Below are 57,124 nucleotides of genomic sequence, written 5' to 3'. Positions count from 1 at the left end.
CGGCTGTCCGGCCCGCCGTTGAAATTGTTCGACCGCACCGACGACGCACGGGGCCAGACCTTTGGCCACGCGATCATCGGCGGCGCGCGTGCTGCGTTCTATCTGCGTGATCTGTCGGTGACCACGCGCTCGGTCGGCGCGCAGCTGCAGCCGGGAGCCGCCCGCGCCCTCCTCGGTGCACCCGAAGACGCGCTGGCCGGGCAGCACACCCCGCTCGAAGCGGTGTGGGGCGAACGGCAGGCGGCAGACGCGCTCGAAAGGCTCCACGAAGCCGACGAGCCGGCGCTCCAGTTGCAGGTGTTCGAGGCACTGCTGACGCAACGCATCGCCACCTCGTTGCGCGCCGGCCTGCATGGCCTGCATCCGGCCGTGGCAGCAACGCTGGGCCCGCTGACCTCCTCGAACCCATCGATTGCGGCCTTGGTGGCGGACAGCGGCTACAGCCACCGCCGCTTCATTGCGCTCTTTCGCGGCACCATCGGCCTCGGCCCCAAGGAATACGCGCGCGTGATGCGCTTCGACCGCGCGCTCGCGCTGGCGGCCGATCCCGCACGGAACTGGATCGACATCGCGCTCGACGCAGGCTACGCCGACCAGGCCCATCTGAGCCGCGAGTTCTCCGCCCTCGCGGGCATGTCGCCACAGGCCTGGAGGCTGGCTGGTGCAGCATCGCCAAGACATGTGCCGGCCGCAGGTCAAATTCGTTCAAGACGCTAGCGGCACGGCGCGCCAGAATCAGCGCCACGACCTGCATCCCCTCCCCGAAAGGCAACCATCATGGCAATCCACGAGCTGTTTCCGTACCTGTGCGTGCACGACGCCGGCGCGGCCATCGACTTCTACTGCGAGGTGTTCGAGGTGAAGGAAATCTTTCGCCTCACCGAACCCAGCGGCCGCATCGGCCACGCAGAGTTGGACTTCCATAACGGCGCGATCCTGATGATTTCAGACGAATTCGCCGAGTGCAACATCTTCAGCGCCAAAACGCTTGGCGGCAGCGCTGTCACGCTGCATCTGCATGTCGACAACGCCGATGCGGTCGTGGCCCGTGCGGTCGCGGCCGGCGCGACGCTCGACATGGCGCCGCAGGACCAGTTCTACGGCGAGCGCTCGGGCGTTTTCCGCGACCCCTTCGGTCATCGCTGGAACGTGGGGCACAGCATCGAGAAGATGACGCCGGAAGAGATGCAGCGGCGCTACACGGCGATGTTCGATTCCGCGGGCTGACTCGCCCCCCGAACGTCAGCAGGCCTTGCTTTTTGATTTCGGCACGTTGTGCGTGACGCGCTGCGGCTGTTCAGGACGTCGCTCACGCCGACACGGTGCTCTTTTTCGCGAATGTCCCCCGCTTCGCTCCTCCTTTATTTCGCGAAAAAGAGCCCCGTATCGACGTGAGCGTTATGCAAAGCGGTCGTTGATCGGCGATGCACCAGCAGCGTGTCCATGTGCGAATGACACCGGGTGCTCCCCGCAGCGAAATAAAGGAGGAGCGAAGCGGGGGACATTCGCGGAGGGGAGCTCCCGGTGTCATTCGCACGCACCCCGAACAACGGCGCCTCGAACGCGCCTGCGGCGCAACGAGGCGAACGCTTTTCTACGCCAAGCCTGCCCTTTTTCGAAGCGATGCTGCCGCAGCAACGTTATCTGGTCGCGCGGCGGCCCGTTGCGGGCACCGCGATGGAAGCGACCGAAGTGCTGCGGCGCACCTGAGCCCGCAGGCTCAGGGGTTGTTGGTCAGACCGACCACTTCTCGAGCAGCTTCGCAGCGCCGAGCGAGTCGTAGCCCTCGAAGGGCTGATGGATCCAGGGGTTCGTTGCCAGGTACTCGACCGAGTAGTCGGGCGTGAAGGTCGACAGCGCCTTGGTCCAGATCACCGCGCTGCGCAGCTCGGTGATTGGCTTGTAGTTGTTGCGCAGCATGTCCATCACCGCGTGCAGCGTGTGGCCCGAGTCGGCCAGGTCGTCCACCAGCAGTACCTTGCCGGCGATCTCGCCCTTAGGCGTGGTGATGAAGCGGGCGATGTCGAGGTGGCCCTGCACCGTGCCTGCATCGGCGCGGTACGAGCTGGTCGACATGATCGCCAACGGCTTGTCGAAGATGCGCGAGAGCACATCGCCGGGACGCATGCCACCGCGCGCCAGGCACAGGATGGTGTCGAACTCCCAGTTCGACTGGTGCACCTTGATCGCGAGCTTCTCGATCAGGTTGTTGTACTCGTCGTAGCTGACGTAGAGATGTTTGCCGTCTTCGGTCAACATGGTCTGGTTCGTTCCTGTTCAGTCGGCGAGATAAGGGTGGCGCATCATGATCGTGTGATCGCGGTCGGGGCTCGTGGAAACCATGTGGATCGGCACGCCCGTGATCTGCTCGATGCGCTGCAGGTACAGCCGCGCATTGATCGGCAGCTTGTCGTACTGCGTGACACCCACGGTGCTTTCGCTCCAGCCTTCGAGGGTCTCGTAGATCGGCGTGCACCGCTCGATTTCGTCGGCGCCCATCGGCAGGATGTCGGTGATTTCGCCATCGAGTTCGTAGCCGGTGCACAGCTCGAGCTTTTCGAGGCCGTCCAGCACGTCGAGCTTGGTGATGCACAGACCCGACAGGCCGTTGACCTGCGCCGAGCGCTTGAGCAGCGCGGCATCGAACCAGCCGCAACGGCGGCTGCGGCCGGTGGTCACGCCCTTCTCAGCGCCCACGGTACTCATGTGATAGCCCGGGGTGCCCGGCGTGGCCCAATCAAGTTCGGTCGGGAACGGACCGCCACCGACGCGCGTGCAGTACGCCTTGGTGATGCCCAGGATGTAGTGCAGCATGCCAGGGCCCACGCCCGAACCGGCGGCGGCATTGCCGGCCACGCAGTTGCTGGAGGTGACGTACGGATAGGTGCCGTGGTCGACGTCGAGCAGCGTGCCCTGTGCGCCTTCGAACAGCAGGTTGGCGCCGTTGCGATGCGCGTCGTTCAGCTCGCGCGAGACGTCGGCCATCATGGGCTTGAGCAGCTCGGCGTGCCTCATGGCCTCGTCGAAGACTTCGTCGAAGTCGATGGCCGGGGCGCTCAGCACCTGCGTCAGCACGTGGTTGTGCAGCTCGAGCAGCACGCGCAGCTTGGTCGCAAAGCGCTCCGGGTGCTTCAGGTCCTGCACGCGCAGCGCGCGGCGGGCAATCTTGTCTTCGTAGGCCGGGCCGATGCCGCGGCCGGTGGTGCCGATCTTCTCGATGCCACCCTTTTCGCGATAGGCCTCGCGCGCGATGTCCAATGCGGCGTGGAACGGCAGGATCAGCGGGCAGGCCTCGCTGATGCGCAGGCGCGAGCGCACTTCGACGCCGGCCTTCTCCAGCCCTTCGATTTCCTCGAACAGCTTGGCAGCAGACAGCACCACGCCGTTGCCGATGTAGCACTTGACGCCGGGCCGCATGATGCCGCTCGGGATCAGGTGCAACGCGGTCTTCACGCCGTTGATGACCAACGTGTGGCCCGCGTTGTGGCCGCCCTGGAAGCGGACCACGCCCTGGGCGCTTTCCGTCAGCCAGTCGACCAGCTTGCCTTTGCCTTCGTCGCCCCACTGGGTACCAACGACGACCACGTTTCTTCCGGTGGTTACGCTCATGCTCGTTCCATTACTTCAAAAATTCAGATCGCTCGGACATTCCACTGGCCCGCTTGCTCGACGAGCTCGCGGTCGCAGTGGAATTCATCGATTTCGCTGCCGTGTCCCGGCAGCACGCAGACAACCGTTTCACCGGCCTTGCGCAATTTGGCAATCGCCTCGTGCAACCCGGCCGCGTCGCTCCAGGGCGCACGGATGGCGGCGCGCAGCGGGCGGGCCGGCAGCACGCCGACCAGCTCGCGCACGTCAAGGCTGAAGCCGACGGCGGGACGGTTGCGGCCGAACACAGCGCCGACCTCGTCATAACGGCCGCCGCGCACCAGCGAATCGGCCGCGCCCGGCACGTAGATGCCGAAGCGCATGCCGCTGTAGTAGGCGTAGCCGCGCAGGTCGGCCAGGTCGAAGCTGATCTGGCGACCCGCCACACCGTTCAGGCCGGCTGCCAGTTGCTTCAGGTCGGCCAACGCAACACCCACCTCGGGCGTGCCCTGCAGGGCCTTCGCGGCCTCGTCGAGCACCGACGCGTCGCCATAAAGCTGGACGAGCGCACGCAGGCCGTCGCGCGAGGCAGCGGGGAAATCCTTGGTGAGCGACTGCAGCTCGCTCGCATCCTTGGCGGCCAGCGCCGCATGCACGCGAGCCAGCGCCGCAGCATCGACCGGCACGCCGGCGAACAGCGCACGCACGATGCGGGCATCGGCCAGATCGACGATCACACCGTCGCGCAAGCCGGCGGCATCCAGGCAGTCGAGCGCCAGCAGCAGGGTTTCGGTGTCGGCTTCGAGGCCGGCATGGCCGTAGATCTCGGCACCGAACTGCAGCGGCTCACGGGTGGCGTGCGGCCGGTCGGGCCGGGTGTGGAGCACCGGACCGCAGTAGCACAGGCGGGTCACGCCATCGCGGTTCAGCAGGTGGGCATCGATGCGCGCCACCTGGGGGGTGGTGTCGGCACGAAGGCCCATGCTGCGGCCGGAAAGCTGGTCGACAAGCTTGAAGGTTTGGAGGTCGAGCGCCTCGCCGGTGCCGGACAGCAACGACTCAAGATGCTCGAGCAGTGGCGGCATTACCAGCTCGTAGCCATAGCCACGGGCGGTATCGAGCAACTGGCGTCGAAGTTCTTCGATGTGGCGCGCCTCGGAAGGCAGCACATCGGCAATGTGATCCGGGAGGACCCAGGCGGACATGGGAATCGGGGGCGTGGTTAAACCGGGATTCTACCGGGACCGCGCTACCCCAAGACCCAAAGGAGTGCCAAACCCAGCAGGATGCTGCAAAGTCCAAAGAAACGAAGCTGGCCGTCGCGCAGCTGCATGAGCTGCCCGAAGCCGCGCCGCCACCCTCCCGGCGACAAGAAAGGCAGGATGCCTTCGATCACCAGGACGAGCGCCAGCGCGCTCCAGAATGTGTCGGCGCTCACAGCTCCGAACGAATCAACGACGAGGCGCGTTGGTGGTCGATCCCGAGCCTTGCATGGCACGGAAGAAGTCAGACGACGGGTCGAGCACCAACACGTCGCTCTTCTTGTTGAAGCTCTGCTTGTAGGCCTCGAGGCTGCGATAGAACTGGGCAAACTGCGGATCGCGGCCGAAAGCCTCGCTGTAGGCCGAAGCGGCCTGGGCATCGCCCTCGCCCTTGATCTTCTGCGCATCGCGGTAGGCGTTCGCCACGATCACTTCGCGCTGTCGGTCGGCGTCGGCGCGAATCTTTTCGCCTTCGGCCGTACCGGTGGAGCGCAGTTCGTTGGCGACGCGCTTGCGCTCGGCCTCCATGCGGCGATAGACCGATTCCGTAATGGCTTCCACGTAGTCGACACGCGTGATGCGCACGTCGACGACGTCCACGCCCCAGGGCTTGGCGCCCTTCACGACCGACAGCACTTCGCGCTGCACGTCGGCCATCAGGGCCTCACGGCGCACCGAGATCAGGTCGCGCACGGTGCGCTTGTTGATGTTTTCCTGGAACGCATTGCGCACCACGCGGTTCAGTTGCATGGCACCCGCGTTTTCGTCGAGGCCGACGTTGCGGATGTAGGCCTGCGGGTCGGAGATGCGCCAGCGCACGTACCAGTCGATCACCACGCGCTGCTTTTCAGCGGTGAGCATGGGCTCGGTGTCCAGGCTCGACAGCGTCAGCAGGCGCTTGTCGATGTACGACACGTTCTGGAACGGCGGCGGCAGCTTGAAGTTGAGGCCGGGCTCGGTAATGACCTGCTTGATCTGGCCGAGGGCATAGACCACGCCGAACTGGCGCTGGTCGACCACGAAGAGGGTCGAGCTCAGCAGCACGAGCAAGACAAGGATCGACGAGGCGATGAATCCGATTCTGTTCATGTTCTTCTAGGCCTTTTTCAACGCACGTCGCGGTCACGCGAGCGGCCGTCGCGGGCGCGCACGTCGCTTGTCACGGGCGCCACCGGGATCACCGACGACTGGCTCGGCGCGGTGCCGGCAACACTGGGGCTGGCCGCATCGACAGGCGTTGCCGCCGCGCTGTTGCCGCTCATCTGCATCAGCTTGTCGAGCGGCAGATACAGCAGGTTGGAGCCCTGCTTGCTGTCGACCAGCACCTTCGTGGTGCTGGCATAGATCTGCTGCATGGCGTCCGTGTACATGCGGTCGCGAGTGACCTGCGGTGCCTTCTGGTACTCGGCCAGCACGGCACTGAAGCGGCCGGCGTCACCTTGTGCCTGTGCCACGATCCGCGCCTTGTAGGCCTCGGACTCTTCCTTGAGGCGCGAAGAGGTACCAGTGGCGAGCGGCACGACGTTGTTGGCATAAGCCTGTGCGTCGTTCTTGGCGCGCTCGCGTTCCTGGCCGGCCTTGAGCACATCGTCGAACGCAGCCTGAACCTGCTCGGGCGGACGCACGCCACCCTGCTGCAGGTTGATGCCGACGACTTCGACGCCGACCTTGTAGCGATCGAGGATGGTCTGCATCAGCGCGCGCACGCGTGGCGAGATCTGGTCGCGCTCTTCAGCAAGCGCCGCATCCATCTTCATCTTGCCGACCACTTCGCGCACCGAGCTTTCAGCCACCTGCACGATGGTTTCGGCGGGTGACTTGCTCTCGTAGAGCCAGGCGCGCGCATCGCTCAGGCGGTACTGCACTGCGAACTTGATTTCGACGATGTTCTCGTCTTCGGTCAGCATGGCCGATTCACGCAAGCCCGTGGAGCGGACGATCGCGTCACGACCCACGTCGGTGGAGCGGATCTGCGTGGTCACGACCACTTCGTGGCGCTGGATCGGGTATGGCAAGCGCCAGTTGAAACCGGCGCCCACGGTGGTCTTGTAGCGACCGAACTGGGTGACGACGGCCTGCTGGCCTTCGTTCACGATGAAGAAACCGGTGCCGAGCCAGATCAGGACGGCCACGGCCAACACGAGACCCAGGCCGAATCCTGCGTTTTTCATGTCTGGCTTGAAACCGTTGCCGCCACCGTTGCTGTTGCCGCCGCTGGGACGATTGCCACCGCCCTTGCCGCCGCCGAAGAAGCCGCCGAGCTTGCGATTGAGGTCGCGCCAGAGTTCGTCGAGGTCAGGCGGGCCCTGGTTGGGGCCTTGACCACGGGGGCGGTCACCGTTGTTGTTGCCCGAAGGCGGGGGCGGCGTCGGTGCGCCCGGGGGATTGGCATCAGGGGGGCGGTTGCCGGCCGGACGGTCGCCGTTGGAGGACGGCTCGTCGCCGCGACCCCACCGGCCATCGTTCAGATTGAACATGCCTAAAAACCCTCTCCGCGCTGGCTTTGAATTCATTCGCTTTGTTCTCTTGTCAGTGGCGGGATTGTGCCCAATCAATTGCCGGCATCGTGCAATTCAGCGTCTGCCCCAGGGGTCATCGTATCGACTACGGAGCCCGACCGCCGGGCAAGCTCGGCGCGCAGCAATGGCACGCCCTCGCCGCTCTTGGCACTGAGGAAGATGCGGGAGACCTGCACGCCGTCGATTTCCATCTCGTCCTGCAGATGCAGCGGATGCTGCGCGCTTTCAAGAGCATCGAGCTTGTTGAATACCAACAGTTGCGGAACGTCCTCGGCGCCAATGTCGCGCAAGACCGACTGAACCTCGCCCATCTGCTCGGGGTAGTGCGGGTTGGAGGCGTCGACTACATGCAGCAGCAGGTCGGCGTCGACCGCTTCCTGCAGCGTGGCCTTGAACGCGTCGACCAGACCGTGCGGCAGGTCGCGGATGAAGCCCACGGTGTCGGAGATCGACACCTGGCGCCGCGCATCGCCCAGGTAGAGGTTGCGCGTGGTGGTGTCGAGCGTGGCGAAGAGCTGGTCGGCCGCATAGGCGCGAGCCTTGACGAGCGCATTGAACAACGACGACTTGCCCGCGTTGGTATAGCCCACGAGCGAGATGTTGAAGGTCTCGCGACGCTCGCGTTGACGGCGTTGCGTGCCGCGCTGCTTTTGCACCTTGGCCAGGCGCTCGCGTGTGCGCTTGATCGACTCGTTGATCATCCGGCGATCAAGTTCGATCTGCTTTTCGCCGGGGCCGCCGCGCACACCCGCACCACCGGTTTGGCGCTCCAGGTGGGACCAGCGACGAACCAGCCGCGTGCTGAGGTACTGCAGGCGAGCAAGCTCCACCTGCAGCTTGCCTTCGTGCGAACGGGCGCGCTGGGCGAAGATTTCGAGAATGAGGAAGGTGCGGTCGTACACCGCGACATCGAGCTGGCGCTCGAGATTGCGCTGCTGCGCAGGACTCAAGGACTGGTCGAAGATGACTTCGCTCGCCCTGTGCAGGGCGGCCAGTTCCTTGATTTCCTCGGCCTTGCCACTGCCGACAAACAATGCGGCATCGGGCGCCTTGCGTTTGCACGCGAGACGGGCGACAGGCGTCAGGCCCGCGGTCTGCGCAAGCAGGCCGAGTTCCTCGAGTTCGCTGTCGAAATGGGGCAGACCGAAGTCAACGCCGACGAGAACGGCGGCGCCTTCCTGGCGTGGGATCAGTTCAGACAAGCGGAATCAGAAATAGGGAAAAAGCGCGGCGGCAAGCCGCCGCGCTCCGCGCGATCAGGCAGTGGCGTCGTCGTTCTCGGCAGCCGAGAAGTTGACGGCACGACCCGGCACGATGGTGGAAATGGCGTGCTTGTAGACCATTTGCGTCACTGTATTGCGAAGCAACACGACGTATTGGTCAAAAGACTCGATCTGGCCCTGCAGCTTGATACCGTTCACCAAATAAATGGAAACCGGCACATGCTCACGACGCAAGGTGTTCAGAAACGGGTCTTGCAGAAGTTGCCCTTTATTGCTCACGATATTCTCCGTGTTCAAGAGTAGTTGTTGGAGAGATGACCTTAACACAGGGTTTCTGCGCTGCAGCAATCGGGGTCAAAAGCCTTGAGAAAATAACGGTTCTCAAAAGACGGAACTTCCGATCCTGCTGCAACTCATCAGACGCCATCGGCGGCCAAGCCCGCTCAGTCGTCCTTGTCGGCAAACGGGTTTGCAGAGCTTTTGAACTGGATCCGCAAAGGAGTGCCGACAAGGTCGAACTCCTTGCGAAAGCGCCCTTCGAGAAAGCGCTTGTACGCCTCGGTCACATGCTCCAGCGAATTGCCGTGAATGATGATCACGGGCGGATTCATGCCACCCTGATGCGCATAACGCAGCTTGGGGCGGAACATCCCACCGCGCTTGGGCGCCTGGAACTGCACCGCTTCCAGCAACAGCCGAGTCAGCACCGGAGTAGACATCTTGCGCGTCGCCGACTTGTGGGCCTGCGCAATTGCCTGCCACACCGGACCCAGGCCCTGGCGCTTGATGGCCGAAATGAAATGCAGCGCCGCAAACTTCAGAAACGGCAACCGGGTTTCGATCTGCCGCTGGATCTGCTCGCGCTGGTAGCTGTCGACCGCATCCCACTTGTTGATGGCAATCACCACCGCGCGGCCGCTTTCGAGGATGTAGCCGGCAATGTGCGCGTCTTGATCGGTCACGCCCTGCGTGGCATCGAGCAGCAGCAGCACGACGTTGGCCGATTCGATGGCCTGCAGCGTCTTGACCACCGAGAACTTCTCGATCGCCTCGAATACCTTGCCCTTGCGACGCAGACCCGCCGTGTCGATCAGCTCGAAGTGCTGGCCATTGCGCTCGAACGGCACCGAGATGGCATCGCGCGTGGTGCCCGGCATGTCGAATGCCACCAGGCGCTCTTCGCCGAGCCAGGTATTGATCAGCGTGGATTTGCCCACGTTGGGCCGTCCCGCCACCGCCAGCTTGATCGGCTTGTTGGCGTCGTCTTCGTCCGTCTCGTCGTCGGGATCGGGGAGGTTCAGCGGCTCCAGGGCCAGCTCGACCAGGTCACGCATGCCCTGCCCGTGCGCAGCGGACACGCCGTGCACATCGCCGAAACCGAGTTCGTAGAAATCCACGAGCTTGGTGCCGTCGTGCATGCCCTCGGCTTTGTTGGCCGCCAGCACACAGGGCTTGCCGAGCCTGCGCAGTTCGTTGGCAATGTCGTGGTCTTGCGCTGAAAGACCCTCGCGGGCATCGACCACGAAGATCACCACATCGGCTTCAGCCACGGCCTGCCGCGTCTGCTTGGCCATTTCCTTGTAGATGCCGCTGCCCGCGTCGGGCTCGAAGCCGCCGGTGTCGATCACGATGAACTCGTGCTTGCCCAGGCGGCCATTGCCGTAATGGCGGTCGCGCGTGAGTCCGGCAAAGTCAGCGACGATGGCGTCGCGCGTCTGGGTCAGGCGATTGAACAGCGTCGACTTGCCGACGTTGGGACGCCCGACCAGGGCCACGACCGGCTTCATGGCCGGCCTTTCGATGGCGCGGTTTTCATGGTCGGGCCTTGCGAGTGAGAAAAGAAGAAATTATTCAGGGCGATAGCCAAACACGCCACCCTTGGCAGTCACGACCACAACCGTATTGCCGGCCATGACCGGCGCGACGGTGATGGCGGAGCCATCGGGCGTGACGCGATTGAGCAGTGCGCCGTCTTCGCGCGAAACGAAATGCAGGGAGCCGGTGTTCTCGCCAATGACGAGCGAACGGCCCACGGCCAGCGGCGATGTCAGGTCACGGTTCTTGAAGCGGGTCGATGCCCAGGCGCGCTCGCCATCGGCACGGCGCCAAGCCACGACGCTGCCGTCGGTCTCGGTGCCGTAGACGAAGCCTTGGTCGCCGCTGACGCCATCCGCGCCCAAAGCCGGCTTGCTCCAAACCAGCGTACCGCGCTGGGTTTCGACACAACCGACGCTGGCGTAGTACGCACGTGCGCAAACCGAATCGCCGACGCGGCTCACGCTGCCGGTCAGGTCGACCAGGCGTTCCACGTCGTTGGTGCCGCGCGGCGCAGCGATGGGAGATTCCCAGCGCGAGGTGCCGTTGGCGGGGTTGATACCCACCAGCCGGCCGCCGATGCCGGCCACCAGCGTGTCGCCCACGGCGATCAGCACGCCCGACTTGCGCAGTACGAGATTTTCACCAGCGCGCTGCTGGATCCATAGGCGACGACCGCTCTGGCCGTCCCAGGCGCTGATGCTGCGATCGGCGGTCTGCACGAACACGCGACGGCCAGCGACCAGCGGTGCGGTGAAGGCCTGGGCCGACAGCTTCTGCTTCCACAGGACCTTGCCGTTTTGAATGGCGACCAGTTCGTTGCCGGTAGTGACCACCGCGGCCATCGAGCCGTCGCTGCCGACACCTGCCGCCAGCGGGGCACCGGCGTTGGCGCGCCAGGTCTCGCGACCGGCACGGGCGTCGATGGCAACCACGGTGCCGTCGCTGCCTGCCACGGTCACCGTGTCGCCGCTGACATCGGTAGTGAGCGGAAAGCCGACTTCAGAAATCTTCACCGACCAGGCTTGGCGCACGCCGATCAGGGAGGGGTTGGCAGGAAGCTCGGCCGGCTTCGGTTTGCTGGTGCCAGAACAGGCGGCCAAGAGTGCTACCAAAACAATAGCTGATCCCGCACGCAAGGCGGTCGATTCAGGCATGAAACGCTTGAAATTCATGATGCGGTCAGGGAGTTTTGGGGGCTGCGGGAGTGACGGTAACGACCGGGGCCAGGCTCTTCGGGTCGACACCGACCGCGTTGAGCTTGATCTCGATCAGGCGGCGATAGTCGGAGGCAACGCCAAGGCCAGTCCAGGCCTTGCGGTACTCGAGCTGGGCTTCGTCGCGCTTGCCTTGGGCCAGGTAGATGTCGCCCTTGCGATCAGCCACCAGCGGCTCGAATTCTGTGGGCACCTTGCCGTCGAGTTGCTTGAGGGCTTCGTCGTACGACTTGCTGTCGAGCAATTCGGCCGCGAGCCTCAACTTGGCAATGGCCTGATAGCCCGGGTCGATGGCGCTCTGCGCCACCCAGCCCAGCGCAGCGCGCGATTCTTCGACCTTGCCCTTTTCGTACAGCGTCTTGGCGACCAGCAGGCCGGCCTGTTGTGCATAAGTGGTGCCGGCAAAGCGCGCCTTCATGTCACCCAGTACACGCTGGATGCGCTCGACGTCGCCGGACTGCGTACTGCGCTCGACCTCGTCGTAGAGCGCTGCGGCCTGTGCAGCCTTGTTGCGCTGGAAGTACTGCCAACCGTTCCAGGCCACGAAGGCACCGGCGACGAGCAGCACGACCCAGGTGATCAGGGTGCCGTAGGTATTCCAGAAATGCTTGAGCTGGTCGAGCTGTTCCTGTTCTTCGAGATCGAGATGGGTTGCCATGCGCAGTCAGATGTTGGGAGCCGGCGATTGTAGGGTGGCGGCCCAGGTGGCCACTTCAGCAAGCGTTCGGGAAGTTTGCGCACCGCTTCCGTCGCGCAGCGCCTTGAGAGTCACTTCGCCGCGTGCAAGTTCATCGGCGCCGAAGATCAGGGCGTAGGTGGCACCGCTGTTGTCGGCCCGCTTGAACTGCGATTTGAAGCTGCCGAGGCCATCGACCGTGGCCGCATGCATCTGCACACGGACACCGGCGTCGCGCAGTTGCTGCAGCGTGCCCAGCACCACGGGCATGGCTGCCGCATCGGGCACGACGGCATAGACGTCAGGCACGGGCATGGGAATGTCGGTGCCCTGCTCCTTCATCAGGTCGAGCACGCGCTCCACGCCCATCGCCCAGCCCACGGCGGGCGCCGGCTTGCCGCCGATCTGCGCGATCAGGTCGTCGTAGCGGCCGCCCGCGCACACGGTGCCTTGCGAGCCGAGGCGGTCGGTCACGAACTCGAACACGCTGAGGTTGTAGTAGTCGAGCCCACGCACCAGACGCGGATTGATGGTGTAGGTCACGCCATTCGCATCGAGGATGGCCTTCAGGCCATCAAAGTGCGCGAGCGACTCGGCACCGAGAAAGTCGATCAGCTTCGGCGCCGATTCGACGACTTCCTTCATCGCCGGATTCTTGGTGTCAAGGATGCGCAGCGGATTGCTGTGCAGGCGGCGCTTGCCGTCTTCATCGAGCTTGTCGACATGCTTCTCGAAGTGGGCAACGAGCTGGGCGCGATGCAGCGCGCGCTCGGCCGGTTGGCCCAGGCTGTTGAGTTCGAGGCGAACGTCGGTCAGCCCGATCCGCTTCCAGAGCGCATTCGCGAGCAGGATCAGTTCAGCATCGACATCGGGGCCGGCGAAGCCGAGTGCCTCGGCGCCGATCTGGTGGAACTGGCGAAAGCGCCCTCGCTGCGGTTTTTCGCGACGGAACATCGGGCCGATGTACCAGAGGCGCTTGCCGCCGTCGTACAGCATGTTGTGCTCGATCACCGCGCGCACCAGACCAGCGGTGTTCTCGGGCCGCAGCGTCAGATGGTCGTTGTCGCCGTACTTGTCCGAGCGGTCGTGGAAGGAGTACATCTCCTTCTCGACGATGTCCGTCACCTCGCCGATGCCGCGCACGAACAGCGCCGTGTGCTCCAGGATCGGTGTACGGACGTTGCGGTACGCATAGCGCCCCATCAGGTCGCGCACGGTGGCTTCAAGCCACTCCCAGCGCGCCGATTCGGGCGGCAATATGTCGTTCATGCCTTTGACGGCATTCAATTTATCAGCCATGGATCTGCGGAGGTGTCAGGCAGCGACGGCGTGTTCGCCGCCGAAGCGCTTTTCGATGTAGGTTTCTACGAGTTGATGGAACTCGTTGGCGATATTGTCGCCGCGCAGCGTGAGGGCCTTTTCGCCGTCGATGAAGACCGGCGCGGCGGGCGCCTCGCCGGTGCCGGGAAGGCTGATGCCGATGTCGGCGTGCTTGCTCTCGCCGGGGCCGTTGACGATGCAGCCCATGACGGCCACCTTCATCGTCTCGACGCCCGGATACTTCTTGCGCCAGACCGGCATCTGCATGCGCAAGTAGTCGTCGATCTGCTTGGCCAGCTCCTGAAAGGTGGTGCTCGTGGTGCGGCCACAGCCCGGACAGGCGGTGACGCTCGGCACGAAGATGCGCAGGCCCAGGGCCTGGAGAATCTCGGAAGCAATCACCACTTCTTGCGTGCGCGACTCACCCGGCTGCGGCGTGAGCGACACGCGGATCGTGTCGCCAATGCCCTCTTGCAGCAGGATCGACAGCGCCGTGGCCGAGGCCACCGTGCCCTTGGTGCCCATGCCCGCCTCAGTCAGCCCCAGGTGCAGCGGATAGTCGCAGCGCTTGGCAAGCTCGCGGTAGACCGATATCAGGTCTTGCACGCCACTCACCTTGCACGACAGGATGACTTGATTGCCGCTCATGCCCATCGATTCGGCCAGCTTGGCGGACTCGATGGCCGAGGTGATCAGCGCTTCGTACATCACCTGCTTGGCATCCCAGGGCTCGGCGCGCTGGCTGTTGATGTCCATCAGGCTGGCAAGCAGCTCCTGGTCGAGGCTGCCCCAGTTCACGCCGATGCGCACCGGCTTGTTCCAGCGCATGGCGGCATCGATCATCTGGCCGAACTGGCGATCATGCTTGTCGCCCTTGCCGACGTTGCCGGGGTTGATGCGGTACTTGCTCAACGCTTCTGCACAGGCCGGATAGTCGGTCAGCAGGCGGTGGCCGTTGTAGTGGAAGTCGCCGATCAGCGGCACGTCGATGCCCATGCGATCGAGCTGCTCGCGGATGTAGGGCACCTGCGCTGCTGCTTCAGGCGTATTGACGGTGATGCGCACCATCTCCGAACCGGCGATGGCCAGTTCCTTGATCTGGATGGCCGTGCCGATGGCGTCGACCGTGTCCGTGTTCGTCATGGACTGCACGCGCACAGGCGCATCGCCACCGACCGTGACGACACGCGGGCCCCAGACCACGCTGGCCTGGCGCGAACGGCGCGCCTTGGGCGCCGCCGATTCGATGGGTTGGGGAGTGCAGTCGGTCACGATGTCACCTCGAAACGCGCCACGCCGCCACCGCGGGTGACAGGCTTCAGATCGTAGGCTTTTCCGCGCACCTGCACATCGACGGCCGAAGCGCGGCCGATCACGACGGACAAAGGCAGCGTGCCCGACAGCCCGACCGTTTCGCCGGCCTTCAGGCTGCGGCGCAGCAACTGCTTGCCGCCGGCTTCGGTCACGGTGATCCAGCACTCTTCGCGTGCGACGAAAACGAGCTGCTGGCTGCTGCTCTCGACAGGGGCCGCGGACGCAGCCACGGCGGGCGCCGGTGTCGTCGCAGCATTGGCGCTGGCTGCAGCAGGGGCATCGCCTGCGGGCCCGTTCGGTGCCACGGCCTGCGCGGGAACGGTCTCAGCAACCACGCCCGAAGCACCTGAAGATTGTCCGTTTGCGGAAGGCTCGGTCGTCGAACCCGCATCGGATTCACCACGCGCGGTCAGGCGCGACACGGAGGCGCCGATCTGATCGAACACCGACTGTGGCAGCCAGAACAGCGCACCCGCGCCCACCAGCAGCAGCACCACGACCGTCAACAGGGCGCGCGACGGCAGCCCGCTGGAGCGGCTGCTGTTGTTCCAGCGCGGCGTTCCCGAGGTGATGTTCGTCTTGATCGTGCGATCGGCCACAGCCAGCGACACTTTGTGCGTGCTGGGCAGTTTCGCAAGCACCGGCGCGGGGTCGATGCGCAGCGCGCGGCAGACGCTGCTGGCCAGCGCGCGGGCGAAGACCGGGTCGGGCAGCGACGCAATGTCGTCCGCCTCGAGCGCCAGGAGTTTCTGCGGCGGTACCTTCAGCGCGGCAGCCACCATCTCGATGTGCAGGCCATGGGCCTCGCGTGCCTCGCGAAGCATGTCGCCGGCCGTCTTTTGCTTGATGTCGCCTTCCTCGAGCGGCTGCGCCGCGGAAGTGCCGAACTCCGAAACCCGATCAGTCATTGAAATTCCCGCGCTCGTACGCTGATGCCTCCCGCGACTGGGGGAAACGTCGCTGAAGTTGGCCTCCCAACTGTGCAACGGCCTCGCGGTTGTTGAGCTTTCGCTCGATCTTGATGCCGAGCCAGAGCGTCTCGGCGCTGGCCGAGGGGCTGTTGTTGACGCGGCGGATGTAGAACTGCGCGCGCGACCATTCTTCGCGCTGCGCGAGCACCGAGGCCAGGTTGAAACCGACCACCGGGTTGCCGGCATCGATCTCGTAGGCCTGCATCAGGCTGCGTTCCGCCTGCGGGCGCAGACCGGCCTTGAGCTCGCAGACGCCCTGCGTCATCAGTGTCTTGGCGCGGTCGGTGTAGCCGGGCACCGCGAGCGCTTCGGTGAACTGCTGCGCCGCATCGCCATAGCGGTTCTGCTGGCACAGCAGCCAACCGTAGTTGTGGCGGATGTTGGGGTCGCGTGGATTGATGGCAATGGCGCGGCGGAAGCTGTCTTCGGCCATGCCCGCATCTTCGAGCCGCATGTAGACCAGGCCGCGCAGGTTGTAGGCGTCGGCGTAGTTCGGATCGGCGACCAGTGCCTGCTTGATCTCGTCGAGGGCCACGGTGGTCTGGCCATTCTGGAAATAGCCGGAGGCGAGTTCCATGCGCAGGCGTGCACGGCGCTGCCGGCTGGTCTCGTCGGACTCGGTCACGATCTCCGAGCCCTTGCCCGAACTGCTGTCGGCCAAGCTGGTGGTGGTGGTCCGCGTGTTGACGCAGCCCGCGAGCAGAAACGCCACGGCGACGCCGGCAAAGCTTGCGGCCAGCATTCGCTGCGCGCTTGCGGTCGTCATCGGAAAGGCCATGCTCATTGCGTCAATGCTCCTGGGGGGCGGTCTTGCGGACCGGATGCAAAACAATGGGGTGCTCGGCGGTCGCACGGCGCTGAGCCATGCGCTCGGCCGCGCGGGTGCGATCCTTGACGTCGCCGGCGAGCTGCCCGCAGGCGGCATCGATGTCGTCGCCGCGCGTCTTGCGCACGGTGGTCACGAGGCCGGCTTCGCTCAGCGTCTTGGCGAATGCCAGCACGCGGGGTTGCGGCGAGCGCAGCAGGCCCGAGGCCGGAAACGGATTGAACGGGATCAGGTTGAACTTGCACGACACGCCATGCGTGCGCACCAGTTCGACCAGTTGCTTCGCATGCTCGGGCTGGTCGTTCACGCCGTCGAGCATGCAGTACTCGAAGGTGATGAAGTCGCGCGGTGCGTGCGCCAGATAGCGCTTGCAGGCTTCGAGCAGCTCGGCAATCGGGTACTTGCGATTGAGCGGCACGAGGTCGTCGCGCAGCGCGTCGTTGGGCGCATGCAGCGACACGGCCATGGCCACCGGGCAATCGGCGCCCAGGCGGTCGATCATCGGCACGACGCCAGAGGTCGACACGGTGACACGGCGGCGCGACAGGCCATAGGCGTTGTCGTCGAGCATGGTGCGCAATGCCGGCACCAACGCCGAGTAGTTCTGCAGCGGCTCGCCCATGCCCATCATCACCACGTTGGAGATGACGCGCTCCGTGCGCTTCAAATGCTTGCGCAGGAAATGTTCGGCAAACCACAGCTGGGCGACGATTTCGCCCGTGCTGAGGTTGCGGCTGAAGCCCTGATGCCCTGTCGAGCAAAAGCGGCAACCGACCGCGCAGCCGGCTTGAGACGACACGCACAAGGTGCCGCGGTCGTCTTCGGGAATGAATACGGCTTCGACGGCATTGCCATCGCCGACGTCGAACAGCCACTTGATCGTGCCGTCCTTGGATTCGTGCTGCGTGAGAACCGGCAAGGCCTCGACGCATGCGGTGGTGGCGAGTTTCTCGCGCAGCGACTTGGCCAGATCGGTCATCTGGGTGAAGTCGCTCGCGCCACGCTGGTGAATCCAGCGGAACAGTTGCGTGGCGCGAAATTTCTTCTCGCCGAGTTTTTCGCAGAACGCGGCCAGCCCCTCGAGATCGAATTCGAGCAGATTGGCCGTGGTCATGGAATCAGTCGACAAACAGCTTCAGCGTGCGTAGACGTTGAGGCCGGCGAAGAAGAACGAGATTTCGTTCGCGGCGGTTTCAGCTGCGTCCGAACCGTGCACGGCGTTGGCGTCGATGCTGTCGGCGAAGTCGGCGCGAATGGTGCCGGCGGCGGCCTTCTTCGGATCGGTGGCGCCCATCAGGTCACGGTTCTTGGCGATGGCATTTTCGCCTTCGAGCACTTGCACGAACACGGGGCCCGAGATCATGAACTCGACCAGGTCCTTGAAGAAGGGACGCTCCTTGTGCACCGAGTAGAACTGCTCGGCTTCGTTGCGCGACAGGTGCACCAGCTTGGCGGCGATGATCTTGAGGCCGGCAGCCTCGAAACGGGAAACGATCTTGCCGATGACGTTCTTGGCGACGGCGTCGGGCTTGATGATGGAGAGGGTACGTTCGATAGCCATTGAAATGCTTTCTGAGCTTTGATTTTGAAGTGTTTTGTCACAACTGCAACGAGTTTGTTGCGTCGCATATCGACAAAGCCTTTGATTTTAACCGGCGCAGCCCCCGGGATTGGTGAAAACCCCGCGAAAGGCCGCGCTGTAACGGCAGGCTTTCAGCGCCCGCGACGGCGTCCGCCGCCTTGGCCACCCTGGCCGCCGAAGCCACCACCACCGCCGCCTCCCCCGCCACCACCACGACGGCCGCCTGGGCCGCCGCGCTGCTCCTTGCGTTGACGCGAGAAGCTGTCGGCACCGATGTAGCCCAGCGAGGTCTTCATCGGATCGGGCTGGTTGGCTCCGCTCGGCTGACTGTCGTCACCCTGCGGACGGTTGCCTCCGCCCTGCTGACGATTGCCGCCGCCGTTGCCACGACGCGCCTGTCCTTGCGGAGGACCGCCATTGCCGCCACCGCGATTGGCACGACCGCCACGGTCACCGCGCGGTGGGCGGCCATCGCCCAATGGGCTCGGGATCGGCGCCTCGCGCCCCTCGTCGCGCGGGTCACGCATCTCGCGCGGCTGGCCGCCACCTGGCTGACCGCCGTTGCGGCCGCCACGGCGCTTTTTGTTGCGGCCATTCCGGCCACCACCTTCGGGGCCGCCCGGGCCACGCTGCGGCGGAGCCGCAGGGCGTGCAGCCGCGCCGCCGGAAGCCTGGAACAGCGCACGGATGTCGCGCTCGTCGAGTTCCATCCAGGCACCGCGCTTCAGGCCGCGCGGCAGCACCATCGCGCCGTAGCGGATACGGATCAGCCGGCTGACCGCATGGCCCACCGACTCGAACAGGCGCCGCACTTCGCGGTTGCGACCTTCGGAGATGGTCACGCGGTACCAGCAATTCGAGCCTTCGCCACCGCCCTCTTCGATCGTGCCGAACTGGGCCATGCCGTCCTCGAGGCGAACGCCTTCCAGAAGCTTTTTCTTCTCTTCGCTGCTCAGCGCACCCAGCACCCGCACCGCGTACTCACGCTCCAGGCCGAAGCGCGGGTGCATGAGCTGGTTGGCCAAGTCGCCGGAGCTGCTGAACAGCAGCAGGCCTTCGGTGTTCAGGTCGAGCCGGCCGACCGATTGCCACTTGCCCTGCTGCAGGCGCGGCAGCTTGCGGAACACGGTGGGCCGGTTCTGCGGGTCGTCGTGCGTCACCACTTCGCCCACAGGCTTGTGGTAGGCGATCACGCGCGGCGGCGGCGGCGCGATACGGTAGCGAATCGGCTTGCCGTTGATCTTGACCTGGTCGCCGTACTGGATGCGCTGGCCGATGTGGGCGGGCTCGTTGTTGACCGAAATGCGCCCCTGAAGGATCAGTTGCTCCATTTCGAGCCGCGAGCCGAGGCCCGCCTGCGCCAGCACCTTGTGCAGCTTGGGCGAGTCGGCTTCGGGCAGCAGCACGCGCTTGAGCGGCGGCACCTCGGGGCTTTCCTCGTCGGCATCGAACTGGCCCGAAATGACATCGGCAAAGCGGATCGGCTCGGGCGGGAGCGCATTGCGCTGCTCGCGGTCGGCGGCGCGGCGCGCGCGGTCGAGGTCGTCCTCTTCCTCGTCGGGCTCTTCTTCGTCCTCGTCGTCGCCGTCGACCTGATCGTCCCGGTTGTCACGATCGCTGTCTTCCGGACGGGGCGCCTGGCGCGCCGCCTCGACCGGGGCGGCGGTTGCCGCGACCGGCTCGGTCACCTCGGGAGCCTGGGCAACTTGCGCCGCTTCGGGCGCAACCGCCACCTCGTCAGCCACGGGTTGCTCGACCGGCTTCTTCTTGCGGGGGGCACGCGGCTTCTTGGGCTCCTCGGCCTCAACCAGCGCAACAGATTCAGGCGCTACCGATTCGATAGCACCATCCGCAGCCTTCTTGGGCGTGACTGCCCTTTTCTTCTTCTTGACTTCGGGCTCGACCGGCAGCATTGCCGCGTCGTCGGTGTCGGATGGGCTCATGAGGTTTTTCCGGGAGAAACTGCGTGGGGATCGACCTCGTCCGGGGACGCGGTGTCGGGTTTGGGCTCTGGCTCGGGCTGGAGCGCTGGCTCTGATGCCGGCTCGGCTTCCGGAGTCAGGTCGGGCTCTGGGAGGTGTTCGGCAAACAACTCCGGCTCAGCCTCAGGCGTGGCTTCAGTTGCGTCGGCCGCGGCAGCGTTTTCGGCAATCTGCGCCTGTGCGGCTTCAATGACTTCGGGCGCGGACTCGACAGCCGTGGACGCATCCCCCGGCACTTTGTCCTCCTGCGCCACAGGAGCCTGCGCTTCTTCGATAGCGATGTCGATGGGCAGGTCGGCCTGCTCACCCGACGCCCGCTCGAGGGCATCGACCAGGGCGGCCTGCTGCGCCGGCGTTTCAATCAACGGAAGCTGGTCGAGCGACGCAAGGCCCAGATCGTCGAGAAACTGACGCGTGGTTGCATAAAGCCCCGGCCGGCCGACCGTTTCACGGTGGCCGATGACTTCGACCCAGCCGCGATCCTCAAGCTGCTTGAGGATCAGCGAATTGATCGTGACGCCACGGATGTCTTCCATGTCGCCGCGCGTGGCCGGTTGACGGTAGGCAATGATGGCCAGCGTCTCGAGCGCGGCGCGCGTGTAGCGCGGCGGCTTCTCGGGGTGCAGGCGATCAAGGTGGTCGCGCATCTCGGGCCGGCTCTGGAAGCGCCAGCCGCTGCCGACGCTCACCAGCTCCAGGCCGCGTTGCGCCCAGTCTTCCTGCAGTTCTAGCAACAGCACCTTGATGGTGTCCACGCCCAGCTCGTCGTCAAAAAGCACGCGCATGTCGCGCACCGGCAGCGGCTGGCTCGAACAGATCAAGGCGGTTTCAAGAATGCGCTTGGCATCCGCCGTATTCATGGTTCGCGTTATCCGGGAAAAGGCGTCTGGTAGACGCTGGCTCACAAGGATGAAAGGGGGAGGCGTTGCCGGCACTCGGCGAATGCAACGCGGGGCCGGCATCGAGGGCCGGCGAGGCCCTCGGGCCGTCAGGCGCGATTGTAGTCCAGCCCCCAGGACTGCAAAGCCTGGGCAAAGTCGGGCGGCGGCGGCGAGCGAAACTCCATAGGCGCTTGCGTGACGGGATGCACGAAGGCCAGCCTGAAGGCGTGGAGCGCCTGGCGTGCCAGGCCAGCCGCCGGTGCGCCACCGTAGAGCGCGTCCCCGACCAGCGGATGGCCGATGGACGCCATGTGCACGCGGATCTGGTGGGTACGGCCGGTTTCCAGCGTGCAGCGCACCGCGCAGCCATCGGCATGGCTGTCCAGGCGCTCGATCAACGTGCGCGCGGTCTTGCCCGGATGGCGCTCCAGGTCGACCACGGCCATGCGCAGCCGGTTGCGCGGATCGCGGCCGATGGGCGCATCGACCTGCCGGGCGGCAGCGCCGACCCACGGTTTATGCCCCATCGCCAGATACTGCCGCTTGACCTCGCGCGCAGCGATCAGCGCCACCATGGCATCCATGGTGGCCCGCGTACGTGCCACGACCATCAGCCCGCTGGTGTCGCGATCGAGCCGGTGCACGATGCCGGCGCGTGGCAGCAACACAGCCTTCGGGTCCAGCGCCAGCAGGCCGTTCAGCAGCGTGCCGCTCCAGTGACCCGGTGCCGGATGCACGACCAGCCCGGCCGGCTTGTCGATGATGCGCAGGTGCTCGTCTTCGTGCACCGTGACAAGGTCCATCGCCTCGGGGCGAAAGGCCTGACTCTGAGGCGTGGGCCGTAATTCGATGCGACCGGCCTGCCCCGCCTTCACCGTGGCCGAAACCTTGGTGAGCGTGCGCCCCTGCAACTCCACAGCCCCGGCCTCGATCAATTGCTGCAGGTAACTTCGGGAAAATTCGGGCACCAGCGCTGCGAGCGCGCGGTCCAGCCGCTGGCCGTGCTGGGCCGGGTCCACGACGAAGGGACGCAGCTCGCTGGGCTCGATCGGGTCTGCGCCGTCTTCGTGTTCGGACGCCTCCACGATCTCAGGGGTATTGCCCGAAGGGCCGGTCGATATAATTGAGGGCAACTGTTTCACGAAAGCCGTATGTGATGTTTCGCGCCAAATTATCGGTCCCCACCTGGATCGCGCTCGGCTTAGCGGCTGTGCTTGCAGCCGGCTGCTCTTCCACCAAGGAAGACAAGACTGCCGGCTGGAGTCCCAACCGCATCTATTCCGAAGCCAAGGACGAGTCCGGATCGGGCGCCTACGACAAGGCCGTGCCGCTCTACGAGAAGCTCGAAGGCCGTGCCGCCGGCACGCCGCTCGCGCAGCAGGCCCAGCTGGAAAAGGCTTACGCCCAGTACAAGTCGGGTGAAAAGGCGAATGCCATCGCCACCATCGACCGTTTCATGAAGTTGCATCCGGCCAGCCCGGCCCTGGACTACGCGCTCTACCTCAAGGGCGTGATCAACTTCAATGACGACCTCGGCATGTTCGCGTTCCTGACGCGCCAGGATCTGTCCGAGCGCGACCAGAAGGCCGCCAAGGAGTCGTTCGAGTCCTTCAAGGACCTCGTGACGCGCTTCCCCGATTCGCGCTATGCGCCCGATTCGCGCCAGCGCATGAACTACATCGTGAACTCGCTCGCCCAGTACGAAGTTCACGTGGCCCGCTACTACTACTCGCGCGGCGCCTATCTGGCCGCCATCAACCGCGCGCAGATCGCGCTGGCTGACTACCGCGAAGTGCCGGCGCTCGAAGAAGCCCTGTACATCATGGTGAAGTCGTACGACGCCCTGGGCATGAAGGAACTGCGCGACGACGCGCAACGCGTGCTGACCACCAACTACCCACAGAGCACGTACCTGGCGAACGGCTTCCGCGGCAAGGACGATCCTTGGTGGAAGGTCTGGTAAGACGGGCCTCTCAGCTCTTCACCACCAAACCATCCTCGCGTCTCGGCGCGTAACGCCAAAGCCTCCCAACGGGAGGCTTTGGTGCTTTAGCGGCTAGTTCTTGAGTGCTTCCAGCGCTGCGTTGAAGTCCGACTCGTTGTCCAGACGCCGCATTGGCGGCAATGCCGCCAGCAATCGGCGCCCGTAGCCCATTGCGACCAGGCGGGTATCGCAGATCGCCAGCACGCCGCTGTCGGTCTCGCGCCGGATCAGCCGCCCTGCCCCCTGCTTCAATGCCACGGCCGCCTCAGGCAGCGAATAGTCGCTGAACGAACTGCGGCCCTGGGCCTCGAGGCGCTGCGAGCGCGCCTCGACCAGCGGATCGTTGGGCGGCGGGAACGGCAGCTTGTCGATCACCACCAGTTGCAAGGCATCGCCCGGCGCATCGAAACCCTCCCAGAACGAAGCTGACGCGACCAGCACGCAACCCGCGCGCCCTGCGCTCGCGCCTTCACGGAAACGATCCATGAGCACGCGCTTGGGCAGCTCGCCCTGCACCAGCACCTCGGGCCTCGCGTCCGCTTCGAGCAATTCGAACTGCTGCTTCATCGCATCGCCGATGGTGCGCAAGGCGCGCAGCGTGGTCGTCAGCACCAGCGTCCGCCCGCCCAGTTCGGCGGCGCCATGCGCGGCCAGTTCGGCGACCCGCTGGCTGTGCACCGGATCGTTGGGCTTTGGAAAAGCGCGCGGCACATAGAGCGCAGCCTGCGAGGCGTAGTCGAACGGGCTCTGCACACGCAGCACCTCTGCATCGTGCAGGCCGCAGGGCTCGGTGAACCAGCGCAAAGTGGGCTCGTCACCCAGCGTGGCCGAGGTGAAAACCCAGGCGCGACCGCCATCTTCCTGCACCGGCTCCTCGCGCTCGATCTCCTCGCCATAGGCGTCGACCTCGGCCTCGACCTGCGTCTCGGCAATCTTGAGCACGCGCTTGCGCATGGCCTCGGCGATATCGAGCGGCGACTCGATCAGCCGCAGCTGCGAGCCCACATCGACCCAGCGCACAGAGTCGACCTCACAGGGCAATGCGAAACGCGCCGTGCGTTTCGCGAGTTGCCGCGCCCGCTCGTGCAAGCGCACGAAGTCGGGCGAGATTTCACTGACCGTGTCGAGCCCTTCGGCCGCCATCTCGAAAGAGTGCTGAAGGTCATCGAGCGACCGTTGCCAGGCATCGGGATCGATACCCTCCGGCGAAGGCCCCAGCCAGCGCAGCTTGGCACCTGGCCACTGCTTGCCGACCACCAGCCGTAGCTCGCGCGCGGCGCGCTCGACCCCCGAGACCAGTTGCTGCCAGTCGACCAGCCCGCGCGCATGCTGCAAGCCGGCGCCGAGCATGTCGCGCGCAAAGTCGAGCGCTTGCCCGCTGCCGAGCTGTGCGCCGAGGAACTGCACGCCGGTTTCATTGAGCTGGTGGGCCTCGTCGAACACCACCACGCTGACGGTCGGTAGCAGTTCTGCCATGCCAGTCTCGCGCACCGCAAGGTCGGCAAAGAACAAGTGGTGGTTGATGACCACGATGTCGGCCGCCAGCGCCTCGCGCCGGGCCAGGTTGACGTGGCAAGGCTTGAACTGCGGGCATTGCGCGCCCAAGCAGTTCTCGCGCGTCGATGTGATCAGCGGAATCAGCGGCGAGCGCTCGTCGAGCCCCGGCAGCTCGGCCAGGTCGCCCGTGCGCGTGGCCTTCGACCATTGCTCGATCTTGGCCAGCGTGCGCAGGCTGCCACGCTCCGGCAGCGATGCGTCGTGGCGCGCCGTGTCCAGGCGGTGCAGGCACAGATAACTGCCGCGCCCCTTGAGCAGCGCCGTGCGCACCGGCAACCCGAAAGCCTCGACCAGCCTGGGCAAGTCACGGCCGAACAACTGGTCTTGCAGCGTCTTGGTGGCGGTCGACAGCAGCACACGCTCGCCGCTCAGCAAGGCCGGCACGAGATAGGAAAAAGTCTTGCCCACGCCGGTGCCCGCTTCGACCACCAGCACACCGCCCTGGTCGATGGTGCGGGCGACCGCCATTGCCATTTCGGTCTGGCCCGAGCGCTCGCGGAACTGATCGGCAGCGCGCGACAACACACCATCGAGCGCGAAGGCGTCGCGCACCTTGTCTTCGAGGCTTTCGGTCACGCAGGCTCTCTCGGGTCGAGCATGTTTTCGACGCGCGTGATCTGGTCGCGCAACGCAAGGCGGCGCTTTTTCAAGCGCCGCAGCAAAAGCTCGTCTTGCGGCGATGCTTCGGCCAGTCGGTCGATGGTGGCGTCGAGATCGGCATGCTCGATGCGCAGTTCGATCAGCTGGCGGGAAAGGGAATGAAGATTGGAGTCCAACGGTGGGGAGCGAACGCGGGGTTTTCGCGGCGCATGTTCATTCGATAATACGTCCTGACTCGAATCTTCGAGAAGACAGAAAACGCGCCTCAGGCGCATATGCCTCATGACTCAAGGCTTTCGACTCGCAGCGGCCACAGGACTCCACAAGGGTGACCGCCCCTACCAGCAGGACCAGGTGCTGATGATGAGCCATCCCCGCATCCCCGGCTGCGTGCTGGGCGTCGTGGCCGATGGCATGGGCGGGCGCAGTGGCGGACGCAAGGCGTCCGACCAGGTGCTGATGACGGCGCGCCAGCTCTTCACGCGCTACCAGCCCGGCCGCGACAACCCCGAGGCCATGCTCAAGCAGATGCTGGAAGACTCGCACACGGTGATCAAGCTCACCGCCATTTCGAGTGAACAGGAGCCGCACAGCACGCTGGCTGCCTTTCTGATGAACCCGAAGGGCGACTGCGCGTGGATTCACGCTGGTGACTCACGCATCTATCACTTCCACGATGGCCAGCTCATCAAGCGCACGCGCGACCATTCGTACGTGCAAGCGCTGATCGACCGCGGCCAGATCAGCGAAGCCGAGGCCAACGTCCACCCGCAGGGCAACATCCTGCTCGGCTGCCTGGGCATGACGACCACGCCGCCGCCCATCGACCCGCACTACATCCCAAAGATGGAATCCGGCGACCTGCTGATGGCCTGCAGCGACGGGCTCTGGCACTACTTCAGCCCCGAAGAACTGGCGAGCGTGCTCTATGCGCAACCGCCGCGCGATGCGGTTGAAATCCTGGTCGGGGAAGCGCGCCGCCGGGCTCGTGGCACCGGCGACAACATCTCGATTGCCGTCCTGAGGCTCGACGCGCTACCGGCTGCGGCCTGATTAGCTTGCCGCGCCCGCGCCTTCAGCGCGCAGGCGACGAAGCGGCCGGTGCCGGCGGCAGCGGCGCACCGCGCGGCTTGGTGCGATTGGTGTTCTGCCGCTCGCGGCTGGCCCGATGCTCCTCCGCGCGTTTTTGCTTGCTCTCGTACTGCTGCACGGCAGTCGGTGCCTCGGCTTGGCGTTGCGCGGCCTTGGCCTGCTCGTCGGCGTTCGCCTTTTGCTTGGATTCGAACTGGCGCTGGCGCTCGGCATCTGTACCGGCCGTGGCGGCCCGGCTGGTCGCATGGTCAGCGGCCCGCTGCTCGCGATCTTTCTGGTTCTGGACTGACTGATCCCGCTTCTCGGGCGAATCCTCCGAACGTGGCGTGCTCGCCTTCTGGTCGAGCTTCTGCAGCTCGGCAGCCCCGCTGCGCTGGCGCTGGATGTCGTTGATGGCGGTTTCCTGCCGCTTGATGTTGCCGGTTTCCGTGCGTCGACGGTCGCGGCTCTCGCGCAGGCAGTCTTCGACCGCGAACTTCTTGTAGCAAGCGACCCGCTCCTGCACGAAACGCTGTTCGATGGCCGCTCGCTCGGCAGACAGCCTGCGGCGTTCGGCTTCGAGGTCGGCACTGCCTGAAGCCGCGTTGGACTGCGCCCAGAGCGGAAGGCTGGCCAGTGTCATCAGCAGGGCAAGAGCGATTTTTTTCATGTGAGTCGGGTGTCGACGATGCGTCGTTCGAGGGCAAGAAACTCGCTCGACTGCATTTCAGTGAGCCGGGAAACCGTGCGCGGAAACTCGTGCGCCAGCGGACCCTCGGTGTACAACGCCTCCGGCGGAACCTCAGCCGACATGATGAGCTTCACGCGGCGGTCGTACAAGACATCGATCAACCAGGTGAAGCGGCGCGCTTCGGAAGCCATGCGCACCGGCATGTGCGGCACGTCAGACAGCAGCACCGTGTGGTACTGGCTGGCGATCTCAAGGTAGTCGTTCTGCGAGCGCGGCCCACCGCACAGCGTCTTGAAGTCGAACCAGACCACGCCGCCGGCCTTGCGCCGTGCGCGGATCTCGCGCTGCTCGATGTGCAGGATCGGGTTTTCGTCGGCCGTTTCGGCCAGCTTGTCGAAGGCCTTGCGCATTTCCTTTTCGGACGCCGCATCGTTGGGCGTGAGGTACATGCGCAGTTGTTCGAGCGTGCGGCGCCGGTAGTCGGTGCCGTTGTCCACGCTCAGCACTTCGAGCTTCTCGTTGAGCAACGCAATCGCGGGCAGGATGCGGTCGCGATGCAGCCCGCCGGGATACAGGTCGTCGGGCTTGAAATTGGAGGTGGTGACAAAGCCCACGCCGTTCTCGAACAGCGACACCAGCAGCCGATGAAGAATCATCGCGTCCGTGATGTCCGCCACGTGGAACTCGTCGAAGCAGATCAGCTTGTAGCGCTTGGAAATGCGCAGCCCCAGCTCGTCGAGCGGGTTGACGGTGCCCTGCAACTCGCGCAGCTCGCGGTGCACTTCGCGCATGAACTCGTGAAAGTGCAGGCGCGTCTTGCGCCGCAGCGGCACGGCGTTGAAGAACAGGTCCATCAGGAAGCTCTTGCCCCGCCCGACGCCACCGTACATGTAGACGCCACGCGGCAGCTCGGGCCGGTTGATGAACTTCTTCAGCGCATTGGAGCGCTGCGCCTTGTACTCGGCCCATTCATTGGCGCAGCGATCCAGCGCCTCCACGGCACGCAGTTGCGCGGGATCGCTGTGGAACCCGCGCGCAGCGAGTTCCGCCTCGTAGGCCTGTTTGACGCTGGTCAAAAGATCAGAAGTTCAGCGTGCGCTTGTCGACCGCCAGAGCCGCTTCTTTCGTGGCTTCCGACAGCGACGGATGGGCGTGGCAGATGCGCGCGATGTCTTCGGCGCTGGCCTTGAACTCCATCGCCACGACGGCTTCGGAGATCAGCTCGCTGGCCTGCGGGCCCACGATGTGCACGCCGAGGATCTCGTCGGTCGTTGCGTCGGCCAGGAACTTGACCATGCCGGTCGTGTCGCCCAGCGCGCGTGCGCGGCCGTTCGCCAGGAACGGGAAGGTGCCGGCCTTGTAGGCGCGGCCCGAGGCCTTGAGCTGCTGCTCGGTCTGGCCGACCCACGCGATCTCGGGGTTGGTGTAGATCACCCACGGCACGGTGTTGAAGTTGACGTGGCCGTGCTGGCCCGCAATGCGCTCCGCCACGGCAACGCCCTCTTCCTCGGCCTTGTGCGCCAGCATCGGGCCGCGCACCACGTCGCCGATGGCCCACACGTTGGGCAGGTTGGTCTTGCAGTCGTCGTCCACTGCAATGGCGCCGCGCTCGTCGAGCTTCAGGCCCACGGCTTCGGCATTCAGGCCGATGGTGTTGGGCACGCGGCCGATCGAGACGATCAGCTTGTCGACTTCCAGCGTCTGGGCTTCGCCCTTGGCATTGGTCCAGGCAACGCTCACGCCCTTCTTCGACGACTTGATCTCGCCGACCTTGACGCCGAGTTCGATCTTGAGCTTTTGCTTGTCGAAAGCCTTCTTGGCTTCCTTGGCGATCTGCTCGTCCACCGCGCCGAGGAAGGTCGGCAGCGCTTCGAGCACCGTGACTTCCGCGCCGAGGCGACGCCACACCGAACCCATTTCAAGGCCGATGACGCCAGAGCCGATCAGGCCCAGCTTCTTGGGCACCGCGCCGATGCGCAGCGCGCCATCGTTCGAGAGGATGTTCTCTTCGTCGAACGGTGCACCCGGCAACGCGCGGGCATTGGAGCCCGTGGCGATGACGATGTGCTTGCCGCTGATCGACTCTTCGGCAGCGCCCGCCACCTTGAGCTCGTAGCCGGTTTCATCGGTCTTCACGAACGATGCGCGGCCGTGGAAGAACGTGATCTTGTTCTTCTTGAACAGGTACAGGATGCCGTCGTTGTTCTGCTTCACGACCTGGTCCTTGCGGGCCAGCATCTTGTCGAGATCGAGGCCCAGGCCTTCGACCTTGATGCCGTGGTCGGCGAAGTGATGGCCGGCCTGGTCGAAGTGCTCCGACGATTGCAGCAGCGCCTTCGAGGGGATGCAGCCGACGTTGGTGCAGGTGCCGCCCGGCGCGGGGCCGCCCTTGCCGTTCTTCCATTCGTCGACACAGGCGACGTTGAAGCCGAGTTGCGCAGCGCGAATGGCGGCGATGTAGCCGCCGGGGCCGCCGCCGATGACGACGACGTCAAATTGCTTGGTCATTTTTTTCCCAGTTTCTTGAGTTGGAACGCGCCCGCATGGAGGACAACTCCAAACACGCCGGTTTGGGCGAGCAGCGTTTCACGGTTCGGCCCTTCCGGGCCAAAAGTAATCGTTGTGCCGGGTGCGGTCCTGCACATGAACATGTGGCTCGCATCCAGGCATTCGATGCGACCCGCTGCATGCAGGTCGGCCCAGCCCCAGTCCTCGTATTCGCGAGGCCGGAAACGGCGCACGGTCGCGCCTTCCTTGGTGCTTCCGGTTTCAGTCACGGTCCAACGCGGCAGGTTCGACTCGCCTTCTGCGGGCACTTTGTCCGCATCGGCGTCGGGCGCACGCTGGATGGTCACGTCGGACGGCGCAGGCATGGCGCGAGCGGTCCGCTCGCCCTTGATCCATTCGAGACGGTAGGCGCCGCTCCACGCGTCGACCTGCTGCGGCGTTGCCGCTGCGGCCCCGAGGGGACCGAAGCTCAACGCACACACCAAGCCCACGGCCGAACGACGCATCGCGCTCTCGGATCAGATGTCGAACAGCAGGCGCGACGGATCTTCCAGCGCTTCCTTCATGGCGACCAGGCCCAGCACGGCTTCGCGGCCGTCGATGATGCGGTGGTCATAGCTCATGGCCAGGTAGTTCATCGGGCGGATGACGATCTGGCCGTTTTCCACCACTGCGCGGTCCTTGGTGGCGTGCACGCCGAGGATGGCCGACTGGGGCGGGTTGATGATCGGCGTCGAAAGCATCGAGCCGAAGGTGCCGCCGTTCGAGATCGAGAACGTGCCGCCGGTCATTTCCTCAATGCCCAGCTTGCCGTCTTGTGCCTTCTTGCCGTACTCGGCAATCTTCTTCTCGATGTCGGCAAAGCTCATCTGGTCGGCGTTGCGCAGGATCGGCACCACCAGGCCACGGGGCGAGCCGACAGCGATGCCGATGTCGAAGTAGCCGTGGTACAGGATGTCGTTGCCGTCGACCGATGCGTTGATCACCGGGTACTTCTTGAGCGCATGCACCGCAGCCTTCACGAAGAAGCTCATGAAGCCGAGCTTGACGCCGTGCTCCTTGGTGAACGCGTCCTGGAACTTCTTGCGCAGGTCCATGACCGGGGCCATGTTCACTTCGTTGAAGGTCGTGAGGATGGCGTTGGTCGATTGCGATTGCAGCAGGCGCTCGGCGATGCGGGCGCGCAGGCGGCTCATCGGCACGCGCTGTTCCGGGCGTTCGCCCAGGTCGGGCGCACCAGCCGAAGCAGCGACTTGCTGCAGCGCGGGCTTGGCAGCCGGCACGGCAATGGTGGCGGCAGGCTTGGCGCCCGAAGCGACCGCGCCGAGCACGTCGCCCTTGGTGACGCGGCCGTCTTTGCCGGTGCCGGCAACGTCGCTGGTCTTCAGGTTGTTGTCGGCCAGCAGCTTGGCGGCGGCGGGCATGGCAACGTCGGACTTCGAGCCGCCGGTGGCGGCGGCAGCGGCTGGCGCTGCAGCAGGAGCCGCAGCAGCGGCGGGTGCGGCTGCCGGCGCGGCGGCTGCGCCCTTGCCTTCGGTGTCGATCCGGGCGATCAACTGCTCGGCCACCACGGTGGCGCCATCAGGTTGCACGATCTCGGTCAGCACGCCGGCCGAAGGGGCCGGCACTTCGAGCACGACCTTGTCGGTCTCGATTTCGATCAGGATTTCATCGACGGCGACGGCATCGCCGGCCTTCTTCTTCCAGGTGAGCATGGTGGCTTCGGCCACGGATTCGGAAAGCTGGGGGACTTTGACTTCTACGATAGACATTTGGAGTGAGCTCCGTTTTGTTCTTGAAGGTGTTCGTGTGAAAAGGGACGGGTTTTACTTGGTCAGCACGAAGCCCTTGAGCTTGCCAAATGCGCCATCGACGAGCGCCTTCTGCTGTTCCTGATGCAGGTGCGAGTAGCCCACCGCCGGCGATGCCGAAGCGGCACGGCCAGAGTAGCCGAGCTTCTGGCCTTCCTGCATGTTCTCGTGGATGTAGTGCTGCACGAAGAACCAGGCGCCCTGGTTCTGCGGTTCGTCCTGGCACCACACCACGTCGACGAGGTTCGGGTACTTCTTGATCTCGGCGGCAAACGCCTTGTGCGGGAACGGATAGAGCTGCTCGACGCGGATGATCGCCACGTCGTCGGTGCCCTGCTCTTCGCGCTTCTTGGCCAGGTCGTAGTAGACCTTGCCCGAACAGGCGACCAGGCGCTTGACCTTCTCGGCCTTCAGGCCCTTGCTGTCCGGAATGACTGTCTGGAAGCTGCCCTTGGTGAACTCGGCCAGCGGCGAGGTCGCGTCCTTGTTGCGCAGCAGCGACTTGGGCGTGAGGATGATCAGCGGCTTGCGCAGGTTGCGCACCATCTGGCGACGCAGCACGTGGAAGATCTGGCTGGCCGTGGTCGGCTGCACCACCTGCATGTTGGTGTCGGCGCTCAGTTGCATGAAGCGCTCCAGGCGTGCCGAGCTGTGCTCGGGGCCCTGGCCTTCGTAGCCGTGCGGCAGCATCATGGTCAGGCCGTTGACGCGGCCCCACTTCACTTCGCCCGAGGCGATGAACTGGTCGATCACCACTTGCGCGCCGTTCACGAAGTCGCCGAACTGGGCTTCCCAGATCACGAGCGTGTTCGGGTCGTTCGAGGCGTAGCCGTATTCGAACGCGAGCACGGCCTCTTCCGACAGGATCGAGTCGATGACGACGAACGGCGCCTGGTTTTCAGCAACGTTCTGCAGCGGCGTGTAGGTGCCGGTGTCGAACTTCTCGCGGTTCTGGTCGTGCAGCACGGCGTGGCGGTGGGTGAACGTGCCACGGCCGGAGTCTTCGCCCGACAGGCGGACCGGATAGCCGCTGGCCACCAGCGAGGCGAAGGCCATGTGCTCGCCCATGCCCCAGTCGACGTTCACGTCGCCGCGGCCCATGGCGGCGCGATCGTCCAGCACCTTCTTCACGAGCGGATGCACCGTGAAGCCTTGGGGCGGGGTGGTGATCTTCTCGGCCAGGCGCTTCCACTCGGTGGACGGAATGGCGGTGTCGCCGGCGTCGGTCCACTTCTTGTTGAGATACGGGCTCCAGTCGACGGCGTACTTGCTCTTGAAGTTGGTGAGCACAGGGTCGACCGTGTTCTTGCCTTCGTCGAAAGCCGCGCGTTGCGCCTTGACCATGTCGTCGCCGAGCGTGTCGCCCAGGCCTTGAGCGGCCAGCTTGTCGGCGTACAGCTTGCGCGTGCCGGGGTGCTGGGCGATCTTCTTGTACATCAGCGGCTGGGTGAGCGAAGGCGTGTCCTGCTCGTTGTGGCCCAGCTTGCGGAAACAGATGATGTCCACGACCACGTCCTTCTGGAACTCCATGCGGAAGTCCAGTGCGAGCTGGGTGGCGAGCACCACGGCTTCGGGGTCGTCACCGTTCACGTGCAGCACCGGTGCTTCGATCATCTTGACGATGTCGGTGCAGTACAGCGTCGATCGGCTGTCGCGCGGGTCGCTGGTGGTGAAGCCGATCTGGTTGTTGATGACGATGTGCACCGTGCCGCCGGTGGAGTAACCACGGGTTTCGGCCAGCGCCAGCGTTTCCATCACGACGCCCTGACCTGCGAAGGCGGCGTCGCCGTGCACGATCACGGGCAGCACCTGCTTGCCCAGCGGGTCGGCGCGACGGTCCATGCGGGCACGCACCGAGCCTTCGACCACGGGGTTCACGATTTCAAGGTGCGAGGGATTGAACGCAAGGCTCAGGTGCACCGGGCCGCCGGGGGTGGTCACGTCCGAGCTGAAGCCCTGGTGGTACTTGACGTCGCCGCTGGGTAGTTCTTCGGGTGCGGTGTGATCGAACTCGGCGAACAGGTCGGCCGGCATCTTGCCCAGCGAGTTGACCAGCACATTGAGACGGCCGCGGTGGGCCATGCCGATCACGATTTCCTGCACGCCCTTGATGCCGGCCTGGTTGATCAGCTCGTCCATCGAGACGATGAAGCTTTCGCCGCCTTCGAGCGAGAAGCGCTTCTGGCCGACGTACTTGGTATGCAGGAAGCGCTCGAGGCCTTCGGCTGCAGTCAGGCGATTCAGGACGTGCTTCTTCTGCTCGGCGCTGAGCTTGGGATTGGTGCGGGCGCCTTCGAGCCGCAGTTGCCACCAGCGCTTGTGGTTCTGGTCGGTGGTGTACATGTACTCGGCACCCATCGTGCCGCAGTACGTTTCGCGCAAGGCGTTGAGCAGGTCGCGCAAGGACATGGTGTCCTTGCCGAAGAATGTGTTGCTGGTGTTGAACACCGTCTCGAGGTCGGCATCGGTGAAACCGTAGAACGAGGGTTCGAGTTCCGGAATGGCGGGACGCTCGGCGCGCTTGAGCGGGTCGAGGTCGGCCCAGCGGGCGCCGACATTGCGGTAGGCGGCAATCAGTTGCTGGACGGCGGTGCGCTTGCGGCCGAGTTCGGAATCGGCGCCGCTGGCAACGACCACCTTGGTCGTGCCCTGCTTCGCGCGTTCGGCGAAAGCATTGATGACCGGCAAGTGCGGCACGTCGCGGGTGTTGGTACCGTCCGCCGCGGGCACGTTCTGCAGGGCGTCGAAATACGAACGCCAGTTGTCAGGCACGCTGCCGGGATTGGAGAGGTAGTTTTCGTACATCTCTTCGACATAGGGCGCATTGCCGCCGAAGAGGTATGTGTTGCCTTGATAGGCTGTGTACGCCGATGGCGTCGATGAATCGCTCATGATCCGCTGACCTTCGCTTCCCTGAGGGAAGCACTAGCTGGTTTAAGAAACCTTCCGCGACACGGCTGAACCGGTTGGCGGATGCGACTGTGGCTGGGGAAGGGCCTGAGTACCTTGGCATTGTGCCACGTCAACCATATGACGACCGGGTGGGGCTTCGCAACCCCTTGCCTGCTAAGTCAGGCGGAAGAAAGTAACTGTTTGATCTGCTGCAGCGTGGCCGGATCGTCGATGGTGGTCAGGTCGCCGGGGTCGCGCTGTTCGCAAACCGCCTGGATGGCGCGCCGCAGCAATTTTCCACTTCGGGTCTTGGGCAGCCCGCTGACAAAGCGCACGCGGGCCGGCCGCGCCAGCGCGCCGAGCTGGTCGGCCACCACCTTCATGATCTCGCCTTCCAGCTTGAGGGCCACGTCGGCGTCGGTCACAGCGCGCCCGTCCTTGGGCACGACGAAGGCCATCGCGACCTGCCCCTTGAGTGCATCGGCCACGCCGACCACCGCCACTTCGGCCACGTTGGCATGGCCTGAAATGCTCTCCTCGATCTCGCGCGTGCCGAGGCGGTGGCCCGCCACGTTGATCACGTCGTCGGTGCGACCCAGGATGTAGAAGTAGCCGTCCGCGTCGCGGATGCCCCAGTCGAAGGTCGAATAGACCATCTTGCCGGGCACGCTCTTCCAGTAGGTGTTGACGAAGCGCGCGTCGTCTTTCCACACGGTCTGCATGAAGCCGGGCGGGGTCGGGCCCTCGACCACGACGACGCCCTTTTCATTCGGGGCGGTCAGTTCCTCGCCGGTTGATTCATGCAGGATCTTGATGCGGTAGCCGTACATCGGAACGCCCGGGCTGCCGAACTTGCTGGCCTTGGGCTCGACACCGTTGGCAATGGTGATCATCGGCCAGCCCGACTCGGTCTGCCAGTAGTTGTCGATGATCGGCACGCCCAGGCCTTCGCTGATCCAGCGCGCGGTTGGCTCGTCCAGCGGCTCGCCGGCCAGGAACAGCGCACGCAGGCTCGACAGGTCGTATTTCTTGAGCAGCGCCGGGTCTTGCTTCTTGAGCACGCGCACCGCGGTGGGCGCGCTGAACATCACCGTCACCTTGTACTTCTCGACCAGCCGCCACCAGATGCCGCCGTCGGGCTGCTGGTCGATGCCCTGCGTGGGCAGGCCTTCGTACATCAGGGTCGCCATGCCGGCGATCAGCGGACCATAGACGATGTAGCTGTGCCCCACGACCCAGCCGATGTCGCTGGTCGAGAAGTAGGTTTCGCCGGGCCGGCCATCGAAGATGTGCTTCATGCTCGCGGCCAGCGCCACGGCATAGCCACCCACGTCGCGCTGTACACCCTTGGGCTTGCCGGTGGTGCCGCTGGTGTAGATGGTGTAGCTGATGTCGATGGATGCCAGCCACGTGCAGGGCACTTCGGCGTCAAGGTGCTTCTGCCGCAATGCGCTTGCCAGATGGTCGCGTCCCGCTACCAATTCCATAGCAGCGAGCCCGCGATCGGTCAGCAATACCGCCGATGGCCTGTATTTCGACAGCCGGATCGCCTCGTCGAGCAGCGGCTTGTACGCAATGACCTTGCCGCCGCGCGAACCCGCGTCGGCGCTCACGATCACCTTCGGTTCTGCATCCTCGATGCGCGTGGCCAGCGAACCGCTGGCGAAACCGCCGAACACCACGCAATGGATCGCGCCGATGCGCGCGCAGGCCAGCATCGCGAAGGCAGCCTCCGGGATCATCGGCATATAGATCAGCACGCGGTCGCCCTTGCCCACCCCCAGTTCGATCAGGCTGGCGGCGGTGCGCTGCACCTCGGCGTGCAGTTCCTTGAAGCTGTAGCTCTTCTCGACGCCGGTTTCGGTGGAAACGAAGATCAGCGCCGGCTGATCGCCTCTATCGGCCAGATGCCGGTCGACCGCGTTGTGGCACAGGTTGGTGGTGCCGCCGACGAACCAGCGCGCAAACGGCGGCTGGCTGGCATCGAGGATCTGTTGCGCGGGCGTACCCCAGTCGATCAGCTTCGCCTGTTCGGCCCAGAAGGCTTCGGGCGCGTCCACGGACTGGCGATAGAACTCTTCATAGCGGCTCATCTGGATTTGTCTCCTGTTCTGAATTCCGTTCCGGCTGCATCGCCAAAACTGAATTCATAATTATGGAGACCGATCTTGCAGCAAGCTGACGACCGGAACAATCCGGCCCAGCCCCACGGCCCGGCCGTGGTTCGACTATCGGATCAGTGCCTGCAGGTCATGGAATGCCGGATGTTCGGCGGTGCGCAACCACTCGAAGCCGACCATCTCGGTGGTCACCAGCTCGGCGCCGGCACCGGCAAGCCGGTCGAAAGCGGCATCGCGGTTGCGCTCGGTGCGCGAGCCGCAGGCATCGGTGACGACCCAGACATCAAACTCGTCTTCCAGCAGGTCGAGTGCCGTCTGTAGCAGGCAGACATGTGCTTCGCAGCCGGCGATCACGATCGTGTTGCGCTCTTCGGCTGCGGCGGCGGGCTTTTGCAGATGCTTGGGCAGGCTGCGGGCATTGCCTTGCGGCACGGCCTTCGCCGGGGCGCGCAGCCATTCGCCGAGCCCCTCTTCCACGCCGCTGAAGTGCATCTTGGCCAGGGTTTTCTTGCAGAGCGCGCGGATGTCCGGCAGGTTCTCGCCCAATTTCGACGGGTTCTGCTCGGTGCCCCAGACGGGTACATCGACCCACTGCGCCATCTTTGCGAGGCGCACGGCGTTTTTCGCAACAGCCTCGTTCTCGAAGACCGCCGGCATCAGCCGAGCCTGGTAGTCGACCAGCACGAGTTGGGATTGCGAGGCGTCGAGCAGCATGAACAGTGTCTTTCTTCAGATAGCGATGGAGTTGGGTTGAACCGTACCACTGAAAAGATCGGGTTGGCCGGGGTCGACGGCATCGGGCACATCTTCTTGCGCGCCCATTGAGGCAGTGCACCGCAGCACCAGTTGCGCCAGATAGACCTTGAACAGCGCGTCTGCCGACTGCCTGAACATGCGGATGCGCCCCGTGTGCTGCATCAACAGCAGGCCGACGCCATGTGCAAAAAGCGCCGTGTTCTCCTTGAGCGCGCTCGCAGCGTCGAGGCCCAGAGCCAGCAGCGCGTCTTCGCAGGGGCGCAGCGCGTCGTAGAGGTGGTCGTTGAGTTCGTGGTCCAGCTCACTGGTCAGCCCGCGGGGCCGCATGCCGTGCACCAGATAGAAGCCGAGGTCGAGGTCGCGCGGGTTGGCAGCATAGAAATCGAACCAGGCCTGTGCCCTGGCGGCCAGGGTCTTGTCGGGCCATTGCCTGGAGACCCGCGCCTCGGCCACGGCCGCCCGCAGGCGCAGGAGTGATTCGTCGAGCAAGGCGGCGTAGATCGCCTCCTTGCTGTCGAAGTAGGAATAGATGGCGCCCGGTGTGTAGCCGGCCCTCTTCGCGATTTCACGGATGCTCGCGCCCTCGATGCCGGCCTCCGCGAACACCGCACGGGCAGCATCGAGCACCAGCGCGCGGCGTGCGTCGGTGAGCGTCTGGCGGCGCTGGAGCTTGGCTTGCATCGGCGGACTATAGCTGCGGCTCGGTCGCCGGTTCACTATTTTTCACATTGATTGAAAAATTGAACAATGTTCAAATAATTGATCGAGATATCCCAAAAAAAGCGAATTCACCGGAGACAACACGATGAACGCCCCCCTCCCCACCGCCACCCTGATGTCCGGTACCGACTACCGCGAGTCGCTGCGCCGCTATCGCCCTACCGTGTTCGTGGATGGCCGCCGCGTCGACAGCGTGGCCGACGAAGCCGCCTTCCAGCCCGGCATCAATGCCATCGCCCTCACCTACGACTACGCGCTCAGGAAGGAATACGAGCCGCTGATGACCGCCGTGCAGCACACCAGCGGCAAGCGAGTGAACCGGCTCTCGCACATCAACACCAGCTCCGGCGACCTGCTCAACAAGCTGGAAGCCGTGCGGCTGGTCTGCCAGGAAACCGGCTGCGCCCAGCGCTACCTGACGCACGACGCGCTCAACGCCATCGCCCAGGTGTCGGCCCGCATCGACGATGCACGCGGCAGCACCGAGCACACCGCCCGTTTCCACGACTACCTGCACCGCATCCAGGACGAAGACCTGACCCTCGGCGTCGCCATGACCGACGCCAAGGGCGACCGCAGCCGGCGGCCGCACGAGCAGGCGAACGTCGACAGCTACCTGCACGTGGTCGAGCGCAACGCGCACGGCATCGTGATCTCGGGCACCAAAGCCATCGTGACCGGGGCGCCCTACGTGCACGAACTGCTGGTCATGCCCTGCCGCAACATGGGCAAGGAAGACGCCGACTTTGCCGTCTGCTGCGCGGTGCCGTTGGACGCGCCCGGCCTCACCATCGTCGCGCGTCCGGCCGGTCGCCCCGGTGAAAAGTTCGAACACGGCGACGCCTTGTTCAGCCGCAAATACGGCCAGAGCACCGGCGTGTGCATGTTCGACCGGGTCTTCGTGCCATGGGAGCGCGTGTTCTATGCCGGCGAATGGGAACACTCGGGCCACCTGACCTACAGCTACGCCACCCACCACCGCCACAGTTGCATCGGCGCCCGCGCCGGCTTCGGCGACCTGCTGATCGGCGCCGGCGCGCTGATGTGCGAGGCCAACGGCTTCGACCCGGGCAAGGAAAGCCACCTGCGCGAGCAGATGGTCGAGCTGATCACCATCACCGAGAGCTTCTTCGCCTGCGGCGTAGCGGCCAGCGTCTATGGCAAGGCCGACGAACAGTGCGAGGTCTTCATGCCCGACCCGGTGTTCAGCAACATCGGCAAGCTGCTGCTGGCCACCAGGATCTACGACATGCACCGCATCGCCCACTACGTGAGCGGCGGCCTGATCGTCACCCTGCCCGGCCCCGACGAAGACCACAACCCCGAGACCGCCGCCCGCCTGTCGGATGTGCTGCGTGCCAACCCGGCCATCCCCTACGAGCAGCGCATCGAGACCGCCCGCTTCATCGAAGACCTGACGGCCGGCTACCAGGGCGGCTGGTACAGCGTGATCAGCCTGCACGGCGGCGGCTCGCCTGCGGCGATGAAACAGGAGATCTGGCGCAACTACCCGGTCGGCTCCAAGGTCGAGCTGGTCGAACGCATCCTCGAGCGCGGCATCGCGGCCGATGGCTCGCCCGCCGCAGCGCCGCACGACCCGGCACGTGCCATCACGAAAAACCGACAACCCGGCAAGTGCTGCGACACCGGCTGCACGACACCCGGGCAGCCGGTGATGGTCGACCTGCCGGCATCGCTGCGCACCTAAACTGCGTCGAATGAAGATCTTCTCGAAACGGCTTGGCCTTGTCGTGCTGGGTCTTGGCGCCGCATGGCTCGCCGTGGGCTGCGGCGGCGTGCGCAAGACCACCGTGCCGATGGCGACCAGTTTCGAGAAAAGCAGTTGCACGAACAAAGTCGACACGCTGCTGGTGATGCTGCCCGGCGCGTATTCGACCCCCGAGGAATTCAAGCGCGAAGGCTTCGTCGAGGCCCTGCGCGACAACCGGGTCGCGGCAGACGTGATGCTGGTCGACGCCCACCTCGGCTACTACAACGACAAGACCATCCTCGAGCGCCTGAGCGCGGACGTCATGGCGCCGGCGCGCAGCCAGGGCTATCGCAAGATCTGGATCGTCGGCATTTCCGTCGGCGGCTTCGGCGGACTGCTCTACGCGCAGACGCACCCCGGCGAACTTGCGGGACTGGTGACGCTCGCCCCCTACCTCGGCGAACGCGCGCAAAGCACCGACATCGCCAATGCGGGCGGCCTCGCCCAATGGAAAGGCCCACTGGTCGATCCAGCGGAGGGCGTTCCACGCACACCGAACGAAACACAGTTGTGGCAATGGCTGCGCGGCTATGTAGGCTTCACGCAGACGGCCGCCGCCCGGCCGCCGCTTTACCTAGGCTACGGCGTCGACGACCGCTTTGCCTTCAGCCACCGGCTGCTGGCCGCAGCACTGCCTGCGGAGCGCGTCTTCACGACCGAAGGCGGCCACGACTGGCCGGAATGGAAGCGCCTGTGGCGCCGCATGCTCCCGACGCTGCCGCTGCAGAGCTGCCCCGCCTGAGGAAAGAAGAAGAAGAAAACCGCCGGCTCAGTTCGGCCGCAGGCACAGCAGCTTGCCGTCCGCCTCATCGGTGAGCACATAGAGCAGCTCATCGAGGCCCTGCTTCACATCACGGATGCGCACCCCGGCCGTTGCGATGTCCGTAGCTCCAGAAGAGGCCTGGATCTGCAAGTTCATGAATTTTCCGGGCAATTGACGCGATCTTGGCCGGATATAGCGACCGAATCCAGAGCAATCGCCAGCTCACCCAAGCCCGGAAGGCCCATTCGGCGCCAATCACTTATGGGCCATAAACGTTCACCGTTACATCTTTTCTTCCGCGCGATTCAGAATCCTCAAGTAAATCAATGACTTACATATGCAATCGCTAATTCAGTTTAAATTGACATAACCGCGCGTCATCAATATCCTACGCGCCATGCGTTTTTTCGTCCTACCCGCGTCCCTCCTGTTTGCCGTCGCTGTCCATGCAGCTCCTCAACAGGACCGATCAGATGACGATATGGCCCGCGTGCTTGCCGAGAAGGGTCTCGTCGGGCAACTCCAGCAGGTCCGTCAAACCGTCGCAGAACGAACCTCCGATCTGGTGGTCACAGCCATCGGCTTCCTCGGAGTCCCCTATCGCCGCGGCGGCAATTCGGCGGAAGCCGGCTTCGACTGCAGCGGCTTCGTTCGCGCCATGTACAACCAGACGGTGGGCCACATGCTCCCGCGCCGCGCCGAAGAGCAGGCCGCCGCCACCGAAAAGATCGATCGCAGCCAGCTCAAGCCTGGTGACCTCGTGTTCTTCAACACCATGCGCCGCGCCTTCAGCCATGTCGGCATCTATGTCGGTGAAGGCAAGTTCATCCACTCGCCCCGCTCGGGCGCCCAGGTTCGCGTGGAAGACATGAACGGCAGCTACTGGCAGCGCCGCTTCGACGGCGCGCGCCGCGTGCTCAGCGGCCCAACGGACGAAGTCAAGGCTGCGGCCATCGCCAACACCGGCAACTGAGCACTTCAAGCCCAGACGAAAAAAATCCCGCCGCGGCGGGATTTTTTGTGGGCGCTCGACAAGCGAGCAACCCCCTTTGCCGATCAGGCGGCTTTCTTGACCGGCGGCAAGTCGGTACAGGTCCCATGCGCCACTTCCGCAGCCATGCCGATGCTCTCGCCCAGCGTCGGATGCGGGTGGATCGTCTTGCCGATGTCGATCTCGTCCGCGCCCATTTCGATGGCCAATGCGATCTCGCCGATCATGTCGCCGGCATGCGTGCCGACGATGCCGCCGCCGAGGATGCGGTGCGTCTCGGCGTCGAACAGCAGCTTGGTGAAGCCTTCGTCGCGACCGTTGGCGATGGCACGGCCTGAAGCGGTCCACGGGAAGTGGCCCTTCTTGATCTTGATGCCTTCGGCCTTGGCCTGGTCTTCCGTGAGGCCGACCCACGCCACCTCGGGGTCGGTGTAGGCCACGCTGGGGATCACGCGGGCGTTGAACGCGGCGCTGGACAGCTCCTTGTCGCCCTTCTGCTCGCCAGCGATCACCTCGGCTGCCACATGCGCCTCGTGCACCGCCTTGTGGGCCAGCATGGGCTGACCCACGATGTCGCCGATGGCGAAGATGTGGGGCACGTTCGTGCGCATCTGGATGTCGACCGGAATGAAGCCGCGGTCGCTGACCGTAACGCCGGCCTTCTCGGCGCCGATCTTCTTGCCGTTCGGGCTGCGGCCCACGGCCTGCAGCACGAGGTCATACACCTGTGGCTCCTTCGGAGCGTTCTCGCCCTCGAAGGTGACCTTGATGCCCTCCTTCGTGGCTTCGGCGCCGACCGTCTTGGTCTTCAACATGATGTTGTCGAAGCGCGGCGCATTCATCTTCTGCCAGACCTTGACGAGGTCGCGGTCGGCGCCCTGCATCAGGCCGTCGAGCATTTCGACCACGTCCAGGCGCGCGCCCAGCGTGGAGTACACCGTGCCCATTTCGAGCCCGATGATGCCGCCGCCCAGGATCAGCATGCGCTTGGGGTCGGTGCCCATCTCGAGCGCGCCGGTGGAGTCGACCACGCGCGGGTCCTTCGGCATGAAGGGCAGGCTCACGGCCTGCGAGCCGGCCGCGATGATGGCGTTGCGGAACTTGACGATCTGCTTCTTGCCCGTGGTGTCCCAGCTCGTGCCCGAGGTCTCTTCGACTTCCATGTGGTACGGATCGATGAAGTTGCCCACGCCGCGCAGCACCGTCACCTTGCGCATCTTGGCCATGGCAGTGAGGCCGCCGGTGAGCTTGCCCACCACCTTGTTCTTGTGGCCGAGCAGCTTGGCGCGATCGACCGTGGGCGCGGCGAAGCTCACACCGAGGTCGGCGAAGTGCTTGACCTCGTCCATGACGGAGGCCACGTGCAGCAACGCCTTCGAGGGGATGCAGCCGACGTTCAGGCACACGCCGCCGAGCGTGGCGTAGCGTTCGATCAGCACGACCTTCAGGCCGAGGTCTGCCGCACGGAAGGCGGCCGAGTAGCCGCCAGGGCCGGCGCCGATCACGATCACGTCGCACTCGACATCGACCTTGCCGCCGTAGGTGGACGCCACGGGTGCGGCAGCCGGTGCCGGCGCGGGAGCGGCCTTGGGAGCGGGCGCAGTTGCCGCTACGGGCGCGGCTGCCGCCGGTGCAGGCGCGGCGGCCCCATCGACTTCCAGCGTCAGCACCACGGAGCCTTGCTTGACCTTGTCGCCCACCTTGACCGCCAGCCCCTTCACCACGCCAGCCGCCGACGACGGAATTTCCATCGAGGCCTTGTCCGATTCGACCGTGATCAGCGACTGCTCGGCCTTGACCGTATCGCCGACATTGACCAGCACCTCGATCACCGCGACTTCGTCGAAGTCGCCGATGTCGGGCACCTTGATTTGTTGTTCGCTCATTTGGACACTTTCAGTTTGAGTGTGAGAACGTCGACCGGTGGGGCCGAATTGCGATCGAATTCGCAGGCGGCGGCGATCCCCGCCTCCGCCACGTCGCGCGAGCTGCGCGACTTGATGTCATAAGCCGCGTGCATGGCGCCGAGCGCAAAGCTGCGTCCGGAGCCGATGGACCAGAACTGCTTGAACTCGAACACCTCGCGGTAGCTGTAGATGCCGTAGATGCCGCTCTGGTTGGCCATCAGCATCGTGAACTGGCTCGACTCGTAGGGCTCGTGCTCATCTTCCTTGGTCTGCATGAAGAACGAGTCCTTCAGCACCGGATGCAGCATCGTGAAGGTGCGGAAGATCTCGTGCTTGCTGCCGAACAGCAGTTTCTCGCGCTCCTGCGCGGCCAGCGCGTGCTGCAGCACCAGGAAGTGCGCGGCGGCGCCGGCCATCGCGAACAGGCTGGTGCCCGCCGCGTCCTCGACGGTGAAGATCTTCTGGTTTGCTTCGGCCTTGTGCGACAAGCGCGTGTCGCCGAAGGTCACCAGAGAATCGGCTGCCATCGTGACCTGGCCGCCTTTGCGGACGGCCACTACCGTGGTCATAGAAGAATTCGACGGTAGTCCGCGAGCACCTGGCCCAGGTAGGCGTTGAAACGCGCTGCCAGGGCGCCGTCGATCACGCGGTGGTCATACGACAGCGACAGCGGCAGCGTCAGGCGCGGCACGAACTGCTTGCCGTCCCACACCGGCTTCATCTGGCCCTTGGAGAGGCCAAGGATGGCCACTTCGGGGGCGTTGATGATGGGCGTGAAGTGCGTGCCGCCGATGCCGCCGAGCGAGCTGATCGAGAAGCAGCCGCCCTGCATGTCGGCCGAGCCGAGCTTGCCGTCGCGCGCCTTCTTGGCGAGTTCGCCCATCTCGGCGCTGATCTGCAGGATGCCCTTCTTGTCGGCATCTTTCAGCACCGGCACCACGAGCCCGTTGGGCGTGTCGGCGGCGAAGCCGACGTTGTAGTACTGCTTGTAGACGAGCTGGTCGCCGTCCAGGCTGGTGTTGAACTCGGGGAATTTCTTCAGCGCCGCGACCACCGCCTTGATGACGAAGGCCAGCATCGTGACCTTGATGCCCGACTTCTCGTTCTCCTTGTTGGTGGAGACGCGGAAGGCTTCGAGCTCGGTGATGTCGGCTTCGTCGTTGTTGGTGACGTGCGGAATCATCACCCAGTTGCGGTGCAGGTTGGCGCCGCTGAGCTTCTTGATGCGCGACAGGTCCTTGCGCTCGACCGCGCCGAACTTCGTGAAGTCGACCTTGGGCCATGGGATGAGGCCCAGCGCGGCGCCGTCTGCGCCACCACCGGCCGGCGCCTTGGCCGCCGAGGCCTTGGTGCTGACCTGGCCGCTCATCACAGCCTTGGTGAAACCCTGGACGTCTTCTTGCGTGATGCGGCCCTTGGGGCCCGAGCCCTTGATTTCTTCGAGCGGCACGCCGAGTTCGCGCGCGAACTTGCGCACCGAAGGCGACGCGTGCGGCAGGCTGCCGGTCGGCGCCGCGGTGGGTTCGTGCGGGGCGGCTGCGGCCGGTGCCGGCGAGGCAGCGGGCGCAGGGGCGCAGGCCGTCGCGGCCGCTGCGGCTTGTGCCGGCGCAGGCGCTGCGGCAGCCGCAACGCCTTCGAGCACCGCGATCAGGTCACCGATATTCACCGTATCGCCGACCTTGACCTTGAGTTCCTTGAGCACGCCCGCGGCCGACGACGGGATTTCCATCGAGGCCTTGTCCGACTCCACCGTGATCAGCGATTGCTCGGCCGCGACGGTGTCGCCGACCTTCACGAGCAGCTCGATGACGGCCACGTCCTTGAAATCGCCGATGTCCGGCACCTTGATCTCGACCGGGCCCGAAGCGGCCGGCGCGGCCGCTGGCGCTGCAGCGACGGGTGCGGGTGCTGCCGCCGCGGGTGCCGCAGCAGCAGGGGGCGATGCAGGAGACGGAGCCGAAGCAGCCGCGCCCTCCGCCTCGAGCACCAGCACCACCGAACCCTGCTTCACCTTGCCACCGATCTCGACCTTGATTTCCTTGACCACACCGGCGGTCGACGACGGAATTTCCATCGACGCCTTGTCCGATTCCACGGTGATGAGCGACTGCTCGGCCTTGACCGTATCGCCCACCTTCACCAGCACCTCGATCACCGCGACTTCATCGAAATCGCCGATGTCCGGCACCTTGACTTCCACTGCTGCCATATCGTTTGTCTCCCGCCGTGAGGCGCCGTTTCATTCGTTGATTGTTGAGCCCCCAGGGCCGGGCTGCGCCCGGCTCGCCCCCCGAGGGGGCCAAGCAAAGTGGCAAAGCCACATTTGCTTGAGAGGGTCAGGCATAGAGAGGGTTGACCTTGTCGACATTGATGCCGTACTTCTTGATCGCTTCGACCACCTTGGCCACCGGCACGGTGCCATCTTCGCTCAGCGCCTTGAGTGCGGCCACCACGATGTAGTGACGATTGATTTCAAAGTGCTCGCGCAGCTTGTTGCGGAAGTCGCTGCGGCCGAAGCCGTCGGTGCCCAGCACCTTGTAGGTACGGCCCTTCGGGATGAAGGGGCGGATCTGCTCCGCATAGGCCTTCATGTAGTCGGTCGACGCGACCACCGGGCCGGTGCTGCCCGAGAGCTGTTGCGACACGAACGGAACGCGCGGCGCGTCGCTCGGATGCAGCAGGTTCCAGCGGTCGGCGTCCTGGCCGTCACGCGTCAGCTCGTTGAAGCTCGGGCAGCTCCACACGGAAGCCGACACGCCCCAGTCCTTCTCGAGCAGCTCTTGCGCCGCGAAGCTCTCGCGCAGGATGGTGCCGCTGCCCAGCAGTTGCACGGTCGGTGCCTTGGCCTTGAGCGCCGGGCCCTGCTTCGACAGGTACATGCCCTTGATGATCTGCTCTTCGGTGCCGGGCTGCAGGCCAGGCATCGCGTAGTTCTCGTTGAGCAGCGTCAGGTAGTAGTAGACGTTGTCCTGCTTCTCGACCATGCGCTTGAGGCCGTGGTGCAGGATCACGCCGACTTCGTGCGCGAAGGTCGGGTCGTAGCTCACGCAGTTCGGGATGGTGTTGGCCAGGATGTGGCTGTGACCGTCTTCGTGCTGCAAGCCTTCGCCGTTGAGCGTGGTGCGTCCCGAGGTGCCGCCCAGCAGGAAGCCGCGTGCCTGCATGTCGCCGGCCGCCCAGGCCAGGTCGCCGATGCGTTGGAAACCGAACATCGAGTAGTACACGTAGAACGGCACCATGATGCGGTTGTTCGTGCTGTACGACGTGGCGGCTGCGATCCAGCTCGACATGCCGCCGGCTTCGTTGATGCCTTCCTGCAGGATCTGGCCGGCCTTGTCTTCCCTGTAGTACATGACCTGGTCTTTGTCGACCGGGGTGTACTGCTGGCCGTGCGGGTTGTAGATGCCGATCTGGCGGAACAGGCCTTCCATGCCGAAGGTGCGCGCCTCGTCCACGAGGATCGGCACCACGCGCGGGCCCAGTGCCTTGTCGCGCAGAAGCTGCGTCAGGAAGCGCACGTAGGCTTGCGTGGTCGAGATCTCGCGGCCTTCGGCCGTGGGCTCCATCACCGACTTGAAGATGTCGAGCGACGGCACCGTGAACGCCTCGTCGGCCTTGGTGCGGCGGTGCGGCAGGTAGCCACCGAGGGCCTTGCGGCGCTCATGCAGGTACTTCATTTCCGGGGTGTCGTCGGCCGGCTTGTAGAACGGCAGCTCGGCGATCTTGCTGTCCGGAATCGGGATGTTGAAGCGGTCGCGGAAGGCCATGATGTCCTCGTCGCTGAGCTTCTTCGTCTGGTGGACGTTGTTCTTGCCCTCGCCGATCTTGCCCATGCCGAAGCCCTTGACGGTCTTGACGAGCAGCACCGTGGGCTGGCCCTTGTGGTTCTGGGCGGCATGGAAGGCGGCGTACACCTTCTGCGAGTCATGGCCGCCGCGCTGCAGGCTCCAGACCTCGTCGTCGGTCATGTGCTCGACCATCTTCAGCGTGCGCGGATCGCGGCCGAAGAAGTTCTTGCGCACGTAGGCACCGTCGTTGGCCTTGAACGACTGGTAGTCGCCGTCGTTGCACTCCATCATGATCTTGCGCAGCGCGCCGTCATGGTCCTTCTCGAGCAGGGCGTCCCAGCCCTTGCCCCAGATCAGCTTGACGACGTTCCAGTTGGCGCCGCGGAACTCGCCTTCGAGCTCCTGGATGATCTTGCCGTTGCCGCGCACCGGGCCGTCCAGGCGCTGCAGGTTGCAGTTGATGACGAAGATCAGGTTGTCGAGGTTCTCGCGTGCCGCCAGGCCGATGGCGCCCAGCGATTCGACCTCGTCCATTTCACCGTCGCCGCAGAACACCCACACCTTGCGGTTCTCGGTGTTGGCGATGCCGCGGGCATGCAGGTACTTGAGGAAGCGGGCCTGGTAGATGGCCATCAGCGGGCCGAGGCCCATGGACACCGTGGGGAACTGCCAGAACGCGGGCATCAGCTTCGGATGCGGGTAGCTGGACAGGCCCTTGCCGTCGACTTCCTGGCGGAAGTTGAGCAGTTGCTCTTCGCTCAGGCGGCCTTCGAGGTAGGCGCGGGCATAAATGCCGGGCGACACGTGGCCCTGGATGTAGAGCAGGTCGCCGCCATGATTTTCGCTCTCGGCGCGCCAGAAGTGATTGAAGCCGGCACCGAACATGCTCGCCAGCGAGGCGAAGGAGCCGATGTGGCCACCCAGGTCGCCACCTTCGGGTGGATGGATCCGGTTGGCCTTGACCACCATTGCCATCGCGTTCCAGCGCATGTAGGCACGCAGGCGCTGTTCGATCTCGAGGTTGCCGGGGCTGCGAGCCTCCATGCCGGGCTCGATGGTGTTGACGTAGCCGGTGTTGGCAGAGAAAGGCATGTCGACGCTGTTCTGGCGCGCATGCTCGAGCAGTTGCTCTAGAAGGAAGTGGGCCCGTTCCGGACCCTCGCTCTGGATGACGGAGGTCAGTGCATCCATCCATTCACGGGTCTCCTGGGCGTCCGCATCGTTTGCGGCCGAGCCGAACAGGTTCTCGGGATTTGCCGACATGCTTGTCTCTCCTTTTAGGGCTGTGGCTGTAATTTAGTGCGCTCTGCAATAAACGCGGGCGAGTTTCGCATAGAAATCTCAGCATTTCAAATGGCGCCTGTTGATTTCTTAATGTGATATTTAAAAGATACTGGAGGCCGCGGAACGCAACCGCGCCACGATCAGTGTCACCGTGCCTTTTCGACCCGCCCAAGGGGGCATCCCCTAAACTCGGCCCATGCCCTTTTCCTCTCCGCTGGCCGTGGCCCGCAGTGCCGTGAATGCCTCGCCGCTGTCCTGGTGGCGCCGCTGGTGGCGTCGGCAAACGCCGGTGCTGCAGGACGCCGTTGCCATGCTCGCGCCGATGGCGGCCGTGCTTCTCTTTCTCGCTGCGATCGTCTCGGCCTTCTGGTATCTGCGCACCGAGGAAGTCGAGCGCGAGCAAGAGTCGGTGCGACGCGACGTCGAGTACGCGCAGCAGCGCATGCGGCTGCGCTTGCTGGAGCGGCAAGAGCAACTGATGCGCATCGCACGCGATGCCTCCAACCGCGAGATCGACCCGATCGAATTCACGAGCCGGGCCGAATCGCTGGTCAGCCAGTTCCCCGAATTGCAGACGATCACCTGGATCGACGACCGCCGCCGCTTCAAGGCCGGTTACGCGGCGCCCAGCGTGCACCCCGCCCAACAGCACCTGATCGGCGACGTGCTGCGCCCCGGCGACATCGAAAGCAACTACGCCCTGGCGCGCGAGCTGCGCCAGCCTGTGTACTCGCAACCCGTGGCCGGCGGCGATCCGCCGGCAATGCTGCAATTGCACATCCCACTGTTCGACCAAGGCCTGTTCGCAGGCGTGGTGCTGGGCGAGTTCTCGGTCGACGGCCTGCTGCGCTACGGCATGCCCTCCGAGGTGCAGGCACGCTATGCCGTCTCGCTGCTCGATGCCAAGGGCAACGTGATCGCCGGCAACACCGCCAACTTGAAGGACAGCGGCACGCGCCTGCTGCCCTGGACCGAACGGACCAACGAATACGAAGTGCCGGTGTCCCCGGTCGGCAATGCACTGGTGCTGCGGGCGCAGGCCTACCGCACCTCGCAGGGCGTGGTGGGCAACGGCCTGTTCTGGCTGGTCTGCGCGTTGAGCGTTCTCACGAGCTGGATGCTGATCGGCACCTGGCGCCACACCCGACGACGACTGCAGGCACAGCAGCGGCTGGTGGCCGAGACCAACTTCCGCCGCGCGATGGAAAACTCCATGCTGACCGGCATGCGCGTGCTCGATCTGCAAGGCCGCATCACCTACGTGAATGCCGCCTTCTGCGCGATGACGGGATGGAGCGAAGCCGAACTGGTCGGGCAATCGCCGCCCTTCCCCTATTGGCTTGAATCCGACCGTGAGGTGATGAACGAGCGCCTCGAAGAAGAGTTGCACGGGCGCGCGCTGCCCGGCGGCTTCCAGGTCCGCGTGAAGCGCAAGAACGGCAGCGTGTTCAACGCCCGTCTCTATGTATCGCCGCTGATCGATGCGCGCGGCCACCAGACCGGCTGGATGACCTCGATGACCGACATCACCGAGCCCACGCGCATCCGCGAGCAGCTCTCGGCGTCGTACGAGCGCTTCACCACGGTGCTCGAAGCGCTGGACGCGGCCGTGTCGGTCGCCCCCATCGGCAGCGAGGAACTGTTGTTTGCCAACAAGCTGTATCGCCTGTGGTTCGGCTCTGACACCGTGGGCCACCTGGGCATGGTGGCGCAAGCTGGTGTGCCGGCGTCGAACGCGCATGACGAAGGCCTGGACGACGTCGACCCCTACGCCGGCCTGCCGATCGACACGCTCACCGCCGCGCAAACCGCCAACAACGAAATCTTCGTGCCGCACCTGGGCAAGTGGCTCGAAGTGCGCTCGCGCTACCTGACCTGGGTCGATGGCCGCCTGGCGCAACTTGTGATCGCCACCGACATCACGCCGCGCCGCGATGCCGAGGAACAGGCCGCGGCGCAAGCCGATCGCGCGCAAGCCGCCAGCCGCCTGATCACCATGGGTGAAATGGCGTCGAGCGTGGCGCACGAGCTCAACCAGCCGCTGACCGCCATCACCAACTACTGCAACGGGATGATGTCGCGCATCAAGGGCCAGACGATCGACACCGAGGCGCTGCTCGCCGCGCTGGAAAAGACGTCGAAGCAGGCCCAGCGCGCGGGCCAGATCATCCAGCGCATCCGCTCCTTCGTGAAGCGCAGCGAACCCAATCGCACGCCCGCCGATGTTGCGACCATGGTGAGCGAGGCCGTCGAACTTGCGGGCATCGAACTGCGCCGCCGCAATGTGCGACTGAACCACTACGTGGCCGCGCGGCTGCCGGTGGTGCGCGTCGACCCGATCCTCATCGAGCAGGTGATGGTCAACCTGCTGAAGAACGCGGCCGAATCCATCGACATTGCCGACCGGCCGCTGGCGCGCCGCAGCGTCGAACTCCGTGTGTTGCCGAAGGTTATCGAAGGTCACAATGCCATCGAGTTTTCGGTGCAGGACACAGGCAAGGGCCTGGCGCCGGAAGTGATGGACCGGCTCTACGAAGCCTTCTTTTCCACCAAGCCGGAAGGCATGGGCATTGGGCTGAATCTGTGCCGAACCATCGTCGAGTCGCACCGCGGCCGGATGCAGGCGGAGAACATCTACAATGGCCCGGATGTGATCGGATGCCGTTTTTCCTTCTGGATTCCGGTGTTGGACGCTATCAGTTCCGTAGCTAGCGACGAGGCAAAGGTACCTGCATGAGTTTGATTCCGAAGAAGGGCACGGTCTACGTCGTCGACGATGACGAAGCCGTACGCGATTCGCTGCAATGGCTGCTCGAAGGCAAGGACTACAGAGTCCGCTGTTTCGATTCCGCCGAATCCTTTCTCTCCCGATACGACCCGCGCGAAGTCGCCTGTTTGATCGTCGACATCCGCATGGCCGGCATGACCGGCCTCGAATTGCAGGATCGGCTGATCGAGAGGCGCTCCCCGCTGCCGATCGTGGTCATCACCGGCCACGGCGACGTGCCGATGGCGGTCGACAGCATGAAGAAGGGGGCGATGGATTTCATCCAGAAGCCCTTCAACGACGAAGAACTCGTCACGCTGGTCGAGCGCATGCTCGAACATGCACGCGGCGCCTTCACCCAGCACCAGCAGTCGGCCAGCCGCGACGCGCTGCTGTCCAAGCTCACTGGCCGCGAGGCTCAGGTGCTCGAACGCATCGTCGCCGGCCGGCTGAACAAGCAGATTGCCGACGACCTCGGCATCAGCATCAAGACGGTGGAGGCGCACCGCGCCAACATCATGGAAAAGCTCAACGCCAACACGGTGGCCGATCTGCTCAAAATCGCCCTCGGACAGGCCGCACCGGTCGCCAAAGCCTAGAAGCTGTCCGCCCGATAGCAATGGATGTCCCCACGCCTGCGCAAGCGGGCGTTTTTACTTGAAAAATCGAAACCGATGACCGCCCAACTGATCGACGGCAACGCCCTCGCAAAAACCATTCGCGCCGAGGTTGCCGGCCGCACCGCCGCGCTGAAGGCCAGTGGCGTGAACCCGGCCCTCTCCATCATCCTCGTGGGCGACGACCCGGCCAGCCAGGTCTACACCAAGCACAAGGTCAACGACAGCACCGAGACCGGCCTGCAGGCCACGCTGGAGCGCTACCCCGCCGACCTGAGCGAGGCCGACCTGCTGGCCCGCATCCGCGCCCTCAACGACGATCCCAAAGCGCATGGCATCCTGGTGCAACTGCCGCTGCCCAAGCACATGGACAGCCAGAAGGTCATCGAGACGATTTCCCCCGCCAAGGACGTGGACGGCTTCCACGTTGCCAGTGCCGGCGCCCTGATGACCGGCGCGCCCGGCTTCTGGCCCTGCACACCGCATGGCTGCATGAAGATGCTCGAAGCCATCGGCTACGACCTGCGCGGCAAGCATGCGGTGGTGATCGGCCGCAGCAACATCGTCGGCAAGCCGATGGCCATGATGCTGCTGGCCAAGAGCGCCACCGTGACCATCTGCCACAGCGCCACGCAGGACCTGGGCGCCATCACGCGCCAGGCCGACGTGGTCGTGGCCGCCGTGGGCAAGCTGAATCTGCTGACCGCCGACATGGTGAAGCCCGGCGCGGTCGTCATCGACGTGGGCATGAACCGCAAGGCGGACGGCAAACTGGCCGGCGACGTCGATTTCGACGGCGTGAAGGAAGTGGCCAGCTGGATCACGCCCGTGCCGGGCGGCGTCGGCCCCATGACCCGCGCCATGCTGCTCGTCAACACCCTTGAAGCCGCGGAACGCGCCGCCAAGTAATTTCCATGGCCATGACGAACAACCCCCTCCTCGACTTCACCGACCTCCCGCTGTTCGACCGCATCAAGCCGGAGCACGTCGCGCCCGCCGTCGATGTACTGCTTGCCGAAGCCGAGACCGCGCTGCAGACCGTCACGGCGCCAGAGTTTCCAGCCGACTGGAATGCAATTTCCAAGGTGCTCGAAGTGGCGTCCGAACGCTTCGGCCGCGCCTGGAGCGCTGTAGGCCACCTCAACGCAGTGGCCGACACGCCCGAGTTGCGCGCTGCCTACAACGAAGCGATGCCTCGCGTGACCGCTTTCTGGACCAGCCTGGGTTCCGACGAGCGGCTCTACGCCAAGTACAAGGCCATCGACGTCGCCACCCTCAATGCCGAGCAGCACCAGGCGCACCGCAATGCGGTGCGCAACTTCGTGCTGGGCGGCGCCGAACTGCAGGGCGATGCCAAGAAGCGCTTCGCCGACATCCAGGAACGCCAGGCCGAGCTGAGCCAGAAGTTCAGCGAGAACGCGCTCGACGCCACCGACGCCTTTGCCTACTACGCCAAGCTGGGTGAACTCGAAGGCGTGCCTGAAGACGTGGTGAGCGCCGCACGCGCGGCCGCCGACGCTGAAGGCAAGGACGGCTACAAGCTCACGCTCAAGATGCCGTGCTACCTGCCTGTGATGCAGTTCGCCAGGAGCAGCGCACTGCGCGAAACGCTCTACCGCGCCTACGTCACGCGTGCCAGCGAATTCGGCGATGCCGCCTTCGACAACACCGCGCTCATCACCGAGATCCTCGCGCTGCGCGAGGAAGAGGCCAAGCTGCTCGGCTACAAGAATTTCGGCGAACTGTCGGTCGTGCCGAAGATGGCCGAGTCGCCCGAGCAGGTCGTCAAGTTCCTGCGCGATCTGGCGACCAAAGCCAAGCCCTATGGCGAACGCGACCTGGCCGACCTGCGCGCCTTTGCCTCCGAACAATTGAGCATCACCGACCCGCAGCCCTGGGACTGGAGCTACATCGGCGAGAAGCTCAAGGAAGCGCGCTACGCCTTCAGCGAGCAAGAGGTGAAGCAGTACTTCCCCGCACCGAAGGTCATGGCCGGCCTGTTCAAGATCGTCGAGACGCTGTTCGAAGTGTCGATCCGCCGCGACAACGCGCCCACGTGGCATCCGAGCGTCGAGTTCTATCGCATCGAACGTGGCGGCCAGAAGGTCGGTCAGTTCTACCTCGACCCCTCCGCTCGCGCCGCCAAGCGCGGTGGCGCCTGGATGGACGATGTGCGCGCCCGCTGGCTGCGGCCCGACAACGGCGTGCTGCAAACGCCAGTGGCGCAACTGGTCTGCAACTTCGCCAGCGGTGTCGACGGCAAGCCACCGCTGCTCACGCACGACGACGTGACCACCCTCTTCCACGAGTTCGGCCACGGCCTGCACCACATGCTCACGCAGGTGAACGAGCGCGACGTCTCGGGCATCAGCGGCGTCGAGTGGGATGCGGTCGAGCTGCCGAGCCAGTTCATGGAGAACTTCTGCTGGGAGTGGGATGTGCTCAAGCACATGACGGCCCACGTCGACTCCGGCGAGCCGCTGCCTCGCGCGCTGTTCGACAAGATGACCGCCGCCAAGAACTTCCAGAGTGGCCTGCAGACGCTGCGCCAGATCGAGTTCTCGCTGTTCGACATGCTGCTGCACACCGAGTACCACGCGGCCACTGCCAAGCAGGGCGACGTGATGGCCCTGCTCGGCAAGGTTCGCACCGAAGTGGCCGTGATGCCCTCGCCGCCCTTCAGCCGCACGCCGAATACGTTCAGCCACATCTTCTCGGGCGGCTACGCGGCCGGCTACTACAGCTACAAGTGGGCCGAGGTGCTGAGCGCCGACGCCTATGCGGCCTTCGAGGAAACCGTGGGCGCCGATGGCGAGCCGAACATCGAGACCGGCCGCAAGTATCGCCAGGCCATCCTGGAAGCCGGCGGTAGCCGCAGCGCCATGGATTCGTTCAAGGCCTTCCGCGGCCGCGAGCCCCAGCTTGATGCGCTCCTGCGACACCAGGGCATGGCGCAGGCCCAGCCCGCTTGATGCGGCGCTGAAGCTTGCGATACTCGGGCGATGCATCCGACCATTTACAAATTCTCACTGCATCGCCTGACCGGCCTCGCCCTTGTGCTCGTTGCTGCAGGCGCGATGGCGCAGCCGGTCTACCGCCAGGTCGACAAGAACGGCAAGGTCACTTTCTCCGACCGCGCGCCCTCGGCCAGCGCCGAACAGGGCGCGGGTTCACAAAGCGGCCCCACCACGTCAAGCAATGCGGGGCTTCCGTACGAACTTCGACAGGTGGCGCAACGCTATCCGGTCACGCTGTACAGCAGTGACGACTGTGGACCTTGCGGCGAGGCGCGCACGCTGCTCACCACCCGCGGCATTCCTTTCGAGGAACGCACGATCAAGAGCAATGAAGAGGTCGAGGCACTGCAGCGCCTGAGCGGCCAGACTTCACTGCCGCTGCTCACGATCGGATCGCAGCAACTCAAGGGCTATGCGGATGTCGACTGGTCGAAGTACCTCGACGCGGCCGGCTACCCCAAGAGCAACAGTCTGCCTGCGGGCTACCGCAATGCACCGGCCCGTCCGCTGATCGCCCAACAGGCGGCGCCTGCACCGCGCGCTGCGGCAGCACCGGCGGCACAACCCGCGCCACCACCCGCAGCATCGAGCGAACCGAGCCCCAGCAACCCGGCCGGCATCAAATTCTGATCGGAGGGCGGTTCGCTGCGCCTCAGGCGAACTGCATCGTCTTCACGCCCGTGGCCGTGCCCAGCAGGCACACGTCGGCCTTCTGGTGCGCGAAGACACCGACCGTCACCACGCCTGGCCATTGGCTCACTTCGGACTCGAAGGCAAGCGGATCGCTGATCCGCAGGCCAGTCACGTCGATGATGTGCTGGCCGTTGTCGGTCACCAGGGGCAAACCGTCCTTCTCGCGCACCTGCGAAATGCCGCCCATGCTCGCGAACTGGCGCATCACGCGCTGCACGGCCATCGGGATCACTTCGACCGGCAGCGGGAACGCACCCAGCGTTTCGACCAGCTTGGACGCGTCGGCAATGCAGATGAACTTGCGCGACTGCGCCGCGACGATCTTCTCGCGCGTAAGGGCCGCCCCGCCGCCCTTCACCATGAAACCCCGGTGGTCGATTTCGTCGGCGCCATCGATGTAGACAGCCAGCTCTTCCACCTCGTTGCTGTCGAACACCGGAATGCCCAGCGCACGCAGCCGCTCGGTCGAGGCCAGCGAGCTGGAAACGGCGCCCTTGATCTGGTCCTTGATCGTGGCCAGCGCGTCGATGAACTTGTTGACCGTCGAGCCGGTGCCGACCCCCACGATCTCGCCCTTGACCACGTAGGCCAGCGCGGCAAGGCCGACCTGGGCCTTGAGTTCGTCCTGGGAAAGCGGGGCGGGGGCTGCGGGAGCGGAAGATGGGGAGGCGGGTGCGGTCATCGCGGAGAATCCTTGGCTCATTGAAGTCGAGAATTATCCGATGCCCCTGCTGATGCCCTCCTCGCTCTACGGCCTGGCCCGCCCTTTCCTCTTTGGTTTCGACCCGGAACATGCCCATGAACTGACGCTCGATGGACTGGCCCGCACCCAGAACACGCCGCTGGCCTGCGCCTATTCGGCCCCTCGCGTGAACGACCCGATCCAGCTCGCCGGGCTGAGTTTTCCGAATCGCGTGGGCCTGGCTGCAGGGCTCGACAAGAACGCCCGCTGCATCGACGCGTTCTCGGCCATGGGCTTCGGTTTTGTCGAAGTCGGCACGGTGACCCCGAAGGCGCAGCCCGGCAACCCCAAGCCACGCATGTTCCGCCTGCCGCAGCGCGATGCGCTGATCAACCGGCTCGGCTTCAACAACGAAGGGCTCGATGCCTTCCTCGCGAACGTGCAGAAGGCGCGCTTTCGCAAGGCTGGCGGCAGCACGAAGGCACCGATGCTGCTGGGCCTGAACATCGGCAAGAACGCCGCCACGCCGATCGAGCGCGCGGTGGACGACTACTTGGCCTGCCTCGATGGTGTGTACCCGCATGCCGACTATGTGACGATCAATATTTCGAGCCCCAATACGGCCAACCTGCGGTCGCTGCAAAGCGACGAAGCGCTCGATGCATTGCTGGGTGCCGTGGCCGAGCGGCGCGAAGCGCTGGCCTCGCGCCACAACAAACGCTCGCCGCTGTTCGTGAAGATCGCGCCCGATCTGGACGAAGCCCAGGTCGCTGTCATTGCCGCCACCCTGCAACGCCACGGCATGGATGGCGTGATCGCCACCAACACCACGCTCGCGCGCGATGCGGTGGCTGGCCTCCCGCACGCGGAAGAAGCGGGTGGCCTGTCGGGCGCGCCAGTGCGCGAAGCGAGCAACCGGGTCATTGCGCAACTGCGTGCGGCGCTGGGGAAGAACTTC

At 64.9% G+C, this 57,124-nt stretch carries 50 protein-coding genes and 1 pseudogene (2 of these 51 cut by a window edge); 14 read left to right on the top strand and 37 right to left on the bottom strand.

Translation table 11 applies throughout. From position 1 onward, the window contains the following. The 3 genes from H7F35_RS26875 to H7F35_RS26865 form a co-directional block, all read left to right on the top strand. A protein-coding gene (locus tag H7F35_RS26875; RefSeq protein WP_187109584.1) for a helix-turn-helix domain-containing protein crosses the window boundary here: on the top strand, positions 1-717 show its 3' portion. Its footprint begins 141 nt before the window's first position; 717 of the gene's 858 nt are visible here — the last part of the coding sequence; its start codon lies off the left edge, out of view; it ends in the stop codon at positions 715-717. Positions 718-777: 60 nt separating this feature from the next. Beyond that, positions 778-1,227 (top strand): VOC family protein, encoded by a 450-nt coding sequence (locus H7F35_RS26870; RefSeq protein ID WP_187109583.1) that lies wholly within the window; start codon positions 778-780, stop codon positions 1,225-1,227. A 297-nt stretch (positions 1,228-1,524) separates the two neighbouring features. Further along, on the top strand, positions 1,525-1,710 hold the full coding sequence (locus tag H7F35_RS26865) for a hypothetical protein (RefSeq protein WP_187109582.1): 186 nt from the start codon (positions 1,525-1,527) through the stop codon (positions 1,708-1,710). A gap of 24 nt (positions 1,711-1,734) precedes the next feature. On the opposite strand, the gene H7F35_RS26860 is transcribed toward H7F35_RS26865, so the two are convergent. The 20 genes from H7F35_RS26860 to H7F35_RS26765 all read right to left on the bottom strand — a co-directional run bounded on the left by H7F35_RS26860 (position 1,735) and on the right by H7F35_RS26765 (position 22,309). Beyond that, positions 1,735-2,259 carry a phosphoribosyltransferase gene (locus tag H7F35_RS26860; RefSeq protein WP_187109581.1) on the bottom strand — a complete coding sequence of 175 codons (525 nt, stop codon included), beginning with the start codon at positions 2,257-2,259 and terminating at the stop codon, positions 1,735-1,737. An 18-nt stretch (positions 2,260-2,277) separates the two neighbouring features. Continuing rightward, complete coding sequence (locus H7F35_RS26855; protein WP_187109580.1) at positions 2,278-3,609, bottom strand: adenylosuccinate synthase; 1,332 nt, start codon at positions 3,607-3,609, stop codon at positions 2,278-2,280. 23 nt (positions 3,610-3,632) lie between these two features. Continuing rightward, on the bottom strand, positions 3,633-4,793 hold the full coding sequence (locus H7F35_RS26850) for an ATP phosphoribosyltransferase regulatory subunit (protein WP_187109579.1): 1,161 nt from the start codon (positions 4,791-4,793) through the stop codon (positions 3,633-3,635). A 44-nt stretch (positions 4,794-4,837) separates the two neighbouring features. Then, entirely contained in the window at positions 4,838-5,026 is a 189-nt protein-coding gene (locus tag H7F35_RS26845) for a DUF2065 domain-containing protein (RefSeq protein ID WP_124462163.1), read from the bottom strand. Between the two features lie 13 nt (positions 5,027-5,039). Next, positions 5,040-5,939 (bottom strand): protease modulator HflC, encoded by a 900-nt coding sequence (gene hflC / locus H7F35_RS26840; RefSeq protein WP_187109578.1) that lies wholly within the window; start codon positions 5,937-5,939, stop codon positions 5,040-5,042. 17 nt (positions 5,940-5,956) lie between these two features. Beyond that, entirely contained in the window at positions 5,957-7,327 is a 1,371-nt protein-coding gene (gene hflK, locus H7F35_RS26835) for an FtsH protease activity modulator HflK (RefSeq protein ID WP_187109577.1), read from the bottom strand. A 74-nt stretch (positions 7,328-7,401) separates the two neighbouring features. Beyond that, positions 7,402-8,571, bottom strand: coding sequence for a GTPase HflX (hflX, locus tag H7F35_RS26830; RefSeq protein ID WP_187109576.1), 1,170 nt, complete (start codon positions 8,569-8,571; stop codon positions 7,402-7,404). A gap of 54 nt (positions 8,572-8,625) precedes the next feature. After that, the gene (hfq, locus tag H7F35_RS26825; RefSeq protein WP_261803362.1) at positions 8,626-8,871 is read right to left on the bottom strand and encodes an RNA chaperone Hfq; all 246 of its coding nucleotides are present in this window, start codon (positions 8,869-8,871) and stop codon (positions 8,626-8,628) included. Between the two features lie 164 nt (positions 8,872-9,035). Beyond that, positions 9,036-10,379 carry a ribosome biogenesis GTPase Der gene (der, locus tag H7F35_RS26820; protein ID WP_187109574.1) on the bottom strand — a complete coding sequence of 448 codons (1,344 nt, stop codon included), beginning with the start codon at positions 10,377-10,379 and terminating at the stop codon, positions 9,036-9,038. 60 nt (positions 10,380-10,439) lie between these two features. Beyond that, positions 10,440-11,582 carry an outer membrane protein assembly factor BamB gene (bamB, locus tag H7F35_RS26815; protein WP_187109573.1) on the bottom strand — a complete coding sequence of 381 codons (1,143 nt, stop codon included), beginning with the start codon at positions 11,580-11,582 and terminating at the stop codon, positions 10,440-10,442. A 7-nt stretch (positions 11,583-11,589) separates the two neighbouring features. Further along, positions 11,590-12,282: a YfgM family protein gene (locus H7F35_RS26810; protein WP_187109572.1), complete on the bottom strand. Its 693-nt coding sequence runs from the start codon at positions 12,280-12,282 to the stop codon at positions 11,590-11,592. Between the two features lie 6 nt (positions 12,283-12,288). Beyond that, positions 12,289-13,599, bottom strand: coding sequence for a histidine--tRNA ligase (gene hisS / locus H7F35_RS26805; protein WP_187109571.1), 1,311 nt, complete (start codon positions 13,597-13,599; stop codon positions 12,289-12,291). 15 nt (positions 13,600-13,614) lie between these two features. Beyond that, a complete protein-coding gene (ispG, locus tag H7F35_RS26800; RefSeq protein WP_187109570.1) occupies positions 13,615-14,892 on the bottom strand; it encodes a flavodoxin-dependent (E)-4-hydroxy-3-methylbut-2-enyl-diphosphate synthase in 1,278 nt (425 codons plus the stop codon). After that, positions 14,889-15,842, bottom strand: a complete 954-nt coding sequence (locus H7F35_RS26795) for a helix-turn-helix domain-containing protein (RefSeq protein WP_187109569.1) — start codon at positions 15,840-15,842, stop codon at positions 14,889-14,891. Before H7F35_RS26795 ends, ispG begins: the two co-directional genes overlap by 4 nt. Next, a complete protein-coding gene (pilW, locus tag H7F35_RS26790; RefSeq protein WP_187109568.1) occupies positions 15,835-16,689 on the bottom strand; it encodes a type IV pilus biogenesis/stability protein PilW in 855 nt (284 codons plus the stop codon). Before pilW ends, H7F35_RS26795 begins: the two co-directional genes overlap by 8 nt. Positions 16,690-16,693: 4 nt before the next feature. Further along, positions 16,694-17,845 (bottom strand): 23S rRNA (adenine(2503)-C(2))-methyltransferase RlmN, encoded by a 1,152-nt coding sequence (rlmN, locus tag H7F35_RS26785; protein ID WP_187109567.1) that lies wholly within the window; start codon positions 17,843-17,845, stop codon positions 16,694-16,696. 21 nt (positions 17,846-17,866) lie between these two features. After that, on the bottom strand, positions 17,867-18,292 hold the full coding sequence (gene ndk, locus H7F35_RS26780; protein ID WP_187109566.1) for a nucleoside-diphosphate kinase: 426 nt from the start codon (positions 18,290-18,292) through the stop codon (positions 17,867-17,869). 152 nt (positions 18,293-18,444) lie between these two features. Further along, a complete protein-coding gene (locus H7F35_RS26775) occupies positions 18,445-20,256 on the bottom strand; it encodes a pseudouridine synthase (RefSeq protein WP_187109565.1) in 1,812 nt (603 codons plus the stop codon). Continuing rightward, the gene (gene scpB, locus H7F35_RS26770; RefSeq protein WP_187109564.1) at positions 20,253-21,155 is read right to left on the bottom strand and encodes an SMC-Scp complex subunit ScpB; all 903 of its coding nucleotides are present in this window, start codon (positions 21,153-21,155) and stop codon (positions 20,253-20,255) included. Before scpB ends, H7F35_RS26775 begins: the two co-directional genes overlap by 4 nt. A 128-nt stretch (positions 21,156-21,283) precedes the next feature. Then, a complete protein-coding gene (locus tag H7F35_RS26765; RefSeq protein WP_410010804.1) occupies positions 21,284-22,309 on the bottom strand; it encodes an RluA family pseudouridine synthase in 1,026 nt (341 codons plus the stop codon). A 23-nt stretch (positions 22,310-22,332) separates the two neighbouring features. Between H7F35_RS26765 and H7F35_RS26760 the strand changes: the two genes are divergently transcribed. Further along, positions 22,333-23,139 carry an outer membrane protein assembly factor BamD gene (locus H7F35_RS26760; RefSeq protein WP_187109563.1) on the top strand — a complete coding sequence of 269 codons (807 nt, stop codon included), beginning with the start codon at positions 22,333-22,335 and terminating at the stop codon, positions 23,137-23,139. Positions 23,140-23,232: 93 nt separating this feature from the next. On the opposite strand, the gene H7F35_RS26755 is transcribed toward H7F35_RS26760, so the two are convergent. Both H7F35_RS26755 and H7F35_RS26750 read right to left on the bottom strand, forming a co-directional pair. Then, positions 23,233-25,293, bottom strand: a complete 2,061-nt coding sequence (locus H7F35_RS26755) for an ATP-dependent DNA helicase (protein ID WP_187109562.1) — start codon at positions 25,291-25,293, stop codon at positions 23,233-23,235. Next, positions 25,290-25,493 (bottom strand): YdcH family protein, encoded by a 204-nt coding sequence (locus tag H7F35_RS26750; RefSeq protein ID WP_041943815.1) that lies wholly within the window; start codon positions 25,491-25,493, stop codon positions 25,290-25,292. The genes H7F35_RS26755 and H7F35_RS26750 overlap by 4 nt, the downstream gene beginning before the upstream one ends. A 106-nt stretch (positions 25,494-25,599) precedes the next feature. Here H7F35_RS26750 and H7F35_RS26745 point away from each other — a divergent pair, with 106 nt between their 5' ends. After that, the gene (locus tag H7F35_RS26745; protein ID WP_187109561.1) at positions 25,600-26,370 is read left to right on the top strand and encodes a PP2C family protein-serine/threonine phosphatase; all 771 of its coding nucleotides are present in this window, start codon (positions 25,600-25,602) and stop codon (positions 26,368-26,370) included. A gap of 22 nt (positions 26,371-26,392) precedes the next feature. Here the strand turns inward: H7F35_RS26745 and H7F35_RS26740 are convergent, their stop codons facing one another. The 9 genes from H7F35_RS26740 to H7F35_RS26700 all read right to left on the bottom strand — a co-directional run bounded on the left by H7F35_RS26740 (position 26,393) and on the right by H7F35_RS26700 (position 37,847). After that, a complete protein-coding gene (locus H7F35_RS26740) occupies positions 26,393-27,058 on the bottom strand; it encodes a hypothetical protein (RefSeq protein WP_187109560.1) in 666 nt (221 codons plus the stop codon). After that, positions 27,055-28,155, bottom strand: a complete 1,101-nt coding sequence (zapE, locus tag H7F35_RS26735) for a cell division protein ZapE (protein WP_187109559.1) — start codon at positions 28,153-28,155, stop codon at positions 27,055-27,057. The genes H7F35_RS26740 and zapE overlap by 4 nt, the downstream gene beginning before the upstream one ends. 4 nt (positions 28,156-28,159) lie before the next feature. After that, positions 28,160-29,587 (bottom strand): dihydrolipoyl dehydrogenase, encoded by a 1,428-nt coding sequence (lpdA, locus tag H7F35_RS26730; RefSeq protein ID WP_187109558.1) that lies wholly within the window; start codon positions 29,585-29,587, stop codon positions 28,160-28,162. Continuing rightward, positions 29,584-30,093, bottom strand: a complete 510-nt coding sequence (locus tag H7F35_RS26725) for a hypothetical protein (protein WP_187109557.1) — start codon at positions 30,091-30,093, stop codon at positions 29,584-29,586. The genes lpdA (H7F35_RS26730) and H7F35_RS26725 overlap by 4 nt, the downstream gene beginning before the upstream one ends. A gap of 12 nt (positions 30,094-30,105) precedes the next feature. Continuing rightward, complete coding sequence (odhB, locus tag H7F35_RS26720) at positions 30,106-31,359, bottom strand: 2-oxoglutarate dehydrogenase complex dihydrolipoyllysine-residue succinyltransferase (protein ID WP_187109556.1); 1,254 nt, start codon at positions 31,357-31,359, stop codon at positions 30,106-30,108. 54 nt (positions 31,360-31,413) lie between these two features. Beyond that, on the bottom strand, positions 31,414-34,290 hold the full coding sequence (locus tag H7F35_RS26715; protein ID WP_187109555.1) for a 2-oxoglutarate dehydrogenase E1 component: 2,877 nt from the start codon (positions 34,288-34,290) through the stop codon (positions 31,414-31,416). Between the two features lie 179 nt (positions 34,291-34,469). Further along, entirely contained in the window at positions 34,470-36,383 is a 1,914-nt protein-coding gene (locus H7F35_RS26710) for a propionate--CoA ligase (RefSeq protein WP_187109554.1), read from the bottom strand. Between the two features lie 135 nt (positions 36,384-36,518). Further along, complete coding sequence (locus tag H7F35_RS26705) at positions 36,519-37,124, bottom strand: isochorismatase family protein (protein ID WP_187109553.1); 606 nt, start codon at positions 37,122-37,124, stop codon at positions 36,519-36,521. Positions 37,125-37,139: 15 nt separating this feature from the next. Next, on the bottom strand, positions 37,140-37,847 hold the full coding sequence (locus H7F35_RS26700; protein WP_187109552.1) for a TetR/AcrR family transcriptional regulator: 708 nt from the start codon (positions 37,845-37,847) through the stop codon (positions 37,140-37,142). A gap of 124 nt (positions 37,848-37,971) precedes the next feature. On the opposite strand from H7F35_RS26700, the gene H7F35_RS26695 reads away from it, so the two are divergent. Both H7F35_RS26695 and H7F35_RS26690 read left to right on the top strand, forming a co-directional pair. Then, positions 37,972-39,594 (top strand): 4-hydroxyphenylacetate 3-hydroxylase family protein, encoded by a 1,623-nt coding sequence (locus H7F35_RS26695; RefSeq protein ID WP_187109551.1) that lies wholly within the window; start codon positions 37,972-37,974, stop codon positions 39,592-39,594. 10 nt (positions 39,595-39,604) lie between these two features. Beyond that, positions 39,605-40,399 (top strand): alpha/beta hydrolase, encoded by a 795-nt coding sequence (locus H7F35_RS26690; protein WP_187109550.1) that lies wholly within the window; start codon positions 39,605-39,607, stop codon positions 40,397-40,399. A 27-nt stretch (positions 40,400-40,426) separates the two neighbouring features. On the opposite strand, the pseudogene H7F35_RS26685 reads toward H7F35_RS26690, so the two are convergent. Further along, positions 40,427-40,525, bottom strand: a pseudogene (locus tag H7F35_RS26685) (PQQ-dependent sugar dehydrogenase); the annotation flags it as partial. A gap of 292 nt (positions 40,526-40,817) precedes the next feature. Here H7F35_RS26685 and H7F35_RS26680 point away from each other — a divergent pair. Further along, complete coding sequence (locus tag H7F35_RS26680) at positions 40,818-41,393, top strand: C40 family peptidase (protein WP_187109549.1); 576 nt, start codon at positions 40,818-40,820, stop codon at positions 41,391-41,393. 83 nt (positions 41,394-41,476) lie between these two features. On the opposite strand, the gene lpdA (H7F35_RS26675) is transcribed toward H7F35_RS26680, so the two are convergent. From lpdA (H7F35_RS26675) to aceE, 4 genes are all read right to left on the bottom strand, one after another. Continuing rightward, entirely contained in the window at positions 41,477-43,297 is a 1,821-nt protein-coding gene (gene lpdA / locus H7F35_RS26675; RefSeq protein WP_187109548.1) for a dihydrolipoyl dehydrogenase, read from the bottom strand. Then, positions 43,294-43,887 carry an MFS transporter gene (locus tag H7F35_RS26670; protein WP_187109547.1) on the bottom strand — a complete coding sequence of 198 codons (594 nt, stop codon included), beginning with the start codon at positions 43,885-43,887 and terminating at the stop codon, positions 43,294-43,296. Before H7F35_RS26670 ends, lpdA (H7F35_RS26675) begins: the two co-directional genes overlap by 4 nt. Beyond that, positions 43,884-45,527 (bottom strand): dihydrolipoyllysine-residue acetyltransferase, encoded by a 1,644-nt coding sequence (gene aceF / locus H7F35_RS26665; protein WP_187109546.1) that lies wholly within the window; start codon positions 45,525-45,527, stop codon positions 43,884-43,886. Before aceF ends, H7F35_RS26670 begins: the two co-directional genes overlap by 4 nt. Positions 45,528-45,654: 127 nt before the next feature. Then, a complete protein-coding gene (gene aceE, locus H7F35_RS26660; protein ID WP_187109545.1) occupies positions 45,655-48,369 on the bottom strand; it encodes a pyruvate dehydrogenase (acetyl-transferring), homodimeric type in 2,715 nt (904 codons plus the stop codon). 217 nt (positions 48,370-48,586) lie between these two features. On the opposite strand from aceE, the gene H7F35_RS26655 reads away from it, so the two are divergent. The 5 genes from H7F35_RS26655 to H7F35_RS26635 all read left to right on the top strand — a co-directional run bounded on the left by H7F35_RS26655 (position 48,587) and on the right by H7F35_RS26635 (position 55,421). Further along, entirely contained in the window at positions 48,587-51,127 is a 2,541-nt protein-coding gene (locus H7F35_RS26655) for a PAS domain S-box protein (protein ID WP_187109544.1), read from the top strand. After that, positions 51,124-51,756, top strand: a complete 633-nt coding sequence (locus tag H7F35_RS26650) for a response regulator transcription factor (RefSeq protein ID WP_187109543.1) — start codon at positions 51,124-51,126, stop codon at positions 51,754-51,756. Before H7F35_RS26655 ends, H7F35_RS26650 begins: the two co-directional genes overlap by 4 nt. A 75-nt stretch (positions 51,757-51,831) precedes the next feature. Continuing rightward, on the top strand, positions 51,832-52,683 hold the full coding sequence (gene folD, locus H7F35_RS26645; RefSeq protein WP_187109542.1) for a bifunctional methylenetetrahydrofolate dehydrogenase/methenyltetrahydrofolate cyclohydrolase FolD: 852 nt from the start codon (positions 51,832-51,834) through the stop codon (positions 52,681-52,683). 5 nt (positions 52,684-52,688) lie between these two features. After that, the gene (locus tag H7F35_RS26640) at positions 52,689-54,746 is read left to right on the top strand and encodes a M3 family metallopeptidase (RefSeq protein ID WP_187109541.1); all 2,058 of its coding nucleotides are present in this window, start codon (positions 52,689-52,691) and stop codon (positions 54,744-54,746) included. Between the two features lie 30 nt (positions 54,747-54,776). Continuing rightward, positions 54,777-55,421 (top strand): glutaredoxin family protein, encoded by a 645-nt coding sequence (locus H7F35_RS26635; protein ID WP_187109540.1) that lies wholly within the window; start codon positions 54,777-54,779, stop codon positions 55,419-55,421. Positions 55,422-55,443: 22 nt separating this feature from the next. On the opposite strand, the gene rpiA is transcribed toward H7F35_RS26635, so the two are convergent. After that, positions 55,444-56,166, bottom strand: coding sequence for a ribose-5-phosphate isomerase RpiA (rpiA, locus tag H7F35_RS26630; protein WP_187109539.1), 723 nt, complete (start codon positions 56,164-56,166; stop codon positions 55,444-55,446). A 40-nt stretch (positions 56,167-56,206) separates the two neighbouring features. On the opposite strand from rpiA, the gene H7F35_RS26625 reads away from it, so the two are divergent. Then, on the top strand, positions 56,207-57,124 hold the 5' portion of the coding sequence (locus tag H7F35_RS26625; protein ID WP_187109538.1) for a quinone-dependent dihydroorotate dehydrogenase. The gene runs 162 nt beyond the window's last position; only the first 918 of its 1,080 coding nucleotides appear in the window; it begins with the start codon at positions 56,207-56,209; its stop codon lies off the right edge, out of view.

The organism is Variovorax sp. PAMC26660 (genome assembly GCF_014302995.1).
Classification (GTDB): domain Bacteria; phylum Pseudomonadota; class Gammaproteobacteria; order Burkholderiales; family Burkholderiaceae_C; genus Variovorax.
This window is presented reverse-complemented; position numbering and strand designations above follow the sequence as displayed.

What these genes read in the sequence shown, in the direction of transcription:
- H7F35_RS26870 (WP_187109583.1), top strand. Translation starts at nt 778, where the DNA reads ATGGCAATCCACGAGCTGTTTCCGTACCTGTGCGTGCACGACGCCGGC.
- H7F35_RS26860 (WP_187109581.1), bottom strand. Translation starts at nt 2,259, where the DNA reads ATGTTGACCGAAGACGGCAAACATCTCTACGTCAGCTACGACGAGTAC.
- H7F35_RS26855 (WP_187109580.1), bottom strand. Translation starts at nt 3,609, where the DNA reads ATGAGCGTAACCACCGGAAGAAACGTGGTCGTCGTTGGTACCCAGTGG.
- H7F35_RS26850 (WP_187109579.1), bottom strand. Translation starts at nt 4,793, where the DNA reads ATGTCCGCCTGGGTCCTCCCGGATCACATTGCCGATGTGCTGCCTTCC.
- hflC (WP_187109578.1), bottom strand. Translation starts at nt 5,939, where the DNA reads ATGAACAGAATCGGATTCATCGCCTCGTCGATCCTTGTCTTGCTCGTG.
- hflK (WP_187109577.1), bottom strand. Translation starts at nt 7,327, where the DNA reads ATGTTCAATCTGAACGATGGCCGGTGGGGTCGCGGCGACGAGCCGTCC.
- der (WP_187109574.1), bottom strand. Translation starts at nt 10,379, where the DNA reads ATGAAGCCGGTCGTGGCCCTGGTCGGGCGTCCCAACGTCGGCAAGTCG.
- bamB (WP_187109573.1), bottom strand. Translation starts at nt 11,582, where the DNA reads ATGAATTTCAAGCGTTTCATGCCTGAATCGACCGCCTTGCGTGCGGGA.
- H7F35_RS26810 (WP_187109572.1), bottom strand. Translation starts at nt 12,282, where the DNA reads ATGGCAACCCATCTCGATCTCGAAGAACAGGAACAGCTCGACCAGCTC.
- hisS (WP_187109571.1), bottom strand. Translation starts at nt 13,599, where the DNA reads ATGGCTGATAAATTGAATGCCGTCAAAGGCATGAACGACATATTGCCG.
- H7F35_RS26795 (WP_187109569.1), bottom strand. Translation starts at nt 15,842, where the DNA reads ATGACTGATCGGGTTTCGGAGTTCGGCACTTCCGCGGCGCAGCCGCTC.
- pilW (WP_187109568.1), bottom strand. Translation starts at nt 16,689, where the DNA reads ATGAGCATGGCCTTTCCGATGACGACCGCAAGCGCGCAGCGAATGCTG.
- rlmN (WP_187109567.1), bottom strand. Translation starts at nt 17,845, where the DNA reads ATGACCACGGCCAATCTGCTCGAATTCGATCTCGAGGGGCTGGCCGCG.
- ndk (WP_187109566.1), bottom strand. Translation starts at nt 18,292, where the DNA reads ATGGCTATCGAACGTACCCTCTCCATCATCAAGCCCGACGCCGTCGCC.
- H7F35_RS26775 (WP_187109565.1), bottom strand. Translation starts at nt 20,256, where the DNA reads ATGAGCCCATCCGACACCGACGACGCGGCAATGCTGCCGGTCGAGCCC.
- scpB (WP_187109564.1), bottom strand. Translation starts at nt 21,155, where the DNA reads ATGAATACGGCGGATGCCAAGCGCATTCTTGAAACCGCCTTGATCTGT.
- H7F35_RS26760 (WP_187109563.1), top strand. Translation starts at nt 22,333, where the DNA reads ATGTTTCGCGCCAAATTATCGGTCCCCACCTGGATCGCGCTCGGCTTA.
- H7F35_RS26745 (WP_187109561.1), top strand. Translation starts at nt 25,600, where the DNA reads ATGACTCAAGGCTTTCGACTCGCAGCGGCCACAGGACTCCACAAGGGT.
- H7F35_RS26740 (WP_187109560.1), bottom strand. Translation starts at nt 27,058, where the DNA reads ATGAAAAAAATCGCTCTTGCCCTGCTGATGACACTGGCCAGCCTTCCG.
- lpdA (WP_187109558.1), bottom strand. Translation starts at nt 29,587, where the DNA reads ATGACCAAGCAATTTGACGTCGTCGTCATCGGCGGCGGCCCCGGCGGC.
- H7F35_RS26725 (WP_187109557.1), bottom strand. Translation starts at nt 30,093, where the DNA reads ATGCGTCGTTCGGCCGTGGGCTTGGTGTGTGCGTTGAGCTTCGGTCCC.
- odhB (WP_187109556.1), bottom strand. Translation starts at nt 31,359, where the DNA reads ATGTCTATCGTAGAAGTCAAAGTCCCCCAGCTTTCCGAATCCGTGGCC.
- H7F35_RS26715 (WP_187109555.1), bottom strand. Translation starts at nt 34,290, where the DNA reads ATGAGCGATTCATCGACGCCATCGGCGTACACAGCCTATCAAGGCAAC.
- H7F35_RS26710 (WP_187109554.1), bottom strand. Translation starts at nt 36,383, where the DNA reads ATGAGCCGCTATGAAGAGTTCTATCGCCAGTCCGTGGACGCGCCCGAA.
- H7F35_RS26705 (WP_187109553.1), bottom strand. Translation starts at nt 37,124, where the DNA reads ATGCTGCTCGACGCCTCGCAATCCCAACTCGTGCTGGTCGACTACCAG.
- H7F35_RS26700 (WP_187109552.1), bottom strand. Translation starts at nt 37,847, where the DNA reads ATGCAAGCCAAGCTCCAGCGCCGCCAGACGCTCACCGACGCACGCCGC.
- H7F35_RS26695 (WP_187109551.1), top strand. Translation starts at nt 37,972, where the DNA reads ATGAACGCCCCCCTCCCCACCGCCACCCTGATGTCCGGTACCGACTAC.
- H7F35_RS26690 (WP_187109550.1), top strand. Translation starts at nt 39,605, where the DNA reads ATGAAGATCTTCTCGAAACGGCTTGGCCTTGTCGTGCTGGGTCTTGGC.
- H7F35_RS26680 (WP_187109549.1), top strand. Translation starts at nt 40,818, where the DNA reads ATGCGTTTTTTCGTCCTACCCGCGTCCCTCCTGTTTGCCGTCGCTGTC.
- lpdA (WP_187109548.1), bottom strand. Translation starts at nt 43,297, where the DNA reads ATGAGCGAACAACAAATCAAGGTGCCCGACATCGGCGACTTCGACGAA.
- H7F35_RS26670 (WP_187109547.1), bottom strand. Translation starts at nt 43,887, where the DNA reads ATGACCACGGTAGTGGCCGTCCGCAAAGGCGGCCAGGTCACGATGGCA.
- aceF (WP_187109546.1), bottom strand. Translation starts at nt 45,527, where the DNA reads ATGGCAGCAGTGGAAGTCAAGGTGCCGGACATCGGCGATTTCGATGAA.
- aceE (WP_187109545.1), bottom strand. Translation starts at nt 48,369, where the DNA reads ATGTCGGCAAATCCCGAGAACCTGTTCGGCTCGGCCGCAAACGATGCG.
- H7F35_RS26655 (WP_187109544.1), top strand. Translation starts at nt 48,587, where the DNA reads ATGCCCTTTTCCTCTCCGCTGGCCGTGGCCCGCAGTGCCGTGAATGCC.
- H7F35_RS26650 (WP_187109543.1), top strand. Translation starts at nt 51,124, where the DNA reads ATGAGTTTGATTCCGAAGAAGGGCACGGTCTACGTCGTCGACGATGAC.
- folD (WP_187109542.1), top strand. Translation starts at nt 51,832, where the DNA reads ATGACCGCCCAACTGATCGACGGCAACGCCCTCGCAAAAACCATTCGC.
- H7F35_RS26640 (WP_187109541.1), top strand. Translation starts at nt 52,689, where the DNA reads ATGGCCATGACGAACAACCCCCTCCTCGACTTCACCGACCTCCCGCTG.
- H7F35_RS26635 (WP_187109540.1), top strand. Translation starts at nt 54,777, where the DNA reads ATGCATCCGACCATTTACAAATTCTCACTGCATCGCCTGACCGGCCTC.
- rpiA (WP_187109539.1), bottom strand. Translation starts at nt 56,166, where the DNA reads ATGACCGCACCCGCCTCCCCATCTTCCGCTCCCGCAGCCCCCGCCCCG.